This window comes from Limnohabitans sp. TS-CS-82, assembly GCF_002943475.1.
Map to the genome: position 1 here is coordinate 57023 of NZ_PTQX01000018.1, position 54672 is coordinate 111694.

Annotated in this window: 62 protein-coding genes and 1 tRNA gene (2 of these 63 only partly in view); 16 read left to right on the forward strand and 47 right to left on the reverse strand. The window is 57.8% G+C overall.

Features of this window, described 5'->3' with window-relative positions; genetic code table 11:
* The 10 genes in view from ccmI to C5F52_RS25930 are tightly spaced (at most 3 nt apart) and all read right to left on the reverse strand, a layout consistent with a single transcriptional unit that may run on beyond the window.
* A protein-coding gene (ccmI, locus tag C5F52_RS25885) for a c-type cytochrome biogenesis protein CcmI (protein ID WP_146100166.1) crosses the window boundary here: on the reverse strand, positions 1 to 591 show its 5' end (the start). It extends 750 nt beyond the left edge of the window; 591 of the gene's 1341 nt are visible here — the first part of the coding sequence; it begins with the start codon at positions 589 to 591; the stop codon falls past the left edge of the window.
* A gap of 1 nt (position 592) precedes the next feature.
* Positions 593 to 1147: a cytochrome c-type biogenesis protein gene (locus C5F52_RS25890; RefSeq protein ID WP_104801257.1), complete on the reverse strand. Its 555-nt coding sequence runs from the start codon at positions 1145 to 1147 to the stop codon at positions 593 to 595.
* Entirely contained in the window at positions 1144 to 1725 is a 582-nt protein-coding gene (locus tag C5F52_RS25895) for a DsbE family thiol:disulfide interchange protein (protein ID WP_104801258.1), read from the reverse strand. The genes C5F52_RS25890 and C5F52_RS25895 overlap by 4 nt, the downstream gene beginning before the upstream one ends.
* A complete protein-coding gene (locus C5F52_RS25900; RefSeq protein ID WP_104801259.1) occupies positions 1722 to 3641 on the reverse strand; it encodes a heme lyase CcmF/NrfE family subunit in 1920 nt (639 codons plus the stop codon). Before C5F52_RS25900 ends, C5F52_RS25895 begins: the two co-directional genes overlap by 4 nt.
* Positions 3638 to 4108 (reverse strand): cytochrome c maturation protein CcmE, encoded by a 471-nt coding sequence (gene ccmE / locus C5F52_RS25905; protein WP_104801260.1) that lies wholly within the window; start codon positions 4106 to 4108, stop codon positions 3638 to 3640. The genes C5F52_RS25900 and ccmE overlap by 4 nt, the downstream gene beginning before the upstream one ends.
* Positions 4108 to 4314 carry a heme exporter protein CcmD gene (ccmD, locus tag C5F52_RS25910; RefSeq protein WP_104801261.1) on the reverse strand — a complete coding sequence of 69 codons (207 nt, stop codon included), beginning with the start codon at positions 4312 to 4314 and terminating at the stop codon, positions 4108 to 4110. The genes ccmE and ccmD overlap by 1 nt, the downstream gene beginning before the upstream one ends.
* Positions 4311 to 5054, reverse strand: a complete 744-nt coding sequence (gene ccmC / locus C5F52_RS25915) for a heme ABC transporter permease CcmC (RefSeq protein ID WP_104801262.1) — start codon at positions 5052 to 5054, stop codon at positions 4311 to 4313. Before ccmC ends, ccmD begins: the two co-directional genes overlap by 4 nt.
* Positions 5051 to 5722, reverse strand: a complete 672-nt coding sequence (gene ccmB, locus C5F52_RS25920) for a heme exporter protein CcmB (protein ID WP_201747093.1) — start codon at positions 5720 to 5722, stop codon at positions 5051 to 5053. Before ccmB ends, ccmC begins: the two co-directional genes overlap by 4 nt.
* Positions 5719 to 6357, reverse strand: a complete 639-nt coding sequence (ccmA, locus tag C5F52_RS25925; protein ID WP_104801263.1) for a cytochrome c biogenesis heme-transporting ATPase CcmA — start codon at positions 6355 to 6357, stop codon at positions 5719 to 5721. Before ccmA ends, ccmB begins: the two co-directional genes overlap by 4 nt.
* A 3-nt stretch (positions 6358 to 6360) precedes the next feature.
* Entirely contained in the window at positions 6361 to 7284 is a 924-nt protein-coding gene (locus tag C5F52_RS25930) for a GNAT family N-acetyltransferase (RefSeq protein WP_104801264.1), read from the reverse strand.
* A 20-nt stretch (positions 7285 to 7304) separates the two neighbouring features.
* Between C5F52_RS25930 and C5F52_RS25935 the strand changes: the two genes are divergently transcribed.
* Positions 7305 to 7502, forward strand: coding sequence for a hypothetical protein (locus C5F52_RS25935; protein ID WP_104801265.1), 198 nt, complete (start codon positions 7305 to 7307; stop codon positions 7500 to 7502).
* A gap of 28 nt (positions 7503 to 7530) precedes the next feature.
* Here C5F52_RS25935 and C5F52_RS25940 read toward each other — a convergent pair whose 3' ends face one another.
* The 7 genes from C5F52_RS25940 to C5F52_RS25970 all read right to left on the reverse strand — a co-directional run bounded on the left by C5F52_RS25940 (position 7531) and on the right by C5F52_RS25970 (position 12677).
* Positions 7531 to 7965: a hypothetical protein gene (locus tag C5F52_RS25940; protein ID WP_146100167.1), complete on the reverse strand. Its 435-nt coding sequence runs from the start codon at positions 7963 to 7965 to the stop codon at positions 7531 to 7533.
* A 10-nt stretch (positions 7966 to 7975) separates the two neighbouring features.
* A complete protein-coding gene (locus C5F52_RS25945) occupies positions 7976 to 9220 on the reverse strand; it encodes a voltage-gated chloride channel family protein (protein WP_104801267.1) in 1245 nt (414 codons plus the stop codon).
* 80 nt (positions 9221 to 9300) lie between these two features.
* A tRNA-Ser gene (locus C5F52_RS25950) sits at positions 9301 to 9390 on the reverse strand.
* Positions 9391 to 9424: 34 nt separating this feature from the next.
* Positions 9425 to 9913, reverse strand: a complete 489-nt coding sequence (locus C5F52_RS25955) for a hypothetical protein (RefSeq protein WP_104801268.1) — start codon at positions 9911 to 9913, stop codon at positions 9425 to 9427.
* A gap of 23 nt (positions 9914 to 9936) precedes the next feature.
* Positions 9937 to 11259: a serine--tRNA ligase gene (serS, locus tag C5F52_RS25960; protein ID WP_104801269.1), complete on the reverse strand. Its 1323-nt coding sequence runs from the start codon at positions 11257 to 11259 to the stop codon at positions 9937 to 9939.
* 14 nt (positions 11260 to 11273) lie between these two features.
* Positions 11274 to 12212 (reverse strand): 4-hydroxy-3-methylbut-2-enyl diphosphate reductase, encoded by a 939-nt coding sequence (gene ispH / locus C5F52_RS25965; protein WP_104801270.1) that lies wholly within the window; start codon positions 12210 to 12212, stop codon positions 11274 to 11276.
* A 6-nt stretch (positions 12213 to 12218) separates the two neighbouring features.
* Entirely contained in the window at positions 12219 to 12677 is a 459-nt protein-coding gene (locus C5F52_RS25970) for a peptidylprolyl isomerase (RefSeq protein WP_104801271.1), read from the reverse strand.
* 64 nt (positions 12678 to 12741) lie between these two features.
* On the opposite strand from C5F52_RS25970, the gene radC reads away from it, so the two are divergent.
* A complete protein-coding gene (gene radC / locus C5F52_RS25975) occupies positions 12742 to 13419 on the forward strand; it encodes a DNA repair protein RadC (RefSeq protein WP_104801272.1) in 678 nt (225 codons plus the stop codon).
* A gap of 10 nt (positions 13420 to 13429) precedes the next feature.
* On the opposite strand, the gene C5F52_RS25980 is transcribed toward radC, so the two are convergent.
* Positions 13430 to 13681 carry a DUF2789 domain-containing protein gene (locus tag C5F52_RS25980; RefSeq protein ID WP_104801273.1) on the reverse strand — a complete coding sequence of 84 codons (252 nt, stop codon included), beginning with the start codon at positions 13679 to 13681 and terminating at the stop codon, positions 13430 to 13432.
* Between the two features lie 179 nt (positions 13682 to 13860).
* Between C5F52_RS25980 and C5F52_RS25985 the strand changes: the two genes are divergently transcribed.
* On the forward strand, positions 13861 to 14502 hold the full coding sequence (locus C5F52_RS25985) for a Smr/MutS family protein (RefSeq protein WP_104801274.1): 642 nt from the start codon (positions 13861 to 13863) through the stop codon (positions 14500 to 14502).
* 38 nt (positions 14503 to 14540) lie between these two features.
* Here the strand turns inward: C5F52_RS25985 and C5F52_RS25990 are convergent, their stop codons facing one another.
* From C5F52_RS25990 to C5F52_RS26065, 16 genes are all read right to left on the reverse strand, one after another.
* Positions 14541 to 14948, reverse strand: a complete 408-nt coding sequence (locus C5F52_RS25990) for a group II truncated hemoglobin (protein ID WP_104801275.1) — start codon at positions 14946 to 14948, stop codon at positions 14541 to 14543.
* 24 nt (positions 14949 to 14972) lie between these two features.
* Positions 14973 to 15662, reverse strand: coding sequence for a DNA alkylation repair protein (locus tag C5F52_RS25995; protein ID WP_104801276.1), 690 nt, complete (start codon positions 15660 to 15662; stop codon positions 14973 to 14975).
* A gap of 25 nt (positions 15663 to 15687) precedes the next feature.
* Positions 15688 to 18261 (reverse strand): ABC transporter permease, encoded by a 2574-nt coding sequence (locus tag C5F52_RS26000; protein WP_104801277.1) that lies wholly within the window; start codon positions 18259 to 18261, stop codon positions 15688 to 15690.
* Positions 18258 to 19145: a formate dehydrogenase accessory sulfurtransferase FdhD gene (locus C5F52_RS26005; RefSeq protein ID WP_104801278.1), complete on the reverse strand. Its 888-nt coding sequence runs from the start codon at positions 19143 to 19145 to the stop codon at positions 18258 to 18260. Before C5F52_RS26005 ends, C5F52_RS26000 begins: the two co-directional genes overlap by 4 nt.
* Positions 19146 to 19217: 72 nt before the next feature.
* Complete coding sequence (locus C5F52_RS26010) at positions 19218 to 19559, reverse strand: hypothetical protein (RefSeq protein ID WP_104801279.1); 342 nt, start codon at positions 19557 to 19559, stop codon at positions 19218 to 19220.
* A gap of 22 nt (positions 19560 to 19581) precedes the next feature.
* Positions 19582 to 20721: a formate dehydrogenase subunit gamma gene (locus C5F52_RS26015; protein ID WP_104801280.1), complete on the reverse strand. Its 1140-nt coding sequence runs from the start codon at positions 20719 to 20721 to the stop codon at positions 19582 to 19584.
* A gap of 15 nt (positions 20722 to 20736) precedes the next feature.
* A complete protein-coding gene (locus C5F52_RS26020) occupies positions 20737 to 20958 on the reverse strand; it encodes a hypothetical protein (protein ID WP_104801281.1) in 222 nt (73 codons plus the stop codon).
* A complete protein-coding gene (gene fdh3B / locus C5F52_RS26025) occupies positions 20955 to 21584 on the reverse strand; it encodes a formate dehydrogenase FDH3 subunit beta (protein WP_104801282.1) in 630 nt (209 codons plus the stop codon). The genes C5F52_RS26020 and fdh3B overlap by 4 nt, the downstream gene beginning before the upstream one ends.
* A 10-nt stretch (positions 21585 to 21594) precedes the next feature.
* Positions 21595 to 24558, reverse strand: coding sequence for a formate dehydrogenase subunit alpha (locus C5F52_RS26030; RefSeq protein WP_104801283.1), 2964 nt, complete (start codon positions 24556 to 24558; stop codon positions 21595 to 21597).
* Positions 24559 to 24569: 11 nt separating this feature from the next.
* Positions 24570 to 24788, reverse strand: coding sequence for a formate dehydrogenase (locus tag C5F52_RS26035; protein ID WP_104801284.1), 219 nt, complete (start codon positions 24786 to 24788; stop codon positions 24570 to 24572).
* Between the two features lie 188 nt (positions 24789 to 24976).
* Positions 24977 to 25594, reverse strand: a complete 618-nt coding sequence (locus tag C5F52_RS26040) for a molecular chaperone (RefSeq protein WP_104801285.1) — start codon at positions 25592 to 25594, stop codon at positions 24977 to 24979.
* A gap of 8 nt (positions 25595 to 25602) precedes the next feature.
* Complete coding sequence (locus tag C5F52_RS26045; protein WP_104801286.1) at positions 25603 to 27702, reverse strand: 4Fe-4S binding protein; 2100 nt, start codon at positions 27700 to 27702, stop codon at positions 25603 to 25605.
* Positions 27629 to 28237, reverse strand: coding sequence for a DUF3306 domain-containing protein (locus tag C5F52_RS26050; RefSeq protein ID WP_104801287.1), 609 nt, complete (start codon positions 28235 to 28237; stop codon positions 27629 to 27631). Before C5F52_RS26050 ends, C5F52_RS26045 begins: the two co-directional genes overlap by 74 nt.
* Positions 28227 to 28817 (reverse strand): DUF3305 domain-containing protein, encoded by a 591-nt coding sequence (locus tag C5F52_RS26055; protein WP_104801324.1) that lies wholly within the window; start codon positions 28815 to 28817, stop codon positions 28227 to 28229. Before C5F52_RS26055 ends, C5F52_RS26050 begins: the two co-directional genes overlap by 11 nt.
* 8 nt (positions 28818 to 28825) lie before the next feature.
* Entirely contained in the window at positions 28826 to 29917 is a 1092-nt protein-coding gene (gene apbC / locus C5F52_RS26060; RefSeq protein WP_104801288.1) for an iron-sulfur cluster carrier protein ApbC, read from the reverse strand.
* A gap of 126 nt (positions 29918 to 30043) precedes the next feature.
* A complete protein-coding gene (locus C5F52_RS26065) occupies positions 30044 to 30325 on the reverse strand; it encodes a cupin domain-containing protein (protein ID WP_104801289.1) in 282 nt (93 codons plus the stop codon).
* A gap of 56 nt (positions 30326 to 30381) precedes the next feature.
* Here C5F52_RS26065 and metG point away from each other — a divergent pair, with 56 nt between their 5' ends.
* From metG to panC, 6 genes are all read left to right on the forward strand, one after another.
* Complete coding sequence (metG, locus tag C5F52_RS26070; protein WP_104801290.1) at positions 30382 to 32469, forward strand: methionine--tRNA ligase; 2088 nt, start codon at positions 30382 to 30384, stop codon at positions 32467 to 32469.
* Between the two features lie 28 nt (positions 32470 to 32497).
* A complete protein-coding gene (locus tag C5F52_RS26075; RefSeq protein WP_104801291.1) occupies positions 32498 to 34159 on the forward strand; it encodes a SulP family inorganic anion transporter in 1662 nt (553 codons plus the stop codon).
* Between the two features lie 38 nt (positions 34160 to 34197).
* On the forward strand, positions 34198 to 34401 hold the full coding sequence (locus tag C5F52_RS26080; RefSeq protein ID WP_104801292.1) for a DUF3460 family protein: 204 nt from the start codon (positions 34198 to 34200) through the stop codon (positions 34399 to 34401).
* A gap of 79 nt (positions 34402 to 34480) precedes the next feature.
* Positions 34481 to 35278 (forward strand): ScpA family protein, encoded by a 798-nt coding sequence (locus C5F52_RS26085; RefSeq protein ID WP_104801325.1) that lies wholly within the window; start codon positions 34481 to 34483, stop codon positions 35276 to 35278.
* Between the two features lie 63 nt (positions 35279 to 35341).
* On the forward strand, positions 35342 to 36214 hold the full coding sequence (panB, locus tag C5F52_RS26090; protein WP_104801293.1) for a 3-methyl-2-oxobutanoate hydroxymethyltransferase: 873 nt from the start codon (positions 35342 to 35344) through the stop codon (positions 36212 to 36214).
* Positions 36215 to 36245: 31 nt separating this feature from the next.
* A complete protein-coding gene (gene panC, locus C5F52_RS26095; protein ID WP_104801294.1) occupies positions 36246 to 37109 on the forward strand; it encodes a pantoate--beta-alanine ligase in 864 nt (287 codons plus the stop codon).
* Between the two features lie 318 nt (positions 37110 to 37427).
* On the opposite strand, the gene C5F52_RS26100 is transcribed toward panC, so the two are convergent.
* The 4 genes from C5F52_RS26100 to C5F52_RS26115 form a co-directional block, all read right to left on the reverse strand.
* Positions 37428 to 38423: an NAD(P)H-dependent glycerol-3-phosphate dehydrogenase gene (locus C5F52_RS26100; RefSeq protein WP_104801295.1), complete on the reverse strand. Its 996-nt coding sequence runs from the start codon at positions 38421 to 38423 to the stop codon at positions 37428 to 37430.
* Positions 38424 to 38444: 21 nt separating this feature from the next.
* Positions 38445 to 38891: a protein-export chaperone SecB gene (secB, locus tag C5F52_RS26105; protein WP_104801296.1), complete on the reverse strand. Its 447-nt coding sequence runs from the start codon at positions 38889 to 38891 to the stop codon at positions 38445 to 38447.
* Between the two features lie 80 nt (positions 38892 to 38971).
* Positions 38972 to 39229 carry a glutaredoxin 3 gene (gene grxC / locus C5F52_RS26110; protein WP_104801297.1) on the reverse strand — a complete coding sequence of 86 codons (258 nt, stop codon included), beginning with the start codon at positions 39227 to 39229 and terminating at the stop codon, positions 38972 to 38974.
* Positions 39230 to 39261: 32 nt separating this feature from the next.
* Positions 39262 to 39669, reverse strand: a complete 408-nt coding sequence (locus C5F52_RS26115) for a rhodanese-like domain-containing protein (RefSeq protein ID WP_104801326.1) — start codon at positions 39667 to 39669, stop codon at positions 39262 to 39264.
* A gap of 105 nt (positions 39670 to 39774) precedes the next feature.
* Between C5F52_RS26115 and gpmA the strand changes: the two genes are divergently transcribed.
* The 3 genes from gpmA to C5F52_RS26130 all read left to right on the forward strand — a co-directional run bounded on the left by gpmA (position 39775) and on the right by C5F52_RS26130 (position 42836).
* Entirely contained in the window at positions 39775 to 40518 is a 744-nt protein-coding gene (gpmA, locus tag C5F52_RS26120; RefSeq protein WP_104801298.1) for a 2,3-diphosphoglycerate-dependent phosphoglycerate mutase, read from the forward strand.
* A 77-nt stretch (positions 40519 to 40595) separates the two neighbouring features.
* Positions 40596 to 42056 (forward strand): S41 family peptidase, encoded by a 1461-nt coding sequence (locus C5F52_RS26125; protein WP_104801299.1) that lies wholly within the window; start codon positions 40596 to 40598, stop codon positions 42054 to 42056.
* Between the two features lie 18 nt (positions 42057 to 42074).
* Positions 42075 to 42836 (forward strand): molybdopterin-synthase adenylyltransferase MoeB, encoded by a 762-nt coding sequence (locus C5F52_RS26130; RefSeq protein ID WP_104801300.1) that lies wholly within the window; start codon positions 42075 to 42077, stop codon positions 42834 to 42836.
* Here C5F52_RS26130 and C5F52_RS26135 read toward each other — a convergent pair.
* Positions 42796 to 43194, reverse strand: a complete 399-nt coding sequence (locus tag C5F52_RS26135; RefSeq protein WP_104801301.1) for a thermonuclease family protein — start codon at positions 43192 to 43194, stop codon at positions 42796 to 42798. The two genes, C5F52_RS26130 and C5F52_RS26135, sit on opposite strands and share 41 nt — an antisense overlap.
* A 206-nt stretch (positions 43195 to 43400) precedes the next feature.
* Between C5F52_RS26135 and C5F52_RS26140 the strand changes: the two genes are divergently transcribed.
* On the forward strand, positions 43401 to 45083 hold the full coding sequence (locus C5F52_RS26140) for a SulP family inorganic anion transporter (RefSeq protein ID WP_104801302.1): 1683 nt from the start codon (positions 43401 to 43403) through the stop codon (positions 45081 to 45083).
* Positions 45084 to 45123: 40 nt separating this feature from the next.
* Positions 45124 to 46452, forward strand: coding sequence for a DUF4113 domain-containing protein (locus tag C5F52_RS26145; protein ID WP_104801303.1), 1329 nt, complete (start codon positions 45124 to 45126; stop codon positions 46450 to 46452).
* 9 nt (positions 46453 to 46461) lie between these two features.
* On the opposite strand, the gene C5F52_RS26150 is transcribed toward C5F52_RS26145, so the two are convergent.
* The 7 genes from C5F52_RS26150 to C5F52_RS26180 all read right to left on the reverse strand — a co-directional run bounded on the left by C5F52_RS26150 (position 46462) and on the right by C5F52_RS26180 (position 51940).
* A complete protein-coding gene (locus tag C5F52_RS26150; RefSeq protein ID WP_104801304.1) occupies positions 46462 to 46995 on the reverse strand; it encodes a hypothetical protein in 534 nt (177 codons plus the stop codon).
* 84 nt (positions 46996 to 47079) lie between these two features.
* Positions 47080 to 47928: a DUF429 domain-containing protein gene (locus tag C5F52_RS26155; RefSeq protein WP_104801305.1), complete on the reverse strand. Its 849-nt coding sequence runs from the start codon at positions 47926 to 47928 to the stop codon at positions 47080 to 47082.
* Complete coding sequence (locus C5F52_RS26160; RefSeq protein WP_104801306.1) at positions 47925 to 48830, reverse strand: DMT family transporter; 906 nt, start codon at positions 48828 to 48830, stop codon at positions 47925 to 47927. The genes C5F52_RS26155 and C5F52_RS26160 overlap by 4 nt, the downstream gene beginning before the upstream one ends.
* A gap of 19 nt (positions 48831 to 48849) precedes the next feature.
* Positions 48850 to 49275, reverse strand: a complete 426-nt coding sequence (locus tag C5F52_RS26165) for a BLUF domain-containing protein (RefSeq protein ID WP_104801307.1) — start codon at positions 49273 to 49275, stop codon at positions 48850 to 48852.
* Positions 49276 to 49279: 4 nt separating this feature from the next.
* On the reverse strand, positions 49280 to 49978 hold the full coding sequence (gene folE, locus C5F52_RS26170) for a GTP cyclohydrolase I (protein ID WP_104801308.1): 699 nt from the start codon (positions 49976 to 49978) through the stop codon (positions 49280 to 49282).
* Between the two features lie 46 nt (positions 49979 to 50024).
* Positions 50025 to 51206 carry a cardiolipin synthase ClsB gene (clsB, locus tag C5F52_RS26175; RefSeq protein ID WP_104801309.1) on the reverse strand — a complete coding sequence of 394 codons (1182 nt, stop codon included), beginning with the start codon at positions 51204 to 51206 and terminating at the stop codon, positions 50025 to 50027.
* A complete protein-coding gene (locus tag C5F52_RS26180; RefSeq protein WP_104801310.1) occupies positions 51203 to 51940 on the reverse strand; it encodes an endonuclease/exonuclease/phosphatase family protein in 738 nt (245 codons plus the stop codon). Before C5F52_RS26180 ends, clsB begins: the two co-directional genes overlap by 4 nt.
* A 64-nt stretch (positions 51941 to 52004) precedes the next feature.
* Between C5F52_RS26180 and C5F52_RS26185 the strand changes: the two genes are divergently transcribed.
* Positions 52005 to 53129 carry a class I SAM-dependent methyltransferase gene (locus C5F52_RS26185; protein WP_104801327.1) on the forward strand — a complete coding sequence of 375 codons (1125 nt, stop codon included), beginning with the start codon at positions 52005 to 52007 and terminating at the stop codon, positions 53127 to 53129.
* Here the strand turns inward: C5F52_RS26185 and C5F52_RS26190 are convergent.
* Positions 53098 to 54132, reverse strand: coding sequence for an alpha/beta fold hydrolase (locus C5F52_RS26190; protein WP_161499770.1), 1035 nt, complete (start codon positions 54130 to 54132; stop codon positions 53098 to 53100). The two genes, C5F52_RS26185 and C5F52_RS26190, sit on opposite strands and share 32 nt — an antisense overlap.
* A gap of 62 nt (positions 54133 to 54194) precedes the next feature.
* Here C5F52_RS26190 and C5F52_RS26195 point away from each other — a divergent pair, with 62 nt between their 5' ends.
* Positions 54195 to 54672: the 5' portion of an ATP-binding cassette domain-containing protein gene (locus tag C5F52_RS26195; protein WP_104801312.1), read on the forward strand. Its footprint extends 113 nt past the window's final position; 478 of the gene's 591 nt are visible here — the first part of the coding sequence; the start codon lies at positions 54195 to 54197; its stop codon lies beyond the right edge, outside the window.

Sequence of the window (54672 nt, forward strand, 5' to 3'; positions counted from 1 at the left end):
TGCACGCTGAACGCGCCCCAGCATGACCCAGCCTTCCATGCTGTTGGGTTCGTCTTGCAAACGGCGCGTGAGTGCAGTGGCCATTTCGGTCAACTTCTCGGGGGTGACTTCGGCAGATGAATCCACACCTTGCTTCAAAGCCATGGGATCGAGCGCGGCGGGTTCGCCCAACACGCTGTACATCAGCAGGGACGACACAGGCACCACAAACACCAACAAGGCAATACTCAGCCAAGGCTTGCGCCACAACGCGGCACCAGACGCAGAGGGCAAATTCGACACATGAGGGGTTGCCTTATCGGTCAGACCATCGACACCGACATCGGCCAACAAGCGTTGCGACAGTTCGTCACGCGCGGCTTTGAGCTCTTCATAGCTCAAGTTACCCATCACAAACTCGCGGTCGAGTTCGGCCATTTGGTCGCGGTACACCGCGGCATTGGCTTGTGCGGGGTGGTTGATGGCATCGGCTTGGCTGGCAGCCAAACGTGCGCCCTGTTGCGAGCCACGCCACAGCGCCACGCTCAACACAATCAACACCAAGGCCATCATGGCCACGGCGACATAAATAAAAGCGAGTGCGGGATTCACATCAACCTTTCAACAGTTGCTTGGCGCGTTCGCGTTCGTCGTCCGTCATGGCGACAGGTGCAGCCAAAGCGCGACGTTGACGCAAGTACACACCCAAGAAAATAGCGGCGACGACCAGCAACAAAAACGGACCAAACCACAACACCCAAGTCAAAGGCTTGACCTCGGGGCGATACAGCACAAAGTCGCCATAACGCGACACCAGAAAATCTTTCACCTCTTGATCAGACTTGCCCGAGCGAATCAGCTCGCGCACTTCGTTACGCAGGTCGTCGGCCAACTCGGCGTGCGAGGAAGCCAAGGATTCGTTTTGGCACACCATGCAACGCAACTCTTGCGAGATGTCCACTAAGCGAGCTTCGAGTTTCGGGTCTTCCGCCATGAGTGGCGCTTCACGCCCCACCACCAAGCCTGAAGACGCAGCCATTGCTGGCTCAAGAGCCAACGAAGCAGACGTTGCTTGCGCCAAAGCTGCCTGCGGGGTGAACCAGATCGCCATTGAAACGCTGAGCGCATAAACGCAACTCAAGGCGCCATTCATCCACACACGTTTCATGATTTGTTCAACTCCGCAATCAAAGGCAAGATTTTTTCAGCCAGCAACGCGGGCGTGACCGCACCGACAAACTTGTAGCGAATCACACCGGCCTTGTCGATGACGTAGGTCTCGGGCACGCCATACACACCGTAGTTGATGCCCACGCGGCCATCGAGGTCCATGACGGAGGTCACATAAGGGTTGCCATGACGCTTGAGCCAGACTTGACTGCGCTCGCGTGCGAGCTTGAGCTTCTCTTCAAACGGCGCTTTGTAGGCGGCGTCTTGCGGTTGAATTTCTTTGTAGCTCAAACCCACGATCGGCACTTGATTCTTCTCAGAAAACGCCACCAGCACGGGGTGTTCTTCGCGGCAGGCTACACACCAAGTGGCCCACACATTGAGCATCCACACTTGGCCTTGCATGTCGATGGGTGAAAACTTGGCGTCGCCCGGTTCAAGCGTGAACAAGGTGAAATGTGGCGCAGGCTTACCAATCAAGGGCGATGGGATTTCACGCGGGTCGCGCTTCAAGCCCACGGCCAAAAAAACCACGAGGCCGATGAACAGCACCAGCGGAATCAAAACCTTTTTCATTTGCGGTATCTCCGGTCGAGCGCCGCCAACACGCCACCCAACACCATCAACAGCACGCCACCCCACAGCCACGGCACAAAGGGCTTGTAGTACACGCGCATGCTCCACTCGGTGCGTGCGTCGTCCAGCGGCTCGCCCAATGACACATACAAATCGCGCATGAAGCCCGAATCAATGCCAGCTTCTGTCATGGCCATGGCAGATGAGAAATAGCGACGTTTTTCAGGCTGCAGAATTTCGATGATCTTGTCGTTGCGCAGCACTTGCACATCGGCACGCACGGCCTTGTAGTTGGGGCCGCGCACTTCGTCGAGCGAGTTCAAGCGGAAGGTGTAGGGCGCAATCGTCACCACGTCACCAATGTGCATACGCACATCACGCTCCACCTCGTAGCACTTGACGCCGGTGATGCCGATGACCAACACTGCCATTCCGAAGTGGGCGATGTGTTGCCCCCAAAAGGAGGCGCCAATACGGCCAGGCTTGTGCAAACGCTCTAACACTTGCTGGGCTGTGCCCAAGGCCACCCAACAACCGAGGAACAAACCAAACGCAGCGCCGATGGACCAGCCACCCAACACGAATGGCAACAGCACCGCCAAGGCAGCCGCACCCGCAAACGTCCAACGCAGCTTGTGCGCAATCTCACGCACATTGGCATCACGCCAACGCGCCACAGAACCCGGAATCATCAAAAACACGGTAGGCACGAGCAGCGGTGCAAACACCGCATTGAAATAAGGCGGGCCCACCGACAGCTTGCCCATGTTGAGCGCGTCAATGATGAGCGGGTAAATCGTGCCCAGCAATACAGCTGCTGTGGCGACCACCAGCAACACACTGTTGGCCAACAAGAACGATTCACGCGACACCAGCTCCATGCGGCCACCCAAGGCCACGCGTGGCGCACGCCAAGCGAACAGCGTGAGCGAAGCGCCCACCACCACCGCCAAGAAGACCAAAATAAACACACCGCGCTTAGGGTCAGACGCAAATGCATGAACTGAAGTCAACACGCCTGAGCGAACCAAAAACGTGCCCAGCAGCGACAACGAGAACGCCGCAATGGCCAGCAACACAGTCCAAGCCTTAAAGCTGCCGCGCTTCTCTGTGACCATCAGCGAGTGAATGAGTGCTGTGCCGACCAACCAAGGCATGAGCGAAGCGTTTTCTACCGGGTCCCAAAACCACCAGCCGCCCCAGCCGAGTTCGTAATACGCCCACCAAGAACCGAGGCCAATGCCAAAGGTCAAGAAAGTCCAAGCCACCACCGTCCATGGACGCGACCAGCGTGCCCAAGCAGCATCCAAACGACCGCTCATCAGGGCAGCTACCGCAAATGCAAACGCCACAGCCATGCCCACATAGCCCATGTAGAGCATGGGCGGGTGAATGACCAAACCTGGGTCTTGCAAAAGCGGATTCAAATCTTTACCGTCCAAAGCCGCAGGCAACAAACGCTCAAACGGGTTGGAGGTGGTCAAGATGAAGAGTAAAAAGCCAACCGAAATCAAACCCAACACGCCAATCACCCGCGCCACCATATCGAGTGGCAAGCTGCGCGAGAACACCGCCACGGCCACCGTCCACAACGACAGCAACAACACCCAAAGCAAGAGTGAGCCTTCATGGCCACCCCACACTGCAGCAAATTGGTAGGGCTTGGGCAACAAGGAGTTGGAGTGCTGCGACACGTACAACACTGAGAAATCGTTGTTCAAAAATGCCGACGCCAATGCACCGAAAGCAAACGCCACCAACACAAACTGCAAAGCCGCTGTTGGTCGGGCCAATGATTGCAAGGTGACTTGCGTTTGCGGATTGCGCACCAAAGTGCCTGCAATGGGCAGCACGCCCTGCATCACCGCCACCAAGGCGGCCAGCATGAGCGCGAAATTACCGAGTTCTGGAATCATGGGTTGCCTTTGATGGGGGCTGGCGTTTGCACAGACTTGGCAGCTTTGGCAGCCGCCGCTTCGTCCATCGCGTGTTGGGCTTCAGGTGGCATGTAGTTTTCGTCATGCTTCGCCAGCACTTCGCTGGCCACGAACATGCCGTCGTCACCCAGTTTGCCCTGCGACACCACGCCTTTGCCTTCTTTGAACAAATCAGGCAACAGGCCCACATAGGTCACGGGCATTTCATGCACGGTGTCGGTGATGACAAAGCGCACGGTGTTGCCATCGCGCACCAGGCTGCCCTCTTTCACCATGCCACCTGCTCGGAAGGTACGCCCCTTGGGGGCTTCACCCTTGCTCACTTGCGTGGGCGTGAAGAAGAACACCAAATTACTTTGAAAGGCATTCAGCACAAAAGCTGCTGCTGCGCACAACACCACAATGCCAGCAGCAATCAGTGCAAATCGTTTGGTTCTGGGTTTCATCACATCAATTCCTCAACAGGTGACTCTTTGGCGAGCAATTGAGCCACAGCCTGCTCGGCTTTCAATTGATTCAACACAACACGGTGCGCCCAGCGGGCTTGCCAAACTTCCACGGCCAAGAGCAACGCCGTCACACCCACGCTGCCCCACACATACACGGCGTAGCCGCCCATGGCCCAAAACTGGCTCCAGCTTTCCCACCTCATGGCTTCACCTCTTCGAGTTCGTGCACCCAAGTGGCGTGGCTCTCGCGCTGCAAGATGAGCGTGCGCACGCGATATAGAACCAGCGCCACGGTATAGAACCAAAACGCCAAAGCCATGAGCAACATGCTCCAGAGCATGATGGCTGCCATGCTTGAGCCTTGCGTCACCGACACCGAAGCGCCTTGGTGCAAGGTGTTCCACCACTTCACCGAAAAGTAAATGATGGGCACGTTGATCGCACCCACGATGGCAATCAGTGCACCGGCGCGGTCGCTGCGGCGTGTGTCGTCAATGGCCGACGTCAAGGCGATGTAGCCCAAGTACAAGAAAAACAAAATCAGCTCAGACGTGAGGCGAGCATCCCACACCCACCAAGCACCCCACATGGGCTTGCCCCAAAGTGCGCCGGTCCACAGCGACAGAAAAGCAAACAGTGCACCGGTGGGGGCCAAAGCGCGCGTCATCATGCCCGACAGGCGTGTGTTGAAGGTCAGGCCCAACACGCTCCAAAACGCCATGGCCAAGTAAATGACCATCGACATCCAGCTCGCAGGCACATGCACGAAGATGATGCGGTAGCCCTCGCCTTGCTGAAAATCCGTGGGGGCCACAGCAAAGCCCAGCCACATGCCCACCAGCATCAGCAAGGTTGCTAATGCAGCAAACCAAGGCCACGCCTTGCCCGCCAAACCATAAAAGGTTTGCGGTGCTGCGTAATAAAACCAATTGATATTCTTCATTCCAACGCGATCCGTAAAGCCGCTGCACATGCAAACGGGCTGAAAAAGGCTGCAGGCAACAGCATGGCCATCAAGATCGACAAATGCGCCTGCGCTCCCAAACCACTGGCTTGCGCCTCAACTGCGCCAGCACCAAACACCAACACAGGGATGAACAAAGGCAACACCAACAGCGAGAGCAACACCCCGCCGCCACGCACACCCAAAGTCAACGCAGCACCAATGCCGCCCACCAAAGACAAAACGGGAGTGCCCAACAACAGGGCCAAAGTGAGGGTCATCAGGGCATCGGCCGAGAGGTCAAATTGCAGCCCTAAAACTGGAGCCAATAATACCAACGGCACCCCTGAGACCAGCCAGTGCGCCAAGAGTTTGGCACTGATCAGTAAGGGCATTGGCGTAGGCGACAAAGCCATTTGTTCCAGCGTGCCGTCGCGGTAATCCGCCTCAAACAAACGCTGCAAGGCCAGCATGCTCGACAGCAACGCGCCCACCCACAGCACGCCGGGGGCCACCAAGCGCAAGGTATTCAACTCAGGGCCAATGCCCAACGGAAACAAGGCGGCCACCACCACAAAGAAAAACACCGCCGTCAGCACCTCGCTCTTGCGGCGCATGGCCAAGAGCAAATCGCGCCGCAACACGGCCATGAACGCGCCGCCACTCATGCCACGCCTCTCAATCGGTAAGTTTGCACATCGACCGATGTGCCATTGGCGTTGGTCAGTGCCACAGGCTGATGACTGGTGAACAACACCATGCCGCCGTTGGTCACATGCTCGGCCAACAAACCACGCAGGCCGTCAACCGCTTTCACATCCAAAGCCACAAAGGGCTCGTCCAACACCCACAACGGGGCTTGGCTGGCCAACAAACGGGCCAAAGCCGTGCGACGCTTTTGGCCTTGCGACATCACGCGCAGCGGCAAGTGCTCGCGCCCGCGCAAACCCATACGGGCCAAAGCCACCAAGGCTTGCTGCTGGCTGAGGGTGCGGCCAGACACGGCGGCATCTGACATGAGGTTTTCCAAAGCGCTTAACTCTTCTTTGAGCGACAAGCCGTGACCCAAATAAAACAGTGATGAACGAAATGCAGCGGCATTTTGTTGAATAGTTTTGTCGTGCCAGCACACCTCGCCCGCATCGGCAGGTGACAAACCACACACGATGCGCAGCAAACTGGTTTTACCCACGCCGTTGTCACCCTCTAGGTGCAAGGCTTGACCCGCTTTCAGCTCGAAACTGACTTCGGCAAACAGCGGCTTATTGCCACGGCTGCATGAGAGATTAGAAATGCGCAGCATGGTTTAAATGAAGGTCCCTGCGCAGGTCAGCACTTGGCCGCCCGTGCTCATCTTGAAACGCGCAATGCCGGCGCTGCGCGTGGTGTTGACACCGCCAAGGTCGAGCTTGCGCACACCGCGCGCGCGCAACTCTTCGATGCCTTTCCACAAAATCAAATTGTGGGCATGCAAGTCGCGGCCTGCGTCGCTGGTCCAACCCACTTGGTAGGTGGCCGCCTCGCCATGAATCAAAAACATCATGCCCGCCACGCGATCGCGGCCCACGTCGGCACGCATGGTCAAAATAGTTTTGGCAGGTTGTTGGCGCGATGGCACATACAAGTCGAAGAAGTGCAAGGGCAAGCCATGCAAGCCGCGTTGCTCACGTTGCTGCATTTCAGCGTCCAAAAGCCAACGGTATTGGCCCGCATTCGTGCCCACGCGGTGAACGGTGAGCTCAGAGTTTTCAGCGCCTCCCAAGCGGTGACGCCAGCGCTTATCCAACTGCGCGCGCAACTCGTCCATCGACAAGGTGAGGTCAAGCATCACCGTGCTGTGCCCTGTCATCACACGACGCCAGCGCGAGAGGCCCAACTCGGGGCCTTGTGCTTCGAGCGGCGTGAACGCGACCACCCGCAGGTTTTTCAAAGGAATGGTTTGCTTGAGCGCTTTGTAAACACGCGCTTTGTCAGCACCCGACAAGGGCTGAAGCCACACTGGCCCCAGCGAACAAAGTGCCATATTGGCCAAGCCGCCCACCATGCGGCGCACGATGAATTGCGCCAAGGCCACAGGTGCGCCGTCTTGTTCGACATAAGCGCGCAACACCCCCACGCCCAGCGTTTTCATGCATGCGCCATAGGCCCAGTCTTGCTGCAAGGGTGCAGTGGCGGCGGCATGGTGTGCGTCCCACTCGGGATAGCTCAGGGTGTCCCAGTTGACTTTCATGCGCCTAAAATCCTCACACCATGTTGAACAAACTTCGCCTTCGCCGACAAGCCGAGACCGTGATGGGTCATCGCTTGGAAGAACCCCGCCTCACGCTGGTGTTTGTGCTGTGGGTGTTTGTGTATGTGGGTTTGCCCCTGCTGGTCATCAGCAGCGTGGTGGATTTGCTCATTCAGCAAATCACGGGCAACTGCACCGGTTTTTGGTGCTGGTTTTAAAGACTGAGCCATCGTTGTCTGCACGGCCTCAACGGGGCACGCTGCAAGGCCCTGTGATGTTCATGCGCACTTTTTTGCCCATGTAGGTGGTGTCGTGATACGCCGTCACGACCACCGTGGCTTGATCGATGCGAATCTCTGACTCTGCACCTGTCACCTTGTGTTTGCGAAACGCCCCCATTTCTTTGGCAGTCGTTAAGTTTTTGCCCGTGTACTCTTCGGTGGCCAAGCTATTGGCCACCAACAAATAGGGCTCGGGGCCATTCATCTTTAAGAAGATGTTTTTGCCCAAGGATTGAATTTCAATCACCACTTTTTGTGGCTTGATCTTCACGTCCTCCATCGCGGGAATGCTGGCCTCCACCTCGCAAGGCATTTTGAAAGTCTGCGCAAAAGCGGGGCTGGCTAACAAGGCTGCGGTAAACAGCACGGCATGTGCCAAACGGGTGGGATTCATCGTCATGGTTCCCATTCTAAGAAGGCTGAGACGGCGCATCCGTCTTGCGATGCGCCACCCGTTGAGCCCGGTAAATGCCCGAGTGACCCGAGCAGACATAGCTCATCACACAAGCCAACGCGGCAAACACGCCGATCTCTGCACCAAACAACTCCATCGCCATCAGGGTTGACGCAATGGGGGTGTTGGCGGCCCCGGCAAACACCGCCACAAAACCCACCGCGGCCAGCAGTGCAAACGGCACATCCAGCAACGGCGCCAAGGCATTGCCCAGTGTGGCGCCAATGTAGAACAAAGGCGTCACTTCGCCACCCTTGAAGCCTGAACCCAGCGACGCGATGGTGAACACCATCTTGCCCAAAAAGTCAGTCGGTGCGAGGGGATGGGCAAATGCCTCCACCATCACGGGAATGCCCAAACCGATGTAGCGGTCAAAGCTGCCCCACATCACCACAGCCGCAATCACGGCGCCGCCCAACAAGGGGCGCAGCGGTGCATAGGCGATGTGCTTTTTCATCACAGCACTCAGCGCATGTGTGCCATCGGCAAACACCTTGCCAGCCAAACCAAACACAGCACCCGCCACCACCATGGCTGCCAGCAACCATGCGGAGATTTGTGGCACCAAGCCCACTTCGTATTGCGTGTGTTGCACACCCCACAACAAACCCACTTGGTCAGCCACCACCGCTGCAATCACGCAAGGCAGCAAAGCATCAAGGCGCATGCGACCAATGGCCAGCACCTCTAGCGCAAACACGGCGCCCGCCAATGGCGTGCCAAACACAGAGGCAAAGCCAGCACTGATACCGGCCATCAACACCATGCGACGGTCCACATGATTGAGTTTGAAAAAGTGTGTGAGTTGGTCAGCCAACGCACCGCCCATTTGTACAGCCGTGCCTTCGCGGCCCACCGATGCGCCAAACAAATGGGAAATGACGGTGCCGCCCAACACAAAAGGGGCCATGCGCAAAGGCACCACCTTTTGAGGATCGTGAATTTCGTCAATCAACAAATTGTTGCCAGCCTCCACGTGCTGGCCAAACTTGAGATACAGCCAGCCCACACAGAAGCCAGCCACAGGCAAACACCAGATGAGCCAGCGGTTGGCTTCGCGCGTTTGAGTGGCCCAATCGAGGGCAAAGAGGAACAGGGCTGAGGCAGAGCCAGCAAGAGCCGCCACCACCGTCGCCAAAGCCACCCACTTCGCCACGTAGCGCAGGAGGTCTAGCTTGGAAGATGGCGCAAGATGCGGCATGGGTCGCCCTGTAAGACTGACAGCCGAATATGAAAAAAGCCGTTCAATGACGAACGGCTTTTTAAGGTGCTTGTTAGGCTTGGCGGAGAAGGAGGGATTCGAACCCTCGGTAGGGTCGCCCCTACGCTTGATTTCGAGTCAAGTACATTCGACCACTCTGCCACTTCTCCTGATTCGGTGTCGTTTGTCGAAGCCGCAATTCTATCAGGGGCGACGTGCGCCAGCGCCGCCCAAGGGCTGCACCACCACACCCGCTCCCGCAGGTGCACCGCTTGTGCTGCCAACAGGGCTGACAGTCATCGACGCCAATGAGCCACTGAACAAACCACTGTCTTCAATCTCAATCGTCGCGGACCGGTCTGCGCGTGTGAACACCAACAAGCTCTTCTTGCCACGCACCGAGGCCACCATGGTCCAACCTTGGCGAGGCAACTGCTCGGCATAGAAGTTGTAGCTGGCGTTGGCATCGTTGGGCAGCTCAAACACCGCACGGCCCAACCAACCTTCACCCACACCAAAAATCAGCGATTCTGCGGTGCGTAGCTTGGTGCCTGTGGGCATGGGCATGCGGCCAAATTGGTCCATGCTGGGGCGTTGCGCATTGTCCGCATTGCTTTGTGCGTCATTGGTGGTGCCGCAGGCGGTCAGCAACGCTGTGACCAGCAAGAGAAATATTTTTTTCACAGCGTTCATTCCTTCAAGTTTTGCGAACTGTATCAGCCGCGCAGCTCTGCCACGCCACCCATGTAGGGACGCAGCGCTTCAGGCACACGAATGCTGCCATCGGCTTGTTGGTAGTTTTCCAACACAGCCACCAAGGTGCGGCCCACGGCAAGGCCTGAACCGTTCAAGGTGTGCACGAGCTCGTTCTTGCCTTGGGCATTTTTGAAACGCGCTTGCAAGCGACGGGCTTGGAAGGCTTCGCAGTTCGACACCGAGCTGATTTCGCGGTAGGTGTTTTGCGCAGGCAACCACACTTCGAGGTCGTGCGTCTTGGTCGCGCCAAAGCCCATGTCGCCGGTGCACAGCAACATCACGCGGTAAGGCAAGCCGAGCTTTTGCAACACAGCTTCGGCGTGGCCTGTCATGTCTTCCAAGGTTTCGTAGCTCTTGTCGGGGTGCACGATTTGCACCATCTCGACTTTGTCGAACTGATGCTGGCGAATCAAACCACGTGTGTCACGACCTGCACTGCCCGCCTCGGAGCGGAAGCAAGGTGTGTGTGCAGTGAGCTTGATGGGCAATTCGTTTTCGGCCAACACCACGTCGCGTACGAAGTTGGTCAACGGCACTTCGCTGGTAGGAATCAGGTAGAGCGCAGCGCTTTCGCTGGTGGCTTCGCCTTCTTGGCCGCCCTTCTTGGCGGCAAACAAGTCTTCTTCAAACTTGGGCAACTGACCTGTGCCTTTGAGGCTGTCGGCATTCACGATGTAAGGCGTGTAGCACTCGGTGTAACCGTGCTCTTGGGTTTGCACATCGAGCATGAACTGCGCAAGCGCGCGGTGCATGCGGGCGATTTGGCCCTTCATCACCGTAAAGCGTGAACCCGAGAGCTTGACGCCCATTTCGAAGTCGAGGCCCAAAGGCTCGCCCAAGTCGACGTGGTCTTTGGGTTCGAAACCCAAGGGGGCGGGCTCGGTGCCTGTGGGGCTCCAGCTGCGCAGCACCACGTTGCCGTGTTCGTCCTCACCGGCAGGCACGCTGTCGTGCGGCAGGTTAGGTACGGCGAGCAACAAGGTTTGCAGCTCGGCTTGTAACGCGTCCAAGCGCACAGCCGAAGTGTCGAGTTCGGTTTTGATGTCGGCCACTTGTGTCATCACCCCATCGGCGCTCTCGCCTTTGGCTTTGAGCATGCCGATTTGTTTAGACAGCGCATTGCGGCTGGCTTGCAACTCTTCGGTGCGGGTCTGCAGTGTTTTGCGCTCAGCTTCTAAAGCTTGGTACGCATCCACATTCAAGAACGCTTGTGGGTTCTTGCGCTTTTCGAGTTTGGCAATGACGCTGGGCAGGTCGCGGCGCAGTTGGTTGATGTCGAGCATTGATTTCAGTCCTTTTATTTCAGTCCCTTGGGCAAGGGAAACTTGATGGTTTCTTCCACACCATCGAGGGTTCGTACAGACACGGCGCCCAAGGCGCGCATGCGGGCAATGACTTGTTGCACCAAGATGTCGGGCGCCGAGGCACCAGCGGTCAGGCCCACGCGGGTCACGCCCTCGAACCATTCTTCTTTGAGTTCGTCGGCGTTGTCGATCATGTAGCTTTGCGTGCCCGATCGCTGCGCCACATCGCGCAAGCGGTTGCTGTTGGAGCTGGTGGGGCTGCCCACCACGATGACCAATTCGACCTCGTTACTCAACACTTTCACCGCGTCTTGGCGGTTTTGGGTGGCGTAGCAAATGTCTTGCATCTTGGGCTTGCGAATGTTCGGGAAACGCGCCACCACAGCTTCGGTGATGAGGGCCGCGTCGTCCACGCTGAGCGTGGTTTGCGTGACCACGGCCAAACGCTCGGTTTGCTTCGGGCTGACGCGGGCAACATCGGCCACGTCTTCCACCAAGTAAATGCCGTCGAGCAACTGGCCCATCGTGCCTTCAACTTCGGGGTGGCCTTTGTGGCCAATCATGATGAACTCGAAGCCTTCTTTGTGCAGCTTGGCCACTTCCACGTGCACCTTGGTCACCAGTGGGCACGTGGCGTCAAACACGGTAAAGCCACGTCGCGCTGCTTCTTCTTCCACAGCCTTAGGCACGCCGTGGGCGCTAAACACCAACGTTGCACCTGGGGGGACATCGGCCAAATCTTCGATGAAGATCGCGCCGCGGTTTTTGAGGTCGGCCACCACAAAGGTGTTGTGCACGATTTCGTGGCGCACATACACAGGCGAGCCAAACTTCTCGAGTGCACGATCGACGATGTCGATGGCGCGGTCCACGCCCGCGCAAAAGCCACGCGGCGCAGCGAGGACAATTTCTTGCAAGCTGTTATTGCTCATGGCGATTTACAAAATGCCGATGACGTGCACTTCAAACGTCACAGGCTGGTTGGCCAGTGGGTGGTTGAAGTCAAACAGCACTTGGTCGTCGGTGACTTGCTGCACCGCGCCCGCAAATGAACCTTGGCCGTTGGGCGCAGGAAACTGCACCACATCGCCCACGTTGTATTGCTCATCAGGGTCACCGAATTCTTTGAGCAAGCTCTTGCTCACCCATTGCTGCATGTCGGGGTTGCGCTCACCAAAGGCCAAGCCAGCGGCCAGCTCAAACGTGGTGTGTGCGCCTTCTTCGAGCCCCATCAAACGTTGCTCCAAGGCGGGCGACAGCTCACCCGAGCCCAGCGAGAGCGTGGCAGGTTTGTCGTTGAACGTGTTGATCACGTCGCCTTGCGGTCCCGAAAGCCGATAGTGCAGCGTTAAAAAAGAAGCGGGGCCGATGGTAGGGTGAGCGTTGGATGCAGTCATGGGACTCTCTGTGTTGAACCACCTATTGTAGAAAGCTCTCAATATGGACCGAATGCCCGAACCAATGACCATTGCGCAACTCCCCGTCGAGATGCGCCCACGCGAAAAACTGCTCAAACACGGGGCCTCAGCGCTGACCGACACGGAGCTGCTGGCCCTGTTTCTGCGCACCGGCATCAAAGGCAAAAACGTGTTTGTGATGGCCCAAGAGCTACTGGACCGTTTCAAGGGCTTTGCCGGACTAATCCACGCCAGTGCGGCTGAGCTGAAAACCTTCAAAGGCATGGGCGGCGACGCCAAGCGCTCGCAGCTGGTGGCCGTGCTGGAAATGGCCCGCCGCGCCCTGACCCAACAACTCACAGAAACCACAGTGATGAATTCGCCCAATGCGGTGAAACAATACCTCCAGCTAGAGCTGGCCCAACTCAAACATGAGGTGTTTGCAGTGTTGTTTCTCGATGCCCACAACCGTTTGTTGTCGTACCAGCCCATGTTTCGTGGCTCGCTGTCGCAAACCATGGTCTACCCACGCGAAGTGGCTAAGACCGCCCTCGCCTTGGGTGCTGATGGCGTGGTGCTGGCCCACAACCACCCGGGCGGCACAGTGAAACCTTCACAAGCCGACATGAAACTCACCCGTACCTTGCAAGAAGCCTTGGCGCTGATTGACGTGACCGTGCGCGACCACATCATCGTGGCGCAAGGCAAGTACTTGTCGATGGCCGAAGAAGGGTTGCTTTGATGCAATGCCACTAATTGGCTGAAACGATGGCGCCACGCAACGCCACATTGAGCCGGTCAATCACCTCAGCCCAGTCTGAATCACCCAGTAACTCCTCTTTCAACAGCGAGGCCTGAGCGGTGTTCCAAAACTGCGCATCCTCGATTCGGATGGATGAATTCAAGGGAGAGTGCGTTTGGATGAATTGACGGATGCTGGGCGCGTCATTGGGTAAACCCAGTTGGGCAAACAGCTCTGTGAAACCGTGAAAGACTTTGTCCATACGAGCTCCTTTGCGTGACCGAAAACCGAGAAATCGATCTGAGAAGATATCTTCGTTCGAAGCGATCATTCCTACAAGTTAGAGAATGAAAAATATACTCAGCCTAGGGCTACTGTGTATGTACGATGGCATACAAAACCTAAACCAAGCCAGCATGAGCACCACAAAGAAAACTCGCCATGAAAGCCAAATCACTGCAAGACTTAGGCGCCATTCGCCAGCAAGTGAACGCGGCGGCCCTCGCTGCGGCTGCCGCAGAAGAAGCACGTCGCGAAGCTGAACGTCGCGCTGAAGCGGAACGCAATTTGTTCACGCACGCTGTTGGCAAGGTCAAACCCATCGCCGCCCAAGACCGCGTGTTCATCGCGCCACCCCGCCCAGCGGCGCGCCCTCTACAACAAGAGTTGGACGACCAAGCCGCATTGAGCGAAAGCATGAGCGACGAGTTCGATGTGAGCACCTTGCTCGATGTGGACGATCAACTCAGCTTCAGACGCCCTGGCATCGGCACCGACGTGACGCGCAAACTGCGCAAAGGCGAATGGGCCATGCAAGGCCAGCTCGATCTGCACGGTTATCGCAGCGACGAGGCCCGCGAAGCACTGGGCCAATTTGTGCGTGACTCAAAGCGCATGGGCTGGCGATGCGTGCGCGTGGTACACGGCAAAGGTTTGGGCTCGCCCGGCAAAGAACCGGTGCTCAAAAGCAAAGTGCAACGCTGGTTAGTGCAGAAGAATGAGGTACTAGCCTTTGTGCAGGCCAAGCCTTCGGATGGTGGTGCGGGGGCGTTGGTGGTGTTGCTGGGGCCGAGCAACATCTAATAAGTAACAGCGCAGACCGTGTCCGAAGTCTGCGAGGTTTATGCGCCGCCTTTGTTGCGCATCCAATCTGCAGTTTGGAAAAAGCTAGCTTTCAAACGTGTTCGTAAATCTTCAGGCACACCGGTCTCGCCCATCGCTTGATCCATGCACGCCACCCATTGGTCGCGTTCTTTGATGCCAATGGAGAAAGGCATGTGGCGCATGCGCAAACGCGGGTGGCCGTGTTTTTCAATGTAGTAATCAGGGCCGCCCAACCAGCCACACAAGAACATGAACAGACGTTCACGCGCGTTGGCCAGCTCTGGGCCGTGGGCTTGGCGCAGCTCTAGGTAACCTGGTTCTAAATCCATCAGGTCGTAAAAGCGATCGACCAACAGTTGCACGCTTGGCTCGCCGCCTATCCATTCAAACGGGGTATCAAAAGGTGGTTTTTCTTCGATTTGCATAAGGCTGATTGTCGCGCCAATGGATCACGGCAAGGTCAAGTGCTTGGCAGCTTCGCGCACCGTCAGGGCTGATAACGTGTTTCGGTGCTCCACCAAAAAGTCCGTCACAGCTTGCGGGTTCCACCGCGCATAGTCGCGCAGCGCCCAGCCAATGGCTTTGCGAATGAAAAATTCCTTCTCATCCGCCAGTTGTGCTGCATAGTCAAACAAGCGTGTGGTGTCTGTGTCTAAGCGCCAGCCCAGCTGGTGCAACATGGCTGAGCGGCGCACCCAATGGCTGGGGTGCGTAAGCCACACATCCATCGTGATGGCTGCATTGGGTTTTTGCTGCACGGCTGCGTGCATCACGTCGGCAATGACGGCACTCAAGCCATCCACGGTTTCCCACCAAGCGTCTTGCAGCAGCAATGCCTGCAATGCGGGTAGGTCGTTCACGTTTAACTGGGCGCTGTGTTGGCGCAGCAAATCCACAGCGGTATAGCAGTATTCACGCTCGGGCTTTTGCCACAGCAGTTCGGCGGCGGCCAACAAATCAGCTGCGCTTTGCCACTTCACTTTGCCAATTGCTTTCACCGTTGCACGGCGCACGGGCGCTGCCAATCCTAAGAACTCAAATTGGTTGAGCAAATAGGCTTTCATGCCTTGGGCCTTGGCGTCATCGGCCAAGGGCATCAAAGCGTGTTCAACGGCATGGACAAACTGCTTAGGCGTCATCTTGCTCTAGAAGCTACCGTGCAATTCAAGATGCTTGGCGCAGGGTTTGCACCACAGGGCGGCGCAGCACATCGCGCAAGCCCCACCAGCCTGCGGCCAATGCCAACAATGCACCCACCACTGCGCCCAACAAGGGCACCCACGGGCTGGCCGTCCATTCAAACTCAAACGCAAATCGGGCCAAGCCCCAGCCCATCAGCATGGCCGCGCTAGTGGCCAGCAAACCGGCCAACGCGCCAATGCCTGCCAACTCGGCACGCTGCACATTGGCCAGCAGTTGGTTGGATGCACCTAGCGCACGCAGCACTGCATATTCACGCGCACGCTCTTCACGCGTGGCAGTCACTGCCGCAAACAACACGACCAAGCCAGCGGCCAAAGTGAACAAGAACAAAAACTCCACCGCACTCACCACTTGGCCCAGCACGCTTTGCACTTGGTTCAAAGTCGCGCCCATGTCCACATTGGTGACGTTGGGGAAACGGTTGATGAGTTGGTTGTCAAACGTGGGCGCGGGCTTGTCAGTGGCCACTGCACGCTGAGGCGCACGGAAGGCCGCGATGTAGGTGGTGGGCACATCAAAGCCCGCATCGGTGGTCATGCGACTGACGGGGTACATCACAAAGAAGTTGGCACGCATGGAGGCCCAGTCCACACGCCGCACCGAGGTGATGCGCGCTTCGTGCAGCACGCCCGCCATGTCAAAGCGCAGGGTGTCACCCAGTTTGAGCTTCAGGGTTTTGGCAATGCCTTCTTCAATGCTCAAGGCATTGGCTTCTTCGGCTTTCCAAGTGCCCACCACCACGGTGTTGTGTTCGGGCTCTGTGGCGTTGAACGACACATTGAACTCGCGGTCTACCAAACGCTGGGCGCGCTCTTCGGTGTAGCTGTCGGGCGTGACGGTGTTGCCGTTCACCGCCACCAAACGCGCGCGAATCATGGGGTACCAGTCGAGCTTGTTCACGCCGGCTTCGCGCAAGGTTTGTAAAAACGGCTCCGCTTGGCTGGGTTGGATGTTGATGACAAATCGGTTGGGCGCATTCACGGGTGTGGCATTGCGCCAGCTGCTGATGAGGTCGGTGCGCAGCAGCACCAACAAGGCCAAGGCCAGCAAGCCCACAGCCAATGCACTCACCTGCACCATCGCATACACAGGGCGTGCGCTGATCTGCCGTGTGGCCAACATCAACCACGGTGGCGCACTGCCCTCGACCACGCTGCGGCGCAGCACCTGTACCGCCAACCAAGCCATGCCTGCAAACAACATCACCGCGCCTGCAAAACCGCCCACCACCATGAGGCCAAGTTTCAAATCACGGCTCACCGCAATCAGCAACACCGCGAAACCTGTGAGTCCCAAGGCCCACACACTGAGTGTGGTGGCTTTGAGTTCGCCCACATCGCGGCGCATCACGCGCAGCGCGGGCACGCTGGCCAACTGCAACACGGGTGGCAATCCAAAAGCGAGCAACAAGGTGAGGCCCGTGCCTAGGCCGTACACCACAGGCCACACGCTGGGCGCAGGTAACGCGGTTTCAACCAATCCTTTGAGCAAGGCCACGAACACCAAGTGCACGGCATAGCCCAAAGCCAAACCCAACACACTGGCAAAGCTGCCGACCCACACAAACTCGGCGGTATACGACAAGGCAATGTGTCGTTGGCTCAAGCCCAACACGCGCAACATGGCGCAGTCATCCAAATGGCGGGCGGCAAAGGCGCGAGCTGCCAAGGCCACAGCCACAGCACTGAGCAATGCAGCTAGCAAGGCCACTAAGTTCAAGAACTTGCCCGCACGGTCCAAGGTTTGGCGCATCTCGGGGCGGCCTGCTTCGAGCGACTCCACACGCACGCCGCGCACCTCTGGCTTCTTGCTCTCGGCTTCGGCCCATGCCAAAAAGTTTTTGGTGGCGTTGTCAGCACCAACCACTGCATAACGCCACGTCACACGGCTGGCAGGCTGAACCAATGCAGTGGCTTCGAGGTCTGCCGTGTTCATCAACACGCGCGGCGCAAAGTTCATGAAACCTGCACCTCGGTCAGGTTCGTGCACCAACACACGGCTGATGCGCAAACGGCTGTTGCCCAGCGACACGCTGTCGCCCACATCGAGGCCTAGGGCTTCTAAGCCTGCGGCCTCCACCCACACCTCGCCGCTGGCGGGAATCTCTTTGGTTTTTTCTGCTGCGTCAACCTGCGCCAAGCTGTTGGCAACTTTGAGTTCACCGCGCAAGGGGTAGCCCACCTCGACCGCTTTGAGCGCCACCAATCGGCTGTTGCTCTCTGCGCCGCTTTGCGATTGGCCACGCGCCATGGTGGGGAAGCTCAAGGTTGTCACACCCTGCAAGCCATCTGCTTTGGCGCGCTGCACGATGTGTGCGGGTGTGGCTAAGTCGCTCACCACCACCACATCGCCGCCTAAGAGTTGGCGTGCATCGCGTTGCAATCCACCGTTCAAACGGTCGGCCAAAAAGCTGACCGAGCTGAGTGCCGCCACCCCCAACGCCACAGCCACCACCAGCAAGCGCAGCTCACCTGCGCGGGCATCGCGCCAGAGTGTGCGCCAGGCTTGCGTCCACCAGGTCACGCCAGCGCTCATACGCCCGCCACCTTGTGCACACCACCTGCTGCAAGCGTCGGATCCAACTGCATACGCTCAGACGATGTATAGCAAAGAAAATGCTTGTTCGTTGCACGGCCAATGGTGCAGAGCTTCAAGCGTGTGGCCACGTCATAGCCCATTTGCGTGATGCCGCTGCGCGACACCACCACAGCCACACCCATTTGCGCAGACTTCATCACCATCTCGCTGGTCAAGCGGCCGGTGGTGTAAAAAATTGAATCAACATTAGCAGTCACGTTATTCATCCACATCCATCCAGCAATGGTGTCTATGGCGTTATGACGGCCCACGTCTTCTACAAAGATTTGCATCTGCTCGCCATTGAACAAGGCACAGCCATGCACCGAGCCCGCAGACTTGTAGGTGGTTTCTTGCAAGCGAATCGCGTTAAGCACACCATACAAACGCGCTTGGCTGAGACGCGCATCGGGCAACGCCAAGCCATCAATCTCACCCATCAAATCACCAAACACACTGCCCTGTCCGCAGCCAGTGGTGACCACACGCTTTTCGGTGCGCGCTGCAATGTCGGCAATGCCGTGTCGAGTTTTAACGGCAGCCACGCCTGCACCGTCTTCGCCTGCCTCCCAATCGACCGTGATGGATTCGACATCGCTCACATCTGCAACCAAACGTTGATTGCGCAAATAACCTAGCACCAACAGCTCGGGGTGTGCGCCCAAGGTCATCAGCGTGACGATTTCGCGTTTGTCCACATAGAGTGTCAACGCGCGCTCAGCAGGGATGGACACCTGTTCGTGCACGCCGTGCTCGTTGATCACGTCGATATGGCGGGTCAATTCGGCTTGGGCTTGGGTGAGGTAAGGCAGCACGGTAGAAGTAGGAGATGCGATAGACATAAGCTGACAAGGCTACAACAAAAAGGGCCGCCACCTTTCGGTGCGGCCCAATGAACAGCGAGGCTGTATGGATTACTTCTTTGCCGGTGCGGCTGGTGCAGCGGCCACAGCAGGCGCTGAAGCGGCAGCCACAGGCGCAGCCGCTTCTGGCGGTGTGTAAACAAACTTGCCTGGGTCAGCGCAAGGTGCTGTGGCGACAGGCTTGCCTGCTTGGGCTTTGTTGGTCTTTTGCACGTGCGCCGCCACTTTGTCTTGTGACTTGCACAACAAGTAGGCTTCAGCCTTGGCAGTGTGAGCCGTTTTAGCCTTGGCTTCATCCGCCTTAGCTTTGGCTTCGTCGTTCAGTGGTGGCAATTTGGCAAATGCCGTGGCGCTGACAGCGGCCAAGATCAATGCAAAGAGTGCTTTGTTCATAGTTGTTCTCCTGATCAGCGCATCAAGCGCGCGCTGTGGTTCCCGATTTTTCGTCGGTGCGATGAGCTGGAATTTTGCCAGCCTTGATGTCGTTGTGCCAGAGTTCGTGATGCTCTTTGGCCCAAGTCTCATCCACATAGCCAGTTTTCATGGCTTTGTAAGCCCCTTCCATACCGACCGTACCCATGTAGATATGGCCAATGAACATGGTCATCATCAGCACAGTGGCCACAGCGTGAACCATGTGTGCAATTTGCATCATGCCGCGCTCGTAGCCCAAGAAAGGGATGACCTTATCCAGCACCAAGCCAGAAGCCACCACGATCAAGCCGAGGCCAAACACGCCAGCCCAGAACACCACTTTCTCGCCCGCATTGAAGCGGTGCGAAGGTACTTCTTCACTGCCGAACAAGCCGCCGGCTTTGATGATCCAAGCCCAGTCTTCTTTGCTAGGCCAGTTGTCTTTCAAGAAAGTGAAAAACACCACCGTCAAAGACACAGCAAACAGCGGGCCTGCAAAGTTGTGCGCGTTTTTCAGCAAGTAGGTGATGAAACCAAACAAGGTGTCACCAATGATTGGCTGAATAAAGAACTTGCCAAACGCCATGAAGATGCCAGACACCGCCAACACCACAAAGGCAATCGCGTTAGCCCAGTGGGCTGAACGCTCAAACGGTGTGAAGCGCTCAATCTCCACGCCCGTTGGCTTGCCATGCAACATGATCATGCCTTTGCGCCAGTAGAACAAAGCCACGGCACCCAACACGATCAGCAGCAAAGAGCCGCCGTAGGGAATGATCCAGTTGTTGCGCACCTGACGCCATGCTTCACCTGCTGTGGTGAGGCGTGAGCCTGGGTACTGAGCAAAAGGTTGAATCAACACACCCGCTTCAGGAGCGTCAGCCTTAGGCAGGCTGCTGTAGCCCTGCGCGCCTGCACCCACACCGCGCCACATGGGCGCGTTGTTGCCAGGCTGGACCGTGCCACGCTCGGCATTGGTTTGCTCGGCATAGCCGGGCGCATCGCTGGCGTCAGGTTTGACGTCTTGAATGTTGACGCTTTTGACAGCCGGAGCTGCCGCAGGCGCTTTGTCTTGTGCGGCAGCTGACAGTGCGAACACCGTCAAAGCTGCACACAACACCGATTGAAAAGAGCGGTACATGATGTGCCCCTTGGTTTACGGTGCGCGACTGTTGTCGTTTTGGCCGTATTGACCGCGAGCACGCAGGTGTTGCTCCCAGCTGTTTTTGTCACCGGCTGTCCAGCCGGGGGCGACAAAACTATTAGCTGCACCGCTGTAAGCAGTGGCGTCGTTTTTGGTGCCGAGGGTTTGAGCCTTCTCGCCGCAAGCGGTGAGAGCGGCCACGCTCAACACAATGAGTGACATGCGTTTCATCATTTCTTCACTCCTTCAACCTTGGCAGGTGCTTGACCGGCTTGCTTAGAGCCATAAGCCGTGCCCCAGCCCCACACTTCAGCACCCTTGTTGCGCTTCACGACGCGGTTGCGGAAGATGTCGGCCACCATGTCGCCGTCGCCAGCGAGCAAGGCTTTGGTCGAGCACATTTCGGCACAAGCAGGCAACTTGCCTTCGGCCAAACGGTTGCGACCGTATTTTTCAAACTCGGCTTGGCTGCCGTTGGTTTCTGGGCCACCGGCGCAGAAAGTGCACTTGTCCATCTTGCCGCGCACACCGAATGTGCCTTGGCTTGGGAACTGAGGTGCACCAAATGGGCAAGCGTAGGAGCAGTAGCCGCAGCCAATGCAAATGTCTTTGTCGTGCAAGACCACACCTTCGTCGGTCTTGTAGAAACAGTTCACAGGGCAAACTGCCATGCAAGGTGCATCTGAACAATGCATACACGCGACGGAGATAGATTTCTCGCCGGGTACGCCGTCGTTCAACGTGACCACACGGCGGCGGTTCACACCCCATGGGACTTCGTGTTCATTTTTACAAGCGGTGACGCAACCGTTGCACTCGATGCAACGCTCAGCGTCACAGATAAATTTCATGCGTGCCATTTAATTCTCCTTAGGCGCGTTCGATGTTGCAAACGGTGGTTTTGGTTTCTTGCATCATGGTGACGCTGTCGTAACCATATGTGGTGGCTGTATTGACCGCTTCACCACGCACCACAGGCGCTGCGCCTTTGGGGTAGTACTTGAGCATGTCTTCACCTTGCCAGCGACCCGAGAAGTGGAAGGGCATCCAAACGGTGCCTGTGTCCACACGCTCTGTCACCAACGCTTGCACATTCAAACGTGCGCCGGTGGGGCTCTTCAACCACACGCGCTCGCCGTTGCGGATGCCACGGTCTGCTGCTGTTTTGGGGTTGATTTCCACATAGGCTTCTTGTTGCAACTCGGCCAACCATGGGTTGGAACGGGTTTCTTCGCCGCCACCTTCGTACTCGACCAAGCGGCCAGAGGTGAGGATGAGTGGGAATTTCTCGTGCACTTTGTCGGCGATGTTTTTGTCTTGGATCGTCTTGTACAAGGTGGGCAGGCGCCAGAACGCTTTTTTGTCAGCGTGCGTGGGGTACTTTTCCATCAAGTCAGGACGTGTGCCATACAAAGGCTCGCGGTGTTGTGGGATGGGATCTGGGAAGTTCCACACCACGGCACGCGCTTTGGCGTTGCCGAAGGGGTGGCAACCGTGGTTTTGCATGAAGACACGCATCATGCCGCCCGAGTTGTCGGTCTTCCAGTTCTTGCCTTCGGCCAATGTTTTTTCAGCATCGGTGAGTTCATCCCACCAGCCCAGTTTCTTGAGCAACACGTGGTCGAGTTCTGGGTAGCCTGTGGTGATGTCTGCGCCTTTGGAATGCGAGCCGTCTTCTGCCAACAGGTTTTTGCCGTCTTTCTCCACACCGAAGTTAGCGCGGAAGTTACCGCCGCCTTCCATGACGTGCTTGGAGGTGTCGTACAGGTTGGGTGAACCTGGGTGCTTGAGTTCGGGCGTGCCGTAGCAAGGCCAAGGCAGACCGAAGTAGTCACCGCCAAAGTCGTAACCGGTCTCTTTGTCTTTACCGCCTTTGGACTTGAGGGTCTTGACGTCAAAGAGATGCATGTTGCGCATGTGCGCTTTCAAGCGCTCTGGGCTTTGGCCGGTGTAGCCAATGGTCCAAACCGACTTGTTGATTTCGCGCAAGATGTCTTCGACCATGGGCTCATCCATGCCTTTGACTTTTTGCAGCTTGTAGTTCTTGACCAACTCTGGACCAAAGCCTAGCTTCTGAGCGAATTGATACATGATCATGTGGTCAGAGCGGCTCTCCCACAATGGCTCGATGACCTTCTCACGCCATTGCAACGAACGGTTAGATGCAGTACAAGAACCGCTGGTTTCAAACTGTGTCGCGGCAGGCAACAGGTACACCGCACGGTTGGGGTTGAGGTCTTCGGCTTTGCCAGGCATCGCGGCCATAGCAGCTGTGGCCGATGGATAAGGATCTACCACAACCAACAAGTCCAGCTTGTCCATGGCACGCTTCATCTCCAAACCACGGGTTTGTGAGTTCGGTGCATGGCCCCAATAGAACACGGCCTTGAGGTTGCTGTCTTGGTCGATGAGTTCGTTCTTTTCGAGGACACCGTCGATCCAACGAGACACAGTGATACCAGGCTTACTCATCATGCCGGGATTGGCAAAGCGACCTTTGACCCAGTCGAATTCAACGCCCCATGCTTTGGCAAAGTGCTTCCATGAACCCTCAGCCAAGCCGTAGTAGCCAGGCAGCGAGTCAGGGTTCGGGCCCACGTCGGTCGCACCTTGCACGTTGTCGTGGCCACGGAAAATGTTGGTACCACCACCGGACTTACCGATGTTGCCCAAGGCCAACTGCAAAATGCAAGAGGCACGCACGATGGCGTTACCGATGGTGTGCTGCGTTTGACCCATACACCAAACGATGGTGCCTGGGTTGTTCTCGTGCAGCATGGTGGCCACTTTGGTGATCTGGTCTGGAGACACGCCACAGACTTCTTCGACCTTGTCGAGTGTCCACTTGGCCATGACATCTTCTTTGACCTTGTCCATACCGAACACGCGGTCATTGATGTACTTTTTGTCTTCCCAGCCATTCTTGAAGATGACGTGTAACAAGCCAAACAAGAAAGCGATATCAGAGCCTGAGCGAATACGCACGTACTCGTCGGCCTTGGCCGCTGTGCGTGTGAAACGTGGATCAACCACGATCATCTTGCAGCCGTTTTCCTTGGCATGCAGCATGTGCAGCATCGACACAGGGTGAGCTTCAGCGGCGTTGGAGCCGATGTACATCGCGACCTTGCTGTTTTGCATGTCGTTGTACGAGTTGGTCATCGCACCGTAACCCCAGGTGTTGGCCACACCGGCCACCGTGGTGGAGTGGCAAATACGGGCTTGGTGGTCGCAGTTGTTGCTACCGAAGTAGCTCACAAATTTGCGCAACAAATACGCTTGTTCGTTGTTGTGCTTAGAAGAGCCAATCCAGTACACGCTGTCTGGGCCTGCGGTTTTGCGCAGGTCAAGCAGCTTGGCGCTGATTTCGTCAAGGGCGGTGTCCCAGCTGATGCGCTCGTACTTGCCATTGACCAATTTCATGGGGTAACGCAAGCGGAACTCGCCGTGACCGTGCTCACGCAAGGCCGCACCTTTGGCGCAATGTGCGCCGAGGTTGATGGGGGAATCAAACACCGCTTCTTGGCGCACCCACACGCCGTTTTCAACCACGGCATCGACCGCACAACCCACGGAGCAGTGGGTACAAATAGTGCGTTTGACTTCGATCTTGCTAGCGCCATCGCTCATCATGGAACCAGAGGCGTTGGCTTTCTTAACCAAGCTCAGTTGTGTGGCAGCCAAGCCCACGCCGATGCCTAGGCCAGACCGGCGCAAAAAGCCACGGCGATCAAGGGTTGGCAAAGCCTGTGACAAGCCGCGTTGCAAGCGGCCAACGAAAGCAGAGCTGCCAGAAGTTTTGGCAGCTGAATCAGTTTTACGGGTCAACAACATGTGTGTCTCCTTCAGACGCGAGCGGTCTGGTAGTAACGCTTGACGTGTTCGCTCAAGCTGTAGCCGCCACCATTTTCAGGTGCGGGAGGAAGTTTGTTCAATTCAGCAGAGGGGGTGTCGAGACCGGGCAATGCGGTGACAGCTGCAGCGGCGGCACCAGCAGCGGCGGCACCCATAAAAAATCCACGACGCGACGGAGTCGCTTGTTCGGTGGCTTGTTCTTTTTTCATTTTTAGCTCCTCGTGATGTCGTGGGTATGCACGACTTTGCATAATGTACCAACGAAGTGAGTTTGTCTTATACGTAGTAACGACGAGAAGCCCTTAAACAGACTCAAGTTTTGTAACCAAAAAAGCTTTTTTGTCGCATTGGTGTCTCGTATAGAACTCAAAAAAACAAACGAAGACACCCAACAGGGCTAAGCCAACATGTCAAAGCCCTGAGCTTCCACGCTCACAAACGCACGGGTCAGCTCGGCCAATGCGGCATAAAAACGGGCACGCGGTGTGGTTTGGACCGCATCGCAAAACGCAGGCAACCAAGTTTGCACATGGGCGGCAAAAAACTTGGCTTGTTGTGTGAGATTGGACACCGACACATCGTCCCCCGCCACCAAAAAGCGCATGACTTCAAACACGTAAGACACATGGTCTTCAGTTTCAGACATGGTGGTGTCGTCGCGGCCTAGGCCCAGCGTCGCCAAATCGGTGCGCAATTGAGCCAAAGGCTTTTCATTCAAAAAGCCAGTCAAGAAGTGCGAGGCGTACACATACACCTCGGGCTTGCCCACGCCACCAAACAGGGCGTGATGCTCGCTTTGAATGGCCTTGTCGTCCATGTCTCGGGCCACACCCACAAACTGACGCCAGGGCTCTTCCAAAAAACCACCCGACGCAGGCGCATCCGTGGCAGCCACACGCAATTGCGCCAGCAGCTCAGAACGGGCGGGTGCGTAAAACAGTTCTGAGATCAAACCGTACAGCTCAGCGCGTGCGGTTTCTTCGTCGAGAGCGGAGGACAAATGAGGTTCGGTCATAGAAATAGTTAGACGATTTTTTGCTCGTCGCCAGCAGAGTAAATGTCAATCACACGGCAGTCGCCGCACATCTTGAGGCGCTGCAAAGCCTCGCCTTGGAACATCGAGTGCCCAGCCAATTTACCAATCATGGCCTCGATGCCTTTGAGCGTGCCAAAGGGTTTGCCGCAACGCACGCAGCCATAAGGCTGGGTTTCGTTGAGTACGCGTACTTCTTTGCGTTGTGGCGTGAGCAACAAGCGCGGCACAAGGTTGAGCGCTTTCTCAGGACAGGTGCTGACACACAAGCCGCATTGCACGCAATTCTTTTCAAAGAAACGCAGCTGTGGCGCGGCTTGGTTGTCTTGCAACGCGTTGGCGGGGCAAGCACTGACGCAGCTCATGCACAAGGTGCATTTGTCTTTGTTGACCTCAACCGAACCGAATGGCGAACCATCTTTGGGCAAAGCCAGCGCTTCAGGAGCAGCGGCGGTTTTCAAGACCGGTGCATGTTCCAGCAAATGGTCAATCACCATGCTGAGGGTGCTGCGCTTTTCAAACATCACTGCGAACGTGGCAGCGGGCACGGTGCTACTCAGGCGCTGCTGGCCAGTGGTGAGGCGTTGCAGCTCTGCATCGAGTTCCATCGCTTGCGTGGCATGCACCAGCTGCACAGGCAGGCGGCCGGCTTTGGCATAGCCCAAGCCTTCGAGCATGGCCTGGGCTTGCGCCATTTGCGCTTGCAAGCCGTCGGCATATTGCGGGGCTTCTTCGGCGGTGTGGAGCACCAACACTTGGGCGGCACCATAGGCCAAGGCCGTGAGCCACACATCCAAGCCAAGACTGGCGGTGTGCCACAACGACACGGGAATCACATGCGCAGGCAGGCCTTTGGCCACTTTGAGCTGTGCCGCACGGCCCAGCTCATTGACCAAAGCTTGGCCCGCACCTTGGCTGTGCAGCAAGATGACCGCGTCTTTGCCGCCTGCTTTTTGGTAGGTGCTGAGCAGGGTCTTGAGCTTGACGCCTTGCTCGCTGGCACGAGGATATGCGTAGGTCAGTGCGCCTGTCGGGCACACCGTGGTGCACGCGCCGCAGCCCACGCACAAATTGGGATTGACCTTGATTTGTTGACGCGACTTGTCGGAGCTGACCGCTTCGGCTGAGCAAATGTCCACGCAAGCGTTGCAACCCACTTGTTCGTTGCGGCTGTGCGCGCAGAGTTTTTGTTTGTAGTCAAAGAACTTGGGCTTTTCAAACTCACCCACCAGCTCGCGCAAGCGCAACAAGTTGGCCGCAGTTGCACCGCGGAAATAGCCTTGCGGCAAAGCATGGCGTGTGAAGGCGCTTTGCTCGCGCAGGTCGAGCACGAGGTCGAACTCGGCTGTTTCTTCTTGCACTTCGCGTTGAAAGTTGATTGCGCCCACTGCACCGCAAGCGGTCACGCAATCGCGGTGCGAGCTGCACTTGCTCATGTCAATTTGGTAGTCCAAGCCAATGGCTTGCTCAGGGCAAGCAGCCACGCAGGCGTTACAACGCGTGCAGAGGTCCAAGTCAATGGGGTTATTGTTTTGCCAGGTGAGCTTGAACGCACCCAGCCAACCGTCCACACGCACCACTTGGCCGCCCAACACGGGGTAGGTGCGGTTTTGTGCGCCGCCAGCCTCGCCAGCGCCTTGGGTGAAGATCGTCACATTCAAGGTGTCGGCCAACAAGGCGGCCGCTTGTTCGGCCTGGTCCATCTGCCCCAAGATCAGCAAACGCCCTGCACTCTTGAACGTGACCGTGGGCACCGGCTCGGGCTCGGGCAAATGCGCAGCGGCTAACAGCGCGGCGATTTTGGGAGATGCGTTTTTGGCGTCGCTGCTCCAGCCACCGGTTTCGCGGATGTTGACGAACTTGATGACCGATGTCTTGGCTTGCGCCTCCACAGCCAAGTCGCCAAACAAGCGTTGCTCTTGGGTGCAGGCCACCACCACATCGTCGGTGCCTTGCACGGCTTGCACAAATGCGTTCGCCTCGCGGCGGCACAAAGCCGTGTGCAGCGTGAGCGGCTCAGACAGGCTTTGGCTCAGTGCCTTCGGGTCTAGCGGTTGGGTCTGGTTGCAGTCGCAAATCAGCGTGGTCATGCGTAGTGGGCTCAATGTTGGAATGGTTATCAGCAGGGACGGACTGTGCCACGACTTTGGGTTCTTCTGTTGCGCTCTTGTCACCCCCGCTTATTTCGGCGATTTTCTCCGACTCATCATCAAACAAGTTCAAAGTCTTGGCACTGGTCATTTGACGCAGCATCGCTAGCGGCAATGGATCGGGTTGGCTGTAGTCGTCGATGTAGATGTCCAAGCCGTCCATCACATTGAAATGCGGGTCAGCGAACAGCTTTTTCATGGCTGCGTTTTTCACATCAGGTGTCACGCCACGGGCCACGTAAGCTGTGAAATCAGACTCAGGCGTGAGATGCTGGGTGTCAGCCAAACTGGGCATTGGCACAGCATCCGTTTGTGGCGCTTGCATGGGAGGCACTGCAGCTGTTGAAGCCGATGCAAGGCCCGTGCTGACAGCAGGCACGTGTTTTGGCTCCTCCAGCGGGCGACCTTCGCGCACCTCCACCTTGCGGCGCGACCAACGGCTTAAAAAACCAGCTGGGGTGTCGTCATTGGCCATGGCTGCCTCCGTTGTGCGGACCACCGCCTCGAATTTTTTCGGTGCTCACCGAGGCAGGATTGCCAAAACGGTCTTGCAAGGCACGAAAACTGTCTGGGCGCTTGCGGCGCTTGGTTTCAACCACCCAATGCTCATCCATGAAGTCGCTCATCCACGCCACCACTTCTGGTGGCACGGGCACTTGATCCACGTTTTCTTGAGCGTCTAGCCAGCGCCCTGCGTCGTGATAGCTCAGGCTCACCATCGTGGGCACGGCCATCACTTCGTCGCTGATGTTTGGTTCTTCTTCCATGCGCCACAGCACAAACCAGCACGGCGCGGGTGACGAGGCATTGAGGTAGTAACCCTCGGCATCATCTTTGAACAGCTCAACCGTGAAGCCCGGATGCAACCAAATTTGCTCATCGTCGGTTTGGCGCAAGCAGCGCGGCTCAGTGCCAAAGTGATCGGCGTGGGGCAACAAATCATGTCCTGTCACGTCGTGCAGCACCCAGCGCCACTGTTGCCAACGGCTCATATCGCCGGGCACACGCTCGCGGCGCATGACCACGGCGACTTGGAGGCTAGGGCGTAGCGTCATGGTGCGAATCAAGTTTCTTTAGAAATCTTGATGCTGGGGAATTTGCTAGAAAAGTCTTTGGCCTTCGCCGCAATTTTCACCGCCACTTGACGAGCGACCGCCTTGTAGATGCCTGCCACTTCGCCATCGGGGTCAGCCACCACGGTGGGCTTGCCGCTGTCGGCTTGCAGGCGGATTTGCATGTTGAGCGGCAACGCGCCTAAGTAGTCCATGCCGTATTGCGCGGCCATCTTCTTGCCGCCATCGGCACCAAAGATGTGTTCAATGTGGCCACAGTTGGTACATACGTGCACGGCCATGTTCTCGACCAAGCCGAGGATGGGCACGCCCACCTTCTCAAACATCTTGATGCCTTTTTTGGCGTCGAGCAATGCAATGTCTTGTGGCGTGGTGACGATGACCGCGCCCGTCATCGGCACGCGTTGGCTCAGCGTGAGCTGAATGTCGCCCGTGCCTGGGGGCATGTCGACGATCAAATAGTCCAAGGCCTTCCAGTTGGTTTGGCGCAGCAGCTGCTCCAACGCTTGGGTAGCCATGGGGCCGCGCCAAATCATGGCTTCGTCTTGGTCCACCAAGAAACCGATGGACATGACTTGCACGCCATAGTTTTCCATCGGGTCCATGGTTTGGCCGTCGCTGCTCTCAGGGCGGCCTTCGATACCCATCATCATTGGCTGGCTGGGGCCGTAAATGTCGGCGTCCAACAAACCAACACTCGCGCCTTCAGCAGCCAAGGCCAAAGCCAAGTTCGCAGCGGTGGTGCTTTTGCCCACGCCGCCTTTGCCTGACGCCACAGCAATAATGTTTTTCACTTGCGGCAACAAGGCCACACCGCGCTGAGCCGCGTGCGCCACGATGTTCACCGTGATGTTGGCCGACACGTTGTCCACGCCCGCCACGCTCTTGGCGGCGGCAATCAGCTCTTTGCGAAAGCCCGCAATTTGACTTTTGGCGGGGTAACCCAGCGCCACGTCAAACGACACATCGCCGCCATTGATTTGAAGGTTTTTCAGCGCTTTGGTGGTGACAAAGTCTTTGCCCGTGTTAGGGTCGATGACCGTTTGCAGCGCGGCGGTCAGGGTTTGTTCGTTCAGGGACATAAAAACTTCTTGATATTGAAATAGGGATTGCTGGCGAGTCTAGCGCGACGCGCTTGACCGCACGCAGCACAGGTCATCCCTGCGACTGAGCACTCATCAAAGTATGGAAGGTAAGCGCGGAATCGATCAAGCGTTCTTGCGCGCCACCCAATAAGCCGCGCCCTCAGCACCGTAGCGCTCGTCATGCGGCACATTAGGCTCCAGCTCAAAAATAGCGCCGGACTGCAGGTGCTGGGTATGGCCGTTCATGGTCAGCCACATCTCGCCGCGCGTAAGAACGGCGTGCACGCCAAAGGCGTGGGTGTGGGTCTCTAGCACCGTGTTGGGCGCCCATTCGCGCTCAATCACCTCATCAAAGCCAGCGGCTAATGCTTTTTGGCGGAATTCGTCAAAGCTGGGTAAGTTCATCAGCGCATTCTGTAGGAACTAAAATCGCCCCCTTCGCCCTAAGGTCTTGCTTCCAAATGTCCCAGCGCCAGCTATTTGTTACCACCGCCCTGCCCTACGCCAACGGCAACTTCCACATCGGCCACATCATGGAGTACATCCAGGCCGACATCTGGGTGCGTTTCCAGCGAATGCAGGGCCACAAGGTCGATTTTGTGGGCGCAGACGACACACATGGCGCGCCCATCATGATTGCCGCCGAGAAGGCGGGCATCACCCCGCAGCAGTTTGTGGCCAACATCGCCGCAGGCCGCAAGCCCTATTTGGACGGTTTCCACATCCAGTTTGACAACTGGCACAGCACCGATGCACCCGAGAACCACGAACTGGCCCGCCAGATTTACCGTGACTTGCGCGACATTCCGGAATCAGCTGGCGGCTCGCTGATCGAGCGCCGCACGATTGACCAGTTCTTCGACCCCGAGAAGAACATGTTCTTGCCTGATCGCTTCATCAAAGGCGAGTGCCCCAAGTGCCACGCCCACGACCAGTACGGCGACAACTGCGAAGTCTGCGGCGCCGTCTACGCCCCCACCGACCTGATCAACCCGTTCTCTGCTTTGTCGGGTGCCAAGCCTGAACTGAAAAGCTCAGAGCATTTCTTCTTCAAGCTGTCTGACCCACGCTGCGTAGAGTTCCTCGAAAAATGGACACAAGACGGCAAGCTGCAACCCGAAGTGGCCAACAAGGTCAAAGAGTGGTTCACCGTGCGCACCAACCCCGATGGCACAACCAGCGAAGGCTTGGGCGACTGGGACATCTCGCGTGACGCGCCTTACTTTGGCATCGAAATCCCGGATACGGCTATCAATGGGGCACCAGCCAAATACTTTTATGTGTGGCTCGACGCGCCCGTGGGCTACTTGGCCTCGTTGAAAAACTTGCTCGACAAACGTGGCGAAAACTACGACGCCTACATGGCGAACGACAAGCTGGAGCAATACCACTTCATCGGCAAAGACATCGTCACCTTCCACACCTTGTTCTGGCCCGCCATGCTGCATTTCAGCGGCCGCAAAACGCCCAACAACGTGTTTGTGCATGGCTTCCTCACCGTCAACAACGGCGAGAAGATGAGCAAGAGCCGTGGCACGGGCCTAGACCCGCTCAAGTACCTCAGCTTGGGCATGAACCCAGAGTGGCTGCGTTACTACTTGGCCACCAAACTCAACAACCGCAACGAAGACGTGGACTTCAACGCCGAAGACTTCATGCTGCGTGTGAACAGCGATTTGATTGGCAAGTTCGTCAACATCGCGTCACGTGCCGCGGGCTTCTTGACCAAGCGTTTTGAAGGCAAACTCACGCAAAGCTTTGGCGAACAAGGCACCGCTTTGCTCAACGACATTCACGCCGCCAAAGACAGCATCGCCCAAGCGTATGACGCCCGCGAATACGGCAAAGCCGCCCGCGAAATCATGTTGCTGGCCGACAAGGTCAATTCGTATGTGGACCAACACAAACCTTGGGACTTGGCCAAAGACGCCGCCAACAACGAAGCCTTGCACCAAGTGTGCTCGTTGCTCATCAACGCCTTTGCTGAGCTGAGTCGCTACTTGGCACCTGTGTTGCCTTCATTGGCGCACGCTGTTGAAAGTTTCACTGGCACCTCCATGCAAAACTGGAACACCACAGGCTATGTGGCGACCATTCAACCCTACCAACACCTCATGCAACGCGTCACCCCCGAACAACTCGAAGCCTTGTTTGAACCACCAGCCGTGGTGGAAGAAAAAGTCACCCCAGGCGGCGAAGAAATCGCACCCACCATCAGCATTGACGACTTTGCCAAGGTGGATTTGCGCATTGCCGAAATCGTCAACTGCGAAGCGGTGGAAGGCTCCACCAAACTGTTGCGCCTCACACTCGATGTGGGCGAAGGTAAAACACGCAATGTATTCAGCGGCGTGGCCAGCATGTACAAGCCCGAAGACCTCAAAGGCAAACTCACAGTGATGGTGGCCAACCTGGCCCCACGCAAGATGAAGTTTGGCGTGAGTGAGGGCATGGTGCTTGCCGCCAGCCACGCAGACGAAAAGGCCGAACCCGGCATTTATGTGCTGCACCCATGGCCCGGCGCAAAACCCGGTATGCGCATCCATTAATTGGGTTCTGACCCCAATTAGTTTCTTTATGTTCAAACCTAATCTCGTCACAGCTCTTCAGGGCTACACGCGCCAGCGCTTTTATCAAGATGTGGGTGCGGGTATCACGGTGGGTGTGGTGGCATTGCCACTGGCGATGGCGTTTGCCATTGCGTCGGGGCTCAAGCCAGAAGCGGGTTTATTCACCGCCATCATTGCGGGCTTTTTGATTTCTGCCTTGGGTGGCAGCCGCGTGCAGATTGGCGGGCCAGCGGGCGCGTTCATCGTGATCGTCTATGGCATCTTGGAGCGCTACGGTTTGGCCAACCTAATCATCGCCACCGCCATGTCGGGCTTGATGTTGTTTGCCATGGGCTTGCTGCGCTTGGGCACTTTGATTCGCTTCATTCCTGTGGCGGTGGTGATTGGATTTACCAACGGCATTGCCGTACTCATCATGGTGTCGCAGCTGAAAGACTTTTTTGGCTTGCAAGTCAAAGCCATGCCGGCTGACTTCTTTGGCATCTTGCGCACATTGAACGACAGCTTTGGCACGCTCAACGCCGAAGCCTTGGGCTTAGCCGTGGTGTGCTTGGCCGTGTTGGCGTTTTGGCAACTGGCCCTGCCGCGCTTGGCCAATGCCATGCCCAGCACCAAAAGTTTTTCCACCATCCCCGGCTCTATCGTGGTGTTGGTAGGTGCAACCGTTGCTGCCAAGATGATGGGGCTGGAGGTCGAGACCATCGCCTCTCGCTTTGGCAGCATTCCTAGCAACTTGCCTGCCTTTGCATGGCCCGAGTTCAGCTGGGACACCGCCAAGTTCTTGCTCATCCCCGCCACCACGCTGGCTTTGTTGGGTTCGATTGAATCGTTGTTGTGCGCCCGCATTGCCGACCAAATGATGGCCGATGGCCCCTACGGCGACCGCCACGATGCCAACCAAGAGCTGATGGCACAAGGCATTGCCAACATCATCACGCCATTCTTCGGCGGCATGCCCGCCACCGGCACCATTGCCCGCACCGTGACCAATGTGAAAAACGGCGGCAACAGCCCCGTGGCTGGCATGGTGCACGCCCTCACCTTGTTGCTGGTCATGCTGGTGGCCGCCCCCTTGGCTGGCGATGTGCCGTTGGCGGCGCTATCCGCGATATTGATGTTTGTGGCTTGGAACATGGGCGAATGGCGCGAGTTTGTGCACCTGCGCCAGTTCCGCATGACCTACCGCGTCACCTTGTTATTGGTGTTCGCGCTCACCGTCATCGTCGATTTGACGGTGGCTGTGGAAGTGGGCCTGATGGCCGCTTGCCTGACCTTCATCTACCGCATCTCTAGCCTCAGCCGTGCCGAGCAAGTACAGCCAGACTCACACCCCGAGCTGGCCGGCCATGAGGCCCAAGTGCAGGCCCATCGCTTGTATGGCGCGCTGTTCTTTGGTGCGGTCAAGCTGGTGGAAGAAATTGAAGAGCACCTGCCCGAGCAAGCCTTGGTGCTGGACCTGAAAAACCTCATCTACATCGACACCTCTGGCGCTGACGCGCTCATGGCCTTGGCCCGTAGCTGCCGTAAAAAGCAGGTTCGCCTGATTCTGTGTGGCGTAGACCATCAGCCACTCGACATGATGCGCCGCTGCGGCCTGCTAGCCCAACTGCCCGAGCACGACTTGCGCCCCGATTTGGGCCAAGGTTTGGCGTCGGCCCTCGGTCGTTAAAATCTTTGCAATCTCAAGACATTCCTAGGAAACCCACCATGTCGATTTTTCAGCGTGATCACTACACCTCCGAAGCCACTCAGTTCATCGAGTCGCTCAAGGCCAAAAACCCTCAGCTCGAAAAAGCCCAACGCGACGGCCGTGCTCTGCTGTGGGACAAACAGGTGAACACCGAAATCCAGCAAGACACCCAAGCTGGCCGCGTGGCGCAAAAGCCTTACCCCTATCAAACTAATGCGTAAGACCTTCGGTCTGGCGTAAAACATCGTGCATCCTGCCGACTCCACCCTGCCTAACGACGAGGCACACATCGCCTCGGTCATGCCAGAGGTGATCGACAACGTGGCCGTGGCCCGCCTGTATGGCGAGCCGCTGTTTGCCATGCCGCAGGATTTGTACATCCCGCCAGACGCGCTGGAAGTTTTCCTCGAGGCCTTCCAAGGCCCGCTGGATTTGCTGCTGTACCTCATCCGCAAGCAGAACTTCAACATCCTCGACATCCCCATGGCCGCGCTCACGCGCCAGTACCTGAGCTATGTGGACGAGATTCGCAGCCGCAACCTTGAGCTTGCCGCCGAATACCTACTGATGGCCGCCATGCTGATTGAAATCAAATCACGCATGTTGCTGCCGCCCAAGAAAGTGGCTGAAGGCCAAGAGCCCGAAGATCCTCGTGCCGAACTGGTGCGCCGCTTGCTCGAATACGAGCAAATGAAACTGGCTGCCGCCAAGCTCAACGAAGTGCCGCAATTTGGCCGCGACTTCATGCGCGCACAGGTCTACATCGAACAATCGCTGCAACCGCGCTTTCCTGATGTGCATGTGGTCGAGCTTCAACAAGCGTGGGCCGACATCTTGAAGCGTGCCAAGCTGGTGCAGCACCACAAAATCAGCCGCGAAGAACTGTCGGTGCGCGAGCACATGAGCATCGTGCTCAAGCACTTGCAAGGCAAACGCTTTGTCGAGTTTGAAAAACTCTTCGAAGCTGAACAAGGCGTGCCCGTGCTGGTGGTGACCTTCATCGCCCTGCTTGAGCTGGCCAAAGAAACGCTGATTGAAATCACGCAGGCTGAGGCTTTTGCGCCTATTTACGTGCGTTTGGCCTATACGCCTACGTAAAGACACACGTAAACTCCACATCCCTTCGGCAACACAGGACTGGCTTTGCGCCACACACGTTCTATGAGCAACACCAACGCTTCGCCCTACGGCACTTTGCCCCCCGCTTCCCCCGTCGCCGCCCGCAAGCCCATCAGCTTGCCCCGCTTGAACGAGCTGCGCGCCCGTGGTGAAAAAATCACCATGCTCACCGCCTACGACGCCACCTTTGCCGCCGTGGCCGATGCTGCGGGCGTGGAATGCATCTTGGTGGGCGACTCGCTGGGCATGGTCTGCCAAGGCCTCACCAGCACCGTGGGCGTGACGCTGGACACCATGCGTTACCACGTCGAAAGCGTGGCCCGTGGCATCCGTCGCGTGCAAGGCACAGCATGGATCATTGGTGACCTGCCCTTTGGCAGCTACCAAGAATCCAAAGAGCAAGCCCTACGCAGTGCCACGGTTCTGATGCAAGCGGGTGCTCACATGGTCAAGCTCGAAGGCGGCGGCTGGACCACCGACATCGTGCACTTTTTGGTCGAACGTGGCATTCCTGTCTGCGCCCATTTGGGCCTGACACCACAAACCGTTCACGCCCTAGGCGGCTACCGCGTGCAAGGCCGTGGCGACTCGGCCACCCAACTGCGCCAAGAAGCCATCGCGCTGCAAGACGCAGGTGCCAGCATGCTGGTGTTGGAAATGGTGCCCGAGCCACTGTCGACCACCCTCACGCAAGAGCTGCCCACTTGCCACACCATTGGCATTGGCGCAGGCAACGGCACGGCGGGCCAAGTGCTGGTGATGCACGACATGCTCGGCGTTAACCTGGGCAAAAACCCCAAGTTCGTGCACAACTTCATGGAAGGCCAAGCCAGCGTGCAAGCCGCCATGAGTGCCTATGTGGCTGCTGTGAAAAACGGCACATTTCCCGACAACGCCAAGCACGCTTGGGCTTGATCGCCTCTACTGCCAACGCTTTTTCTGTTTCATGCAAATCGTTCACACCCTCGCGGACCTGCGCCGCGCTTTAAAGCCGGCCGCCCTGCGCGCCTTTGTGCCCACCATGGGCAACCTGCACCAAGGCCACTTAGAGCTGATGCAAATGGCACGCCAAGAGGTCGATAAGCGAGCAGCAACCGGCGGCATGACCGTGGCCAGCATCTTCGTCAACCGCCTGCAATTTGGCCCCAACGAAGACTTCGACACCTACCCACGCACGCTAGAAAACGACTGCGCCCTGTTGGAAGCCAACGGTTGCGACGTGGTGTTTGCACCGTCCGAAAAAGACCTTTACCCCGAACCCCAAGTGTTCAAGGTGCACCCACCCGCTGAGCTGGCCGACATCTTGGAAGGCGCGTTTCGCCCCGGCTTCTTTGTGGGCGTGAGCACCGTGGTGCACAAGCTGTTCAACATCGTGCAGCCCGACTTGGCCGTGTTTGGCAAGAAGGACTACCAACAGCTCATGGTCATCCGCCGCATGGTGCAGCAAATGGCACTACCCATCGAGATCATCGGCGGCGAAACCCGCCGCGCCGAAGACGGTTTGGCCCTCAGCTCACGCAACGGCTACCTGAGCTCCGACGAACGCGCCGAAGCTGTGCAACTGTCGATGGCTTTGAAAGACTTGGCGGCTGCAGCCCGTGCAGGCAATGCCGCTGGCCAGCTGGATGTGACCGCCGCCGAAGCCGCTGCAATGGACGCCCTGCGCCAACGCGGCTGGGCACCTGACTACATCACCCTGCGCCGCCAGCATGACTTATCACCCTTGAATGGCCCATGTGCTGAGCCGTTGGTGGTGTTGGGTGCGGCTAAGTTGGGTAAGACGCGGTTGATTGATAACCTCGAAGTTTGAGTTCCTCTTTGGCTTAGGTATTGGTGTGCGTGGTGGTTTTCTCCGGCTACGGTCGTGTGCGTGAGGCACGGCGGCCGCCTCATGCTGGAGTACCAGAAATCGTTGGCCGCCGCACCTCACGCACACAACTTTTCGATCTAGAAAGTCTTCGCTGGAACGAAAGCGACGTTGAAGCAACTAACCTGCGCCAGAGGTTTTCAAAACACCCATTTGTCAGCCGCAGTCTTCTTGCCTAGGGAGTGGGCGGGTGACGATTTCTGGTACCCCAGCATGAGGAACCCGCTCATTCCCTAGACGAGAAGCGAGCTCAGCAAAAAGCTATTCGCCCTTTGCGCCACGCCCCATCAGCAAAGCCACCGCTTGAGCTGGCGTGATATCACCATCCAGCAACGCAACAACGGCCTGAGCAATCGGCATGTCCACACCCAAGTGCTGCGCACGTTGCACCACGGTGCGGGCGCAATACACGCCTTCGGCCACATGGCCCAGTGAATCGACCGCTTGTTGCAGCGTCATGCCTTGGGCCAAAGCCAAGCCAACTTTACGGTTGCGGCTGAGGTCACCAGTGGAGGTGAGCACCAAGTCGCCCAAGCCCGACAAGCCCATGAAGGTTTCTGTCTTGGCGCCCAGTGCAACGCCTAGGCGAGTGATTTCGGCCAAGCCGCGTGTGATGAGTGCGGCACGGGCATTCAGGCCCAGCTGCAAGCCATCGCACAAACCGGTGGCGATGGCCAACACGTTTTTGACAGCGCCACCCACTTCCACGCCCACGATGTCGTCGTTGGCATACACGCGCAGGCTGTTGTTGTGAAAGGCTTGCACCATGGCGTCGCGCACCGCAGCGTCGCTGCTGGCGGCCACCAAGGCGGTGGGCATGCCGCGCGCCACTTCTTGCGCAAAGCTGGGACCACTCAAAGCGCCACCGCGCAGCGCAGGGGCCACTTGGGCTTGCACTTCGTGGGCCATGTAGCCGTCACCCACCGATGCCGCTTCAAAGCCTTTGCACAACCAAGCCACAGGCACGCTGCTACCCAAGATGGGCGCAAGCTGTGTCAGCATGCCGCGCAGGCTGCTCATGGGCGAGCCAATGACGACCAAATCTTGCTCGGCCAGCCAAGGGCCGAGAGGGGCTGACGACACTTGAACGCCTGCGGTGAAGGGCTGCTCAGGCAAGTAGCGCGTGTTCACACGCTCGGCTTGCATGGCTTGGGCCTGAGGCACATCGCGTGCCCACAGCGTCACGGTGTGGTGTGCGCCAGCGTTGATCGCCAGCGCTGTGCCCCACGCGCCTGCACCTAAAACGGCAATCTTCATGTCGACAGCCTCAACGCGCAATTACTGAACTGAGCCAGCCGCTTGTTGCTGCTGTTGTTCGTACATGGCTTGGAAGTTGATTTCGGCCAAGTGCACGGGTGGGAAGCCAGCACGTTGAATCACGTCAGCCACGTTGCCGCGCAGGTAGGGGTAAATGATTTGTGGGCAAGCAATGCCGATGACGGGGCCCATTTGGTCTTCAGGCAAGTTGCGTACTTCGAAAATGCCAGCTTGCTTGGCTTCGACCAAGAACACAGTTTTGTCTTCAATCTTGGTGGTGACGGTGGCGGTCACAGTCACTTCCACAATGCCGTCGGCCACGTGTTCCATGCCCACGCCCAACTGGATGTCCACCGAAGGTTGCTCGGTGCTGGTCAGGATGGCGGGTGAGTTGGGTTGCTCCAAAGACAGGTCTTTCAAATAGACGCGTTGAATTTGAAAAACTGGAGTGGCTTGTTCGTCTGACATTGTTATTTCCTAAAACAAAAAAATGCCCGCATCGGCTATACCGAAGCGGGCAGCAAATCGGGATGGCTAATTATGTCAGCTCAAGATTGCAGCAAAGGCAGCAAACCACCTTTGGCATCTAAGGCCATCAAATCATCGCAACCGCCCACATGGGTGTCACCAATGAAGATTTGCGGCACGGTGCGGCGACCCGTGATTTCCATCATGTGTGCACGCGCTGTGGGGTCGGTATCGATGCGAATTTCTTCGATCTGGGCCACGCCCTTAGCGTTCAGCAGTTGCTTGGCACGAATGCAATATGGGCAAACGGCGGTGGTGTACATCTTGACGGCGGGCATGGGGAATTCTCCGAAGTAATGAAGCCAAAAACTTAGGCTTTAGTAACGGGCAGGTTAGCTTCTTTCCAAGCTTTCAGCCCGCCGTGCAGCGAATGCACCTTCTCGTAACCCAGTTTTTGCGCAATGCCTTGGGCACGCTTTGAGCGCGCACCGGCTGCACACACCATGATGACGGGTGTGCTTTTGTTCTTCACGGCCTTGTCCAAACGGGCTTCCAGCTCGTCCAACGGCACGTTCACGGCGCCTTTGATGTGGCCTTGGGCGTATTCGTCTGCGCCGCACACGTCAATCACCACACCTTTTTCACGGTTCATGCACAGAACCGCTTCTGCGGGCGAAATACCGGTGGCTGCAGCGCCTTGCACCACGGGCAGCAGCAAAAAGAAGCCAGTGCTCAGGGCGATGGAGATCAACATCCAGTTATCGAGAATAAATTTCACAGGGGAATCCAGTTCAAAAAACAAAAAACGGTGGGTAAAAGTATCGAGTCAGGGCAGCATTCTAAAATCACAGCCAATCTTTCACTGACTCTGTTGATTTAAACCATGTACAAGCTCGTATTAATCCGCCACGGCGAATCCACTTGGAACCTTGAAAACCGCTTCACCGGCTGGACCGATGTCGACCTCACCCCCACCGGCGTGGAGCAAGCCAAGAACGCAGGCAAGCTGCTCAAGGCCGAAGGCTATGAGTTTGATGTGGCCTACACCAGCGTGCTCAAGCGCGCCATTCGCACCCTGTTCCTCGCCTTGGACGAGATGGACGCAACTTGGTTGCCTGTGGTCAAAAGTTGGCGTTTGAACGAGCGCCACTACGGCGGCTTGCAAGGCTTGAACAAAGCCGATATGGCCAAGCAATACGGCGACGAGCAAGTGCTGGTCTGGCGTCGCAGCTACGACACACCACCGCCTGAGCTAGAAGCCACAGACCCCCGCAGCGAGCGTAACGACCCGCGCTACACCCGCTTCGAACCCAACCCCGTGCCCTTGACTGAATGTTTGAAAGACACCGTGTCGCGCGTGGTGCCTTTCTGGAACGAAGCCCTTGCACCTGCCATCAAGTCGGGCAAGCGCATCGTCATCGCGGCGCACGGCAACTCGATCCGTGCGCTCATCAAGTATTTGGACGGCATTAGCGACCAAGACATCGTGAGCTTGAATATTCCTAACGGGATCCCACTTGTGTATGAGTTGGATGAAAACCTCAAACCCATCCGTCACTACTATTTGGGTGATGCCGAAGCCGCTGCCAAAGCAGCCGCTGCGGTAGCCACACAAGGCAAAGCCTAATCGTCCCACTCACAGCGCGCCTTCTGGGCGCGTTGTATATTGAGCCCCTGTTGAATTTGTTATTTCTCGAAGGCCACATGCGTCAAAAACTCAAGATTGCAGGCTGGGTCGCCATCGGCGCCCTGACCGGCGCACTGACCACTGTTTCGTTGCAAACCGCGGCACGCGCCAACATGGCCCCTCTGCCGCTGGAAGAACTGCAGCAGCTCGCTGCGGTGTTCAGCATGGTCAAGAGTGACTACGTCGAACCCGTAGACGAGAAAAAACTCATCAGCGATGCCATCTCGGGCATGGTCGCTAGCCTCGATCCTCACTCGCAGTACTACGACAAAAAATCTTTCAAAGAATTCCGCGAAGGCACCACCGGCCGCTTTGTGGGCGTTGGCATCGAGATCACCCAAGAAGAAGGTTTGATCAAAATCGTGTCGCCCATTGAAGGTTCCCCCGCTTTCCGTGGCGGCATCAAGTCGGGCGATTTGATCACCAAGATTGACGACACGGCTGTCAAAGGCCTGTCGCTCAATGAAGCCGTCAAACGCATGCGTGGCGAGCCAGGCACAAAGGTGATCCTCACCATTTTCCGCAAAGACGAGAACCGCACCTTCCCCGTGAACATCGTGCGCGAGGAAATCAAAACCCAAAGCGTCAAAGGCAAAGTGATGGAAACCGGCTACGGCTGGATTCGCTTGAGCCAATTCCAAGACCGCTCGGTGGATGACTTCACCAAGAAGCTGGAAGAAATCTACAAACAAGAACCCAAGCTCAAAGGCTTGGTGCTCGACCTGCGCAATGACCCAGGTGGCTTGCTCGATGCAGCCGTGGCCGTGTCTGCCGTGTTCTTGCCTGAGAACATTGCCGTGGTGTCGACTAATGGCCAATTGGCTGAGAGCAAGTTTGTTTACAAAGCCTCGCCCGAGTTTTACCGCCGCAATGGCAGTAACGACCCTGTGGCCCGTTTGCACCAAAACACCAAAGGCATTTACCGCACCGTCCCATTGGTGGTGTTGGTGAACGAAGGCTCGGCCTCTGCCAGCGAAATCGTGGCCGGTGCTTTGCAAGACCACAAACGTGCCACCATCATGGGCAGCCAAACTTTTGGCAAAGGCTCGGTGCAAACCGTGCGCCAGTTGGGTCCTGATACCGCTTTGAAAATCACCACTGCGCGTTACTACACGCCAAGTGGCCGCAGCATTCAAGCCAAAGGCATCGTTCCTGATGTGTTGCTGGACGACACTGCCGAAGGCAGCCCGTTTGCCATCCTGCGCATGCGTGAAGCCGACCTCGACAAGCACCTAGAAAGCGGCCAAGGCAAAGATGCCAAAGACGCAGCCAAGGAAAAAGAAAAAGAGAAAGCACGCGAAGAAGCCATGAAGCGTTTGGAAGAAGAATCCAAAAAGCCAAATAGCGAACGCCGCCCACCTGAGTTTGGCAGCGACAAAGACTTCCAACTCGAGCAAGCCCTGAAACGCCTCAAAGGCCAACCCGTGTTGGCCAGCAAGACGCAAAGCGAGCGTCCTGCTGAGAAGAAAGACAAGTAATTCACTTGTAAACCTGCGGTGAACGACGACCAACTGCTGCGCTATTCGCGCCACATCCTGCTGGACGAGGTGGGCATCGAAGGCCAGCAGCTCTTGGTGGACAGCCATGTACTGGTGGTCGGCGCAGGCGGCTTGGGCTCTCCCGTCTCGTTGTACTTGGCCGCCAGCGGCGTAGGCCACATCACGATTGCCGACCATGACGTGGTCGACCTCACCAACCTGCAACGCCAAATTGCCCACACCACCGCGCGTGTGGGTCACCCCAAGGTGGAGTCAGCCGCACAAGCCATGCTGGCCCTCAACCCCGAAGTGCGCGTGACCGCGCTGGCCCACAAGCTAGACGCCGCTCAGCTAAACACGCTCGTGCCCACGGTGACCGTGGTGGTGGACTGCTGCGACAACTTTGAAACCCGCCAAGCCGTGAACGCGGCGTGCGTGAAGCACAAAGTGCCGCTCGTCTCAGGCGCGGCCATTCGCATGGATGGACAGCTGTCGGTGTACGACGCACGTGACGACACATCGCCCTGCTACGCCTGCATCTTCCCGCCCGCAAATGCACCTGAAGAAGTGATGTGCTCCACCATGGGCGTGCTCGCGCCACTGGTGGGCGTGATTGGCACGATGCAAGCCATGGAAACCGTCAAGCTCATCACAGGCATGGGCTCGCGCCTGACGGGCCGCCTGCAAATGCTGGATGGCCGTGGCATGGAGTGGAACGAAGTGCGCTTGCAGCGCAACGCTAGCTGCCCGGTGTGTGGCACGACCCAAAGCGCTTCCTAAACCACCTCGGCTGCAAAGCCCGCCCGTCTGAGAACAAACCCAAGTGCTGCGTTTGCGCCTGCAGCTGCAGCGCCTCATAGGGGCCTGCGTTGCTTTTGTAGCTGTACGACCACGCATAGCCCTGCCCCACCATCCATGCGCCCACATCGTTGCCTTGGCGCGTGAGCTGCGCCAGCAAACGGCCATAGCTGTCACGCGTGCGGGCGCGTACCTCAACCACTTGGCCTTGCAACGCAGCATGCAAAGCGGCGCGTGACTGTGGGCCCCACGGCTGGCAAATCTCGGGCGCGTCAATGCCCAGCAGCCGCACCTTGTGCGCCTCACCGCCTTGCAGCGGTTGCACCCACCGTGTCGCCATCGCTCACGTGCGTGACCACGCCGGGCCATGCGTGCACAGAGGCGCACAGACACAGCAGCCACGTGACAAGCATGCAAGCCCACAGGCCTTGCGCCGTTGTTGCCATTTGCTTGCACCGCGTGAAGTTCATCCATCACCTCAAACCCAAAACCGCATTGTGCAAACTACCGCGTATCAGGTGGTGAGCCAGCCGTTACGATTAGCGCATGCACTCTGCAAAGCGTCTCTTCCCGTTCCTAAGCTGGCCTAAGCCCACCCCTCAACTGCTCAAGAGCGAGGCCTTCGCGGGCCTGAGCGTGGGCCTGATGGTCATTCCGCAAGGTGTGGCTTATGCAGCGTTGGCGGGCATGCCACTCATCACCGGCATTTATGCGTCGCTGCTGCCTGCGTTGGTGGCGGTGCTGTTCAGTGCTTCGCCACGTTTGTCGGTGGGGCCCACGGCGCTCACGTCTATCTTGATTGCGGCCTCGCTCAGCGGGATGGCTGCGCCTGGAAGTGCCGAGTGGGTCAACCTCACCGTGTGGCTGTCGCTCATGACGGGCTTGCTACAAGTGGTGTTGGGCTTTGCGCGTTTTGGCTGGTTGCTCAACTTGGTCAGCTCGCCGGTGTTGATGGCGTTCACTCAGGGCGCGGGCGTGCTCATCATCTCGTCGCAAATGCCGGCGATGTTGGGTTTTACAAATGGCTGGTCCACGTTGGCCACAGGCGCGGGCATTGACTGGGCCAGCTTGGTGTTTGGCGTGGTCACCTTGGTGTTGCTGCTGTTGGCGCGGCGCTGGCGGCCCACTTTCCCCACCGTGTTGGTGGTGGTGCTGGGTGCAGCGGGCGCTAGCTGGGCGCTGGGGCTAGAGGCCTCGGGCACAGCGGTGGTGGGCGCGTTGCCGCAGGGCTTGCCTGCGTTGTTTGTGCCCAGCGTCATTGAGTGGGAAATGTTCAAACAGTTGGTGCTGCCTACGTTGGTGATTACGCTGGTGAGCTTTTTAGAAACCGCATCCAGCGCCAAAGTAGACAACGACCGCAGCGGCAAACGCTGGGACCAAGACCAAGACTTGATTGGCCAAGGCTTGGCCAAAGTGGCATCGGGTCTGTGTGGCGCGTTTCCCACCAGCTCGTCATTCAGCCGCTCGGCGCTTAACTTGTATGCAGGCGCGCAGTCGGCATGGGCCACCATCTTTTCGGTGGCAGTGATTTTGGTCATCCTCTTGTGCTTCACCTCGGTGTTGCAGCCTGTGCCGCAGTCGGTGTTGGCGGCCATCGTGGTGGCTGCCGTGCTGGGCCTGATCAAGCCACACGCGTTTGTGCAGCTTTACAAAATTGACCGTGTCGAGGCGGCTACGGCGGTGGTGACGTTTGTCATCACTCTGCTCTCGGCTCCGCGTTTGTATTGGGGTGTGCTGGCCGGTGTGGTGATGGGCCTGAGCCACTTCTTGCACACGCGCTTGCACCCGCGCATCATTGAAGTGGGCCTGCACCCCGACGGCAGCCTGCGCGACCGCCACCTGTGGAAACTGCCGCCTTTGGCGAATCACCTTTACGCCCTGCGCATGGACGCCGAGCTGGACTTTGCCGCCGCCAGCACCCTAGAGCGCGCCGTGATGGAGCACCTCGGCCAGCACCCCAACGTGGCCCATGTGTGCCTGTTTGCATTGCCCATCAACCGCATCGACGCCACGGGCGTGGAAAGCCTCGCCAAGCTAGAAGCCATGCTGCGCGAGCGCGGCATCAGCCTGCACATCAGCGGCATGAAGCTACCCATAGAAACCGTGCTGCGCCGCGCAGGCTGCCTGCAAGCGCATGCGGGGCTGCACCTGTATCGCACGGATGCGGAAGCCATTCAGCAGCTGCGGCAACTGGAAGCGTTGCCTGCGGATATGGGGTGGTGTATTTGAGGCTCGACGACTAGAATACTGTTTTTATAAACAGTATTCAATGACGCTTCGCTCCCTCTTCGTCGACTTCAATAGCTACTTCGCTTCGGTTGAACAACAGCTCAACCCCGCTCTGCGCGGACGGCCTGTGGGCGTGGTGCCGGTGCTGGCCGAAACGTCGTGCTGCATTGCCGCCAGTTACGAGGCCAAGGCGCTGGGCATTGGCACGGGCACGGGTGTGGCCGAGGCGCGGCGGCTGTGCCCCGACATTGCCATCGTGCTGGCCGACCACGCCAAGTATGTGGAGATGCACCACCGCGCGGTGGCGGTGGTGGACACGCTGGCCCCCGTGCGCCAAGTGCTGTCGATTGACGAAATGGAGTGCGAACTAACCGGCCGCTGGCAACAGCGCGAACGTGCGGTGGGGCTGGCCGAGCGCGTCAAGGCCGAGGTGGTGGCGCAGCTGGGCGAATGCATGCGCACGTCGGTGGGCATTGCGCCCAACACGCTGCTGGCCAAGCTGGCGTCGAACATGCAAAAGCCCGATGGGCTGACGGTGATTGAGGCGCACGAGCTGCCGCAGCGTTTGTATGGACTCAAGCCCAAGGCGATCAACGGCATTGGTCCGCGCATGGTGCAGCGGCTAGAGCGCTGCGGCATTCACACGATGGAGCAGCTGTATGCCGCGCCCCGCGAGCTGCTGCGCACAGCATGGGGCGGCGTGGCGGGAGCCGAGATGTACGACAAGCTACGCGGCCAGTGGTACGGCCCGCGTGAGACGGTGGCCAAGTCGCTAGGCCACTCGCACGTGCTGCCGCCCGACCTGCGCAACCCCGCAGGTGCGTTTGCGGTGCTCAACCGCCTGACGCAAAAAGCCGCCATGCGTCTGCGCAAGCAAAACGTGTACGCCACCAGCATGAGCGTGCATGTGCGCTGCCGCCACGGCTATGGCGGCAACCGTGGGCTGATGGGTGACGACCGCGCCGCGCATGTGGGCGAAACCCAAGACACCGCTTTTTTGCTGCACACGCTAGAGCAGCTGTGGCACAGCGGCCTGCACTTGCTGCCTCAGCCTGTGACAGTTGGGGTGCAGCTGCATGGCCTCATTGAAGCGGGTCAGCACACGGGCGATTTGTTTGGGTTTGAGGAAGCAGCGGCGGATGCTGCTTTAGATGCGGTGGCAGCAGGCACTGAGCCTAGCCCTTCAGGCTCGTTGTCAGCCCGTGTAGCGCCTGCCAAAGACCGCCGCAAACTGATGGCCGCGATTGATGCACTCAACGGCAAGCACGGCAAAAACACCGTGTACTTTGCCAGCGCACAAGCGGGGCTGGACCATGCGCCGATGCGGATTGCGTTTAATCGGATTCCGGATTTGGAGTCGGAACGTTAGGCTGCGCGCTTAGCGCTTGAGTGGCGCAGCCACTTGCACGCTGGCATGCAAGCCAAGCGCTTCTTCGTTTTGCATTTTCAAAGCATCCAAGCTGCGTTTGAATTGCTTGATCCAAGCTAGCACCTGCACATTGAGTTCGCCTAAACGCTGCTCCATGGGTTTGGCGCTGGGCATGAGCAGGCGAGCGATGGTTTGATTGAGGGTGATGGTTTGATGGGTAAGTTCTTCGTCGCCAATCAGCATCACTTCGTTGGCCGCACTTTGCACGAGGGAGAGGTGCTCTGCCAAGGTTTTGTCACGGGCTTGAGCAAACACAAGGTTGTTCACCAATGCATCGGTGGCATTCATGTAGCGCAGGCCCGATTCTTTGAAGGCATTGAGTTCGGCGGCGCGTTCGGCCGCAAGTTGATTGGCGAGGTCGATGTGCGCCTGGCGACCTGCGGCACGTTCGTGCTGATAGCCCGCCACCCAGCTGCCACCCAATGTGCCCATCACCCCGATGACGGCGGCCAACAAGGGAACCAGCCAGTCTTTGCGATCCATAAAAACTCCTGCGCCGTGCAGCTTTGTTGCGATGTGCAACTATAGCCAGAACGATGCAGAAATGAATACCAATCACTTCACAAGTTAAGCGGTGACGATCCAGCCTTCTAGCGGGTCACATTCGGGCAGCCCGTAGTGCCCGTCACCCGCCTCGTGCTGGCTTTGTGCCCACGCAGCTTGCACCATGCAAAGCACGGCGTCTAGGCTGTCGCCTGATGCATCGTCCACCAAGGTGTCGTGCTGCGCATGGGTGAGTTTGAGGCGCAGACCCAAACGGGTTTGGCCAACTTCTAAAGCTTGCAGCAGTTGCTTACGGGCTATCAAACGCTCAGGGGTTTGTTTGGCTTTGTCATCGCTTTTGTAGCTGGTGTTGCCAATCAGCTCACGCGCCAGCAAGCCGGGGTAGGCCTCTAGCGCGACGCGCAATGACTCGGGTGAAGCAACAGGCACAGCAGGTGCGTGCAAGCGGGGCAAGGTCACGCCAGCCTCGATCAGCAAAGGCACACCCGCGTGCAGCATGTAGGCCACGGGTGGGTTGACCCATTTCATCGACGGGCTAGAGCCCGCAGGAGTATCGGTGGCGCGGTGGGCAAACTTGCCGCCCACGGGGCGTGCATCGCAAAAGGTTTTGAAGGTGGCACGAATGTCGGCGCGGCTGAGTGCGCTGTAGTGCTGCATGCAGGCCAACCAATCGGTGGGCCATTGCAGATGCTCGACCAGTTCACGCGGCAGGCCGAAAGGCAAATCGAAACCACCCACCCACGTTTGTGACAGTTTCAGCCAATCGGCAAAAGAGACAAGGGTGTTAAAGCGCAGCAGGCTTTGCAGTTGCACGCGCCCAGTTTTGGCGTGGCCCAGGGCCACAACGATGGGTTTGCGTGGGGTGGGGCTGCTGCTGAAGTCGCATCCCACCAAGAGTGGCGAAGCGGTCATGCCAGCCCCAACATCGCCACACCCGCAGCAATGAGCAAGGCACCTAGCACGCGCAACCAACGGTCGCCCTCGCCCAACAAGTGACCACCAATGAGCGCCGCAAAAAGCATGGACACCTCACGCGCAGGCGCCACCAAAGACAAAGGTGCCGTTTGCATGGCATACAGCACCAGCACATACGAGATGGGCGTGATCGTGCCAACGATGAGCGCGTACTTCCACTGGTGACGCCACAGCGCCCAAGCCGTGGGTCGGTCGCGCAACACCACAGGCGTCAACAAGGCAAAGCGAACCAAGTTTTCCAAGTAGTGCAACAAGATGGGTGACATCAACAACACCTTCACTGCATAGCCATCCACCACGGTGTAACAGGCGATGAAGAGCCCGGTCAACACACCATAGCGCAAGCCTGCCATTCGCAGGCGCTGAGATACCAGTTGATCTTCACTGACAGCATCCACACGGCGCCAATCGGTGATGAGCTTGGTGCCACCTGCAATTAAAAATACACCACTCACCACACCCGCAATACCCAAAGCACCGATGTACGAAATAGATTCGCCCAGCCAGACCAAGGCCACCAGCGACGACAACAAAGGGCCTGTGCCACGCGCCAAGGGATACACCACGGTCAAATCGGCATGGCGATAGCCGCGTAGCAACACCACAAAGTACAGCACATGCAACACGCCACTGGCCGTGACAAAGCCCCATTCCCATGCGCCCCACTGTGGCAACACATCCCATCCGATCCACACCCCAATAGGGGCCCAAACCACCATGGCAACGCCTGCGGTGAAGCAAGCGAACCGTGCGTCACCGCCCGCTTTTTTGGCGAGGATGTTCCACAAGGCATGCAGCAGCCCTGCGAGTAAAACAATGGAGAGAGCGTTGGCGCTCAAGCGCTGACCAACAAGCGCGTCAGGCGCGACCGATGATGGACGCGGTGGCCATCAGTTCTTCCAGCAGCGCAAACGACACTTGGCCCGACACACCGTAGGGGTCAAGCTCTGGTGTTTCAGAGTACTTCAACACGATGGATGGGTTGAGTTTGTCCAAACGCACTTGGCCCATGGTCCAACCACCAAAGCGGCGTTCGGTGATTTCTTCATAGGCCAACACCACCACATCTTTGTGGCGTGGGTCTTTGACGATATGGGTGTAGAGCGCATTCACTTGATTGCGGCCACCTTCGATGGCTTGCAAGTAAATACCGCCTCCGTAGCACAGCACGCCGGTGATGCCGTTGCTGAGGTTGTGCTCGCGCGAGCTGGCCAAAATAGATTCGGTTTGCTCTGGGGTTTCGGGGTGAACGGAGCGGCTCACATACAACAGACGAACGAGCATGGCATCAACCTTTAGGAATCAGAGACAAAAATTCACGACGCAAGTTGGGGTCTTTCAAGAAAGCACCGCGCATGACCGAGTTGATCATCTTGCTGTCCATGTCTTTGACGCCGCGCCATGACATACAGAAGTGGCTGGCTTCCATGACGATGGCCAAGCCATCGGGCTGTGTTTTTTCTTGAATGAGGTCGGCCAATTGGACGACGGCCTCTTCTTGAATTTGAGGGCGGCCCATGACCCACTCGGCCAAGCGTGCGTACTTGGACAGGCCAATCACGTTGGTGCGTTCGTTGGGCAACACGCCAATCCAAATCTTGCCGATTACAGGACAAAAGTGGTGGCTACACGCGCTGCGCACGGTGATGGGGCCGACGATCATCAGTTCATTCAAATGCTCAGCGTTAGGGAATTCGGTGATGGCCGGTGCTTTGACGTAGCGGCCTTTGAAGACTTCTTGCAAGTACATCTTGGCTACGCGTCGGGCGGTGTCGCCGGTGTTGTGGTCGTGCTCGGTGTCGATCACCAAGCTGTCGAGCACGCCTTGCATTTTGATTTCGACTTCATCGAGCAAGGCTTCCAATTCGCCGGGCTGAATGAACTCGGCAATGTTGTCATTGCTGTGGAAGCGTTTGCGTGAGGCGGCAATGCGCTCGCGGATCTTGACAGAAACGGGCGTGCCTTCGAAGTTGTCTTTTGCAGTCATGGCAATGATGGTATCAGCGAAGCAAAGCCCCTACGGGCTAGGGCCTTCAGTAGCGTTTGCCAGTTAAAAACACGCCAAAGCGCAAGGCCAACGAAGCGCCCCAGTCCACCAGCTGCTGCCACCACGGTCGGTGGGCAAAGGTGTGCGCGTCCACCCGCGTCGCGCCGGTGTACATGGCTTCGCTCAGGCTGGCTTGCAGGTCTTGGGCAAAGGTGGTGTCGCGCACCACCACATTGGCTTCACGCGCCAGCAGCAGGCTAAACGGGTCGAGGTTGGAGGAACCCACGGTAGCCCAATGCCCATCGACCACCGCCACTTTGGCGTGCAAGACACTGGCGTGGTACTCGTAAATTTCCACACCCGCCGCCAACAGCTTGCCGTACAGCTGGCGTGAGGCGCGGTAGGGCAAGAAGTATTCGTACTTGCCCTGCAGCAACAAACGCACACGCACACCACGGCGTGCAGCCAACACCAAAGCACGGCGCAAGCGCAGGCCCGGAAAAAAATAGGCACTGGCCAGCACCACGTCATGGCGGGCGCCCCCAATGGCTTTGCGGTATGCCCGCTCAATCTGTGTCCGGTGGCGCACGTTGTCGCGCAGCACCAATTGCACGGTCCCGCGCGTGGGCAATTTCAAATCTTGGTCCGCGCTGCGCAGCGCATCGAGTGCGCCTGCAATGTCTTGGCTGCGCAGCTCACGTACAGCCTCGATGCGTGACCACAGCTGGCTCATGGCGTCATGCACCTGACGCACCAAAGGACCACGCAAGCTCACCGCATAGTCCAAGCGAGGCAACTGCAAACCACCGGGCACATTGGGGTCGATGAAGTCATCCAAGATGTTGATGCCACCGCAAAACGCCAAGGCTTGATCGACGACACACAGCTTGCGATGCAAGCGCCGCCAGCGGCTGGGCAGCCAAAAGCCAAGCCCCGCCAAGGGCGAGTACACGCGGCACTGCACACCTGCTTGGTCAAAACGTTTCGCCCACTCAAGGGGTAAAGTGCCCGTGCCCACACCATCCACCACCAAGCACACGCGCACACCGCGCTGGGCAGCACGGGTCAGCGCATGCCCCACATCAGCGCCTGCGCCTGCAAAGTCAAAAATGTAGGTTTCTAAAAGGACCTCATGTTGAGCGCGGTCAACCGCCTCGATCAAGGCAGCAAACAAAGCACCACCGCTGCGCAACAAACGTGTGTCGTGTGCGGCGTGCTGGGCGTTCATGGGGTGTCCCACGCAAACTCCACCAGCAAGGGCAAGTGGTCAGACATGCGGCCCCAAATCGGGCCGCGCGGCACATGCGTGGCCACGCGATGCACACCGCGCGCATACACATGGTCCAGCTGTGCCAGCGGCAAACGCGATGGGTAGGTGGGGTATTGCTTGCCCATGTTGGTGTGCAAGCCCACCGTGGCCATCATGCGCGACACCGCGCTACCCCAGTCGTTGAAATCACCCGCCACCAACAACGGCGCATCGGCAGGCACTTCTCGCGCAATGAAGTCGTGCAGTTGCTGCGTTTGACGCAAACGGCTGCCCGGCAAAAGCCCCAAGTGAATCACGATCACATGCACCGCGCGCTCTTGCACTTGCAGCGTGACATGCAGCAAACCGCGTTGCTCTAAGCGGTGGTCCGACATGTCTTCGTGGCCGTGCTCCAGCACGGGCCAGCGGCTGAGCAAGGCATTGCCATGTTCACCATGCTTGGTGATGGCGTTGGTGCGATACACCGGTGTGTAGCCCTCGGGCGCTAAAAATTCAGCTTGGGCTTGCTCGGGCCAGTGCTTGAAACGACGGGCTTGCTGGCGGTTGAACGCCCGCACTTCTTGCAGGCACACGATGTCGGCATCAAACTGCTCCACCGCATGGCCGAGGTTGTGAATTTCAAGACGGCGTGTGGGGCCCAAGCCCTGCACGCCTTTGTGGATGTTGTAGGTGGCGACTTTGAATGTTTTCATGTTCTGCGCTTAAGTGTGCCTCAACAGACGCTCGTTGCCCGCAAGCCCGCTCTATGATGCCGCCATGCTCACCCCACTCGACACCTTACCCACCTGGCGCGCCGAAAGCGGCGCAGCCGCCCCACGTCGTGTGGTGGCCGCGGACGACACCATGTCGGCCGACACGGCCTACCGACTCGCTTGCGAGGGCACAGGTCTACTGTGGCAAGGTGACTTTCACAACGCACGCCAACTGCTACAAGCCTTGGCTCGTCGCACCGAGCGCAAGCCAAAGAAAAACAAAAAGCCAGAGGCTGAACTCTCGCCAGTACAAGCCTTCAATGCACACCGCTTGGCTTTGGGGCAACGCGCACGCATCTTGGCCATGGTGATCGTGCCCTTAGAGGGCGACTACACCATCCCATTACGCCGCGCACCCGACCTCAAACAAGCCTGCACAGATGCATGGGGCCCTGCCAATGGTGAAGCCTGTATGGTGTCTATGCGCGAACTGCTAGGCGTAGTGGGCGCACATGAGTGGCGCAAAAAAGGCGTAGAGATAGCAGCCCTGGGTGACGCACCCAACAACCGCATCTACCCACACTACGGCGTGTTCTCGCCGGTACGTGGTGAGTATGTGGACCTCGTGGCGAATACGCCCATCAAAGACAAATCGCTCGCGTTTGATATTGGCGTGGGCACCGGCGTGTTGTCTGCTGTGTTGGCCAAACGCGGCGTGCAACGCATCGTCGCGACCGACCAAGACCCACGCGCCCTTACCTGCGCGCGTGAGAACCTGCAACGCTTGCAGCGCATCGACAAAGTGGAATTGGTGCAAACCGATTTATTCCCAGAAGGCCAAGCGCCGCTGATTGTGTGCAACCCCCCGTGGGTACCTGCTCGTCCCAGCTCACCCATTGAGCACGCGGTGTACGACGAAGGCAGCCGCATGCTGCGCGGTTTCTTAAGTGGGTTGCGTGAGCACCTTGCGCCCAATGGCGAAGGCTGGCTGATCTTGTCGGACTTGGCCGAGCACTTGGGACTGCGCACGCGTGAAGAGCTGATTTGTTGGATCAGCGAAGCAGGGTTGAAACTGGTGGATCGCCATGACATCAAGCCGCGTCACGGCAAAGCCAGCGACGAGACCGATCCGCTGCACGCAGCACGCGCCAAAGAAGTTACTTCTTTGTGGCGCCTAGCAGCTGCTTGAGCAAGCCCAGTAATCCCACGCGTGGCTCAGTGCCCTGCTGAGCTGTCGCTGCCTTTGGCTGAACAGGCTCTGGTTCTGCCACAGGTTCAGGCGTAGCTTTGGGTTGAGGTGCTGCGGCTGGTGTGTCAAACGGCATCGGCATTTGCTGCGCCTGCTGCACAGGGGCTTCGCGCACGGGTTCTGGTTTGGCTGGCGTGGCAGCGGGCAAATGAAGCGCTTGCAACACAAACTGGTTCACCATCGCATTGAACGGCACGGGGTGTGCAGCACCTGTCACTTCGAGCACCTGCGCTTTGGGAAATTCGCGCTGCAGCTCTTTGACTTGCTGGGCCGGACACACACCCGATTCGCTGCCGTGCATCAAACGCACGGGGCCTTTGAAGCCACTGAGCAAGTGGCCAAACTTCATACCCTTCCAGTCTTTGCGATAAGGCAGATCGAAGTGCGAAGGTGATTGCACCGCCAGCACAGCGCCAATGCTCACATTGAACTTGGCTGCCATTTCTTCCGGCGTAGGCAAGCGGCCTTCTTTTTTCATGCCGTCGTACAAACCGTAGATCGACATCCACGGCAAGTCCAAACCAATGTCGTTGAAGAACAGACCGCTCACTTGGTTTTGCGCATCGTGTGCCAAGTACATGGCCAAAATGCCCCCCATGCTGGTGCCCAACACCTCGATATGCGGCACTGGTTTGCCATCGGGGATCAACTCGGCGCGAATGAAATGCACGATATCTTCTAAGTACACCCTCATGGTGTACCCCTTGTCACCGGGCAAGGGGCTGGAGTCACCTCGGCCACACAAGTCCACACTGATCACACGTAAGCCTTGCAGGCCTTCGGCGGCTTGCAGCAACGGGTCAAACGTGGCGCGGGTTTCTAACAGACCGGGCAAGCACAGCAGCACATACGGACTGTTGGCATCGCCCACCGCGCTATAGGCCAAATGGCGGCTATCTTTTGATAGAGGAAACTGAAGAGCAGGAAATTTGGAGACGGTCATAACTGCAATCATCCTAGTCGATACACAGAGAAACGCGTGCTTGTTTTGCGTACGATAAGCCTATGTCTAGCGCACATCATTTTCAGCTCGCAGTTCAAGACGTCGCATACGGCCCACTGCAACACCTATTGTTCTCTTGGCCCCCTGGCGTGAGCTGGGTGTGTGGCGATGAAGGCAAAGGCAAGACCACGCTGCTGCGCTTGCTAGCGGGCGATTTACAGCCCACCGCAGGCCAAGTGATCACGCCTGAAGGGGGCGTGTTTTGGATCGACCTGCAAGATTCGACACACGACGCCACCACCGTGCAAGCCTGTTGGGATGCTTTACGTGCGCACTACCCGCGTTGGAATCAAGACCTGCTGCAAGACTTGGCCGAAGAACTCGGCATGACCCAACACCTCGACAAACGCCTCAGCATGCTGTCAGCCGGCAGCCGCCGCAAGGTGATGGTGGTGGCGGCTTTGGCATCAGGTGCAACCGTGACCTTGCTAGACCAGCCATTTGCCGCACTCGACTTGGCATCGGTTCGCGTCATCCATG

Bases quoted from the DNA above. Each gene is read 5' to 3' on its own strand.
- C5F52_RS26125 (WP_104801299.1), top strand. From the start codon at position 40,596: ATGCGTCAAAAACTCAAGATTGCAGGCTGGGTCGCCATCGGCGCCCTG.
- C5F52_RS26140 (WP_104801302.1), top strand. From the start codon at position 43,401: ATGCACTCTGCAAAGCGTCTCTTCCCGTTCCTAAGCTGGCCTAAGCCC.
- C5F52_RS26155 (WP_104801305.1), bottom strand. From the start codon at position 47,928: ATGACCGCTTCGCCACTCTTGGTGGGATGCGACTTCAGCAGCAGCCCC.
- C5F52_RS26035 (WP_104801284.1), bottom strand. From the start codon at position 24,788: ATGAAAAAAGAACAAGCCACCGAACAAGCGACTCCGTCGCGTCGTGGA.
- C5F52_RS26030 (WP_104801283.1), bottom strand. From the start codon at position 24,558: ATGTTGTTGACCCGTAAAACTGATTCAGCTGCCAAAACTTCTGGCAGC.
- C5F52_RS25945 (WP_104801267.1), bottom strand. From the start codon at position 9,220: ATGCCGCATCTTGCGCCATCTTCCAAGCTAGACCTCCTGCGCTACGTG.
- C5F52_RS26190 (WP_161499770.1), bottom strand. From the start codon at position 54,132: ATGACCGTCTCCAAATTTCCTGCTCTTCAGTTTCCTCTATCAAAAGAT.
- serS (WP_104801269.1), bottom strand. From the start codon at position 11,259: ATGCTCGACATCAACCAACTGCGCCGCGACCTGCCCAGCGTCATTGCC.
- C5F52_RS26180 (WP_104801310.1), bottom strand. From the start codon at position 51,940: ATGAAAACATTCAAAGTCGCCACCTACAACATCCACAAAGGCGTGCAG.
- metG (WP_104801290.1), top strand. From the start codon at position 30,382: ATGTCCCAGCGCCAGCTATTTGTTACCACCGCCCTGCCCTACGCCAAC.
- C5F52_RS26010 (WP_104801279.1), bottom strand. From the start codon at position 19,559: ATGAACAAAGCACTCTTTGCATTGATCTTGGCCGCTGTCAGCGCCACG.
- C5F52_RS26005 (WP_104801278.1), bottom strand. From the start codon at position 19,145: ATGTCTATCGCATCTCCTACTTCTACCGTGCTGCCTTACCTCACCCAA.
- ccmD (WP_104801261.1), bottom strand. From the start codon at position 4,314: ATGAGGTGGGAAAGCTGGAGCCAGTTTTGGGCCATGGGCGGCTACGCC.
- grxC (WP_104801297.1), bottom strand. From the start codon at position 39,229: ATGCCCGCCGTCAAGATGTACACCACCGCCGTTTGCCCATATTGCATT.
- C5F52_RS26020 (WP_104801281.1), bottom strand. From the start codon at position 20,958: ATGATGAAACGCATGTCACTCATTGTGTTGAGCGTGGCCGCTCTCACC.
- C5F52_RS26145 (WP_104801303.1), top strand. From the start codon at position 45,124: ATGACGCTTCGCTCCCTCTTCGTCGACTTCAATAGCTACTTCGCTTCG.
- C5F52_RS26135 (WP_104801301.1), bottom strand. From the start codon at position 43,194: ATGGCGACACGGTGGGTGCAACCGCTGCAAGGCGGTGAGGCGCACAAG.
- C5F52_RS26015 (WP_104801280.1), bottom strand. From the start codon at position 20,721: ATGTACCGCTCTTTTCAATCGGTGTTGTGTGCAGCTTTGACGGTGTTC.
- ccmE (WP_104801260.1), bottom strand. From the start codon at position 4,108: ATGAAACCCAGAACCAAACGATTTGCACTGATTGCTGCTGGCATTGTG.
- C5F52_RS25930 (WP_104801264.1), bottom strand. From the start codon at position 7,284: ATGAAAGTCAACTGGGACACCCTGAGCTATCCCGAGTGGGACGCACAC.
- apbC (WP_104801288.1), bottom strand. From the start codon at position 29,917: ATGTCCCTGAACGAACAAACCCTGACCGCCGCGCTGCAAACGGTCATC.
- clsB (WP_104801309.1), bottom strand. From the start codon at position 51,206: ATGAACGCCCAGCACGCCGCACACGACACACGTTTGTTGCGCAGCGGT.
- C5F52_RS26050 (WP_104801287.1), bottom strand. From the start codon at position 28,237: ATGGCCAATGACGACACCCCAGCTGGTTTTTTAAGCCGTTGGTCGCGC.
- ispH (WP_104801270.1), bottom strand. From the start codon at position 12,212: ATGAGCAATAACAGCTTGCAAGAAATTGTCCTCGCTGCGCCGCGTGGC.
- C5F52_RS25890 (WP_104801257.1), bottom strand. From the start codon at position 1,147: ATGAAACGTGTGTGGATGAATGGCGCCTTGAGTTGCGTTTATGCGCTC.
- ccmA (WP_104801263.1), bottom strand. From the start codon at position 6,357: ATGCTGCGCATTTCTAATCTCTCATGCAGCCGTGGCAATAAGCCGCTG.
- C5F52_RS25970 (WP_104801271.1), bottom strand. From the start codon at position 12,677: ATGACTGCATCCAACGCTCACCCTACCATCGGCCCCGCTTCTTTTTTA.
- C5F52_RS26065 (WP_104801289.1), bottom strand. From the start codon at position 30,325: ATGAACTTACCCAGCTTTGACGAATTCCGCCAAAAAGCATTAGCCGCT.
- ccmC (WP_104801262.1), bottom strand. From the start codon at position 5,054: ATGAAGAATATCAATTGGTTTTATTACGCAGCACCGCAAACCTTTTAT.
- C5F52_RS26100 (WP_104801295.1), bottom strand. From the start codon at position 38,423: ATGAAGATTGCCGTTTTAGGTGCAGGCGCGTGGGGCACAGCGCTGGCG.
- C5F52_RS26040 (WP_104801285.1), bottom strand. From the start codon at position 25,594: ATGACCGAACCTCATTTGTCCTCCGCTCTCGACGAAGAAACCGCACGC.
- panC (WP_104801294.1), top strand. From the start codon at position 36,246: ATGCAAATCGTTCACACCCTCGCGGACCTGCGCCGCGCTTTAAAGCCG.
- C5F52_RS26185 (WP_104801327.1), top strand. From the start codon at position 52,005: ATGCTCACCCCACTCGACACCTTACCCACCTGGCGCGCCGAAAGCGGC.
- C5F52_RS25940 (WP_146100167.1), bottom strand. From the start codon at position 7,965: ATGACGATGAATCCCACCCGTTTGGCACATGCCGTGCTGTTTACCGCA.
- C5F52_RS25955 (WP_104801268.1), bottom strand. From the start codon at position 9,913: ATGAACGCTGTGAAAAAAATATTTCTCTTGCTGGTCACAGCGTTGCTG.
- ccmB (WP_201747093.1), bottom strand. From the start codon at position 5,722: ATGAGTGGCGGCGCGTTCATGGCCGTGTTGCGGCGCGATTTGCTCTTG.
- folE (WP_104801308.1), bottom strand. From the start codon at position 49,978: ATGACTGCAAAAGACAACTTCGAAGGCACGCCCGTTTCTGTCAAGATC.
- C5F52_RS26075 (WP_104801291.1), top strand. From the start codon at position 32,498: ATGTTCAAACCTAATCTCGTCACAGCTCTTCAGGGCTACACGCGCCAG.
- C5F52_RS25980 (WP_104801273.1), bottom strand. From the start codon at position 13,681: ATGGACAAAGTCTTTCACGGTTTCACAGAGCTGTTTGCCCAACTGGGT.
- secB (WP_104801296.1), bottom strand. From the start codon at position 38,891: ATGTCAGACGAACAAGCCACTCCAGTTTTTCAAATTCAACGCGTCTAT.
- C5F52_RS26080 (WP_104801292.1), top strand. From the start codon at position 34,198: ATGTCGATTTTTCAGCGTGATCACTACACCTCCGAAGCCACTCAGTTC.
- gpmA (WP_104801298.1), top strand. From the start codon at position 39,775: ATGTACAAGCTCGTATTAATCCGCCACGGCGAATCCACTTGGAACCTT.
- C5F52_RS25985 (WP_104801274.1), top strand. From the start codon at position 13,861: ATGAAAGCCAAATCACTGCAAGACTTAGGCGCCATTCGCCAGCAAGTG.
- C5F52_RS26045 (WP_104801286.1), bottom strand. From the start codon at position 27,702: ATGACCACGCTGATTTGCGACTGCAACCAGACCCAACCGCTAGACCCG.
- C5F52_RS26000 (WP_104801277.1), bottom strand. From the start codon at position 18,261: ATGAGCGCTGGCGTGACCTGGTGGACGCAAGCCTGGCGCACACTCTGG.
- C5F52_RS26165 (WP_104801307.1), bottom strand. From the start codon at position 49,275: ATGCTCGTTCGTCTGTTGTATGTGAGCCGCTCCGTTCACCCCGAAACC.
- C5F52_RS25900 (WP_104801259.1), bottom strand. From the start codon at position 3,641: ATGATTCCAGAACTCGGTAATTTCGCGCTCATGCTGGCCGCCTTGGTG.
- C5F52_RS26150 (WP_104801304.1), bottom strand. From the start codon at position 46,995: ATGGATCGCAAAGACTGGCTGGTTCCCTTGTTGGCCGCCGTCATCGGG.
- C5F52_RS26085 (WP_104801325.1), top strand. From the start codon at position 34,481: ATGCCAGAGGTGATCGACAACGTGGCCGTGGCCCGCCTGTATGGCGAG.
- panB (WP_104801293.1), top strand. From the start codon at position 35,342: ATGAGCAACACCAACGCTTCGCCCTACGGCACTTTGCCCCCCGCTTCC.
- C5F52_RS25935 (WP_104801265.1), top strand. From the start codon at position 7,305: ATGTTGAACAAACTTCGCCTTCGCCGACAAGCCGAGACCGTGATGGGT.
- C5F52_RS25990 (WP_104801275.1), bottom strand. From the start codon at position 14,948: ATGCAAATCGAAGAAAAACCACCTTTTGATACCCCGTTTGAATGGATA.
- fdh3B (WP_104801282.1), bottom strand. From the start codon at position 21,584: ATGGCACGCATGAAATTTATCTGTGACGCTGAGCGTTGCATCGAGTGC.
- C5F52_RS25995 (WP_104801276.1), bottom strand. From the start codon at position 15,662: ATGACGCCTAAGCAGTTTGTCCATGCCGTTGAACACGCTTTGATGCCC.
- C5F52_RS25895 (WP_104801258.1), bottom strand. From the start codon at position 1,725: ATGAAAAAGGTTTTGATTCCGCTGGTGCTGTTCATCGGCCTCGTGGTT.
- C5F52_RS26055 (WP_104801324.1), bottom strand. From the start codon at position 28,817: ATGACGCTACGCCCTAGCCTCCAAGTCGCCGTGGTCATGCGCCGCGAG.
- radC (WP_104801272.1), top strand. From the start codon at position 12,742: ATGACCATTGCGCAACTCCCCGTCGAGATGCGCCCACGCGAAAAACTG.